This is a genomic window from Candidatus Venteria ishoeyi (assembly GCF_030378065.1).
Lineage (GTDB): Bacteria > Pseudomonadota > Gammaproteobacteria > Beggiatoales > Beggiatoaceae > Venteria > Venteria ishoeyi.
In genome coordinates this window covers 1-51113 of sequence record NZ_JAUCGJ010000018.1, presented here as the reverse complement: position 1 = coordinate 51113, position 51113 = coordinate 1, and the positions used below count along the sequence as shown (strand labels likewise).

Here is a 51113-nt window from a genome sequence, read left to right as displayed (position 1 = left end):
CGGCAACAACTTATGTCTATCGCGGTAATATGTCTGGCATGAGCGGTATGGGTGGTATGGGTGGCATGTCCGGTATGGGCGGCATGGGTGGTATGTCCGGCATGGGTGGCATGGGTGGTATGTCCGGCATGGGCGGCATGAGTGGTATGTGCGGCATGGGTGGCATGTCCGGCATGGGTGGTATGGGCGGTATGTCCGGCATGGGTGGCATGGGCGGTATGTCTGGTATGCACGGCATGTCCGGTATGCACGGCATGGGCGGTATGTCCGGCATGGGCGGTATGTCCGGCATGGGCGGTATGTCCGGCATGGGCGGTATGTCCGGCATGGGCGGTATGTCTGGTATGCACGGTATGTCCGGCATGGGCGGTATGTCTGGCATGGGCGGCATGAGTGGTATGTCTGGTTATGGCGGTGGTGGTGTTGCAAGCTCTCGCGCTTATTTCCATATTACGCCTGATGGTCACATGTATTTCTATCCGGCAACAACTTATGTCTATAGCGGTAATATGTCTGGCATGAGCGGTATGGGTGGTATGGGTGGCATGTCCGGTATGGGCGGCATGGGTGGCATGTCCGGTATGGGTGGCATGGGCGGTATGTCCGGTATGGGTGGCATGGGCGGCATGTCCGGTATGCATGGCATGTCCGGCATGGGCGGCATGGGTGGCATGGGCGGTTACTACTGGAGACCTCCTACAGGCATGAGTGGCATGTCCGGCATGGGCGGAATGTCCGGCATGGGCGGCATGAGTGGAATGTCCGGCATGGGCGGCATGGGCGGCATGAGCGGTATGTCCGGCATGGGCGGAATGTCTGGCATGGGCGGCATGAGCGGAATGTCCGGCATGGGCGGCATGAGTGGAATGTCCGGTATGGGCGGAATGTCCGGCATGGGTGGCATGAGCGGAATGTCCGGCATGGGCGGCATGAGTGGAATGTCCGGTATGGGCGGCATGAGCGGTATGTCCGGCATGAAATAAAACAAGCCAGGGACGGGGATCTAAAACAATGCAATAACTTGTTTTATAAGGTTCTCGTTCCGGCTCCTGTCTAACTTGCAGGTTTGCTCACCTGCAAGCCTTTTGCGCTTCCTCCAGGCTCCTTCTTATAAGGAAGCGCTGTTTTACCCAGCCAAGGAGAATAAATATGCAAAAATCTTTTACTGTCTGGGCAGTGCTGGTTTGCCAAAGTTTAGGCTGGAATGTTTATGCACAGGATATGGATTATGAAAGTGCGCGTTGGCATCCCATCCATTTCAAACCCGCTATTGATACTGCCAAAGATGAACAATGTCTGGCTTGCCACCAGGAAATTATTGAATCCAAAGTCAAACCTGAATCCCCCGCAGGCGTTAAAGCAAAAGATAGCCTGGCCTGGTATCAAACCCTGGAAGTTTATCAAGGTGAGCAGGAAACCTTTCACCGCCGTCATCTAGTTACGCCCTTAGCTAAAAAATTGATGAACCTGAAGTGCAATACCTGTCATCAGGGTCATGATCCCCGTGAAGCAGCCCCGGTTCCCCCAACAAATTCTAATGCGGGTTTTAGTTTACGAAAAACAGTCAATCCAGAGACCACCTGCTTAAAATGTCACGGACAGATGAATTACCAGGTCATGGGATTGCCTTCTCCCTGGCCAGAATCTCATAAACTGTTTACAACCTGTATGACTTGTCACACAGTGATTCGCTCTGTGCGCCATCAGGTCAATTACTTAAATGCAGAGGCCATTGAAGCTGCGGCAAAAGAAAGTCCAGATGCCTGTTATGGTTGTCATGGTGGACGTGCCTGGTATCGGGTTGCCTACCCTTATCCGCGCCATGCTTGGCCCGGTGTCGGTGCTGAAGTGCCGGAGTGGGCAAAAAATCGTCCAACTGAGTCTGAACCGCGTTTTCGCCTGCCTAAGCAGACTGCGGCAAAATAACTGATGTTACGCAACTCCAAGAATAAAGGAATCCCGGCATGAGTTTTTCCAATGAAAAATTAGCATTGCTGCAAGACAGCTTAAATATTAATCGACGTGACTTTTTAAAAACCTCAGCAGCCGCTGGCGCGGCGGTGAGTTTAGGCTTGAAACCGGAACCCGCCAAAGCCTTTGCATACGAACCCTATCCCCGTGATGATGAGTTGGAAACGGTGGTGACCAGTTGCGCGCATAACTGTGGCTCGCGTCATATGCTGGTTGCGCATAAAAAAGGGGATGTGATTGTACGCCTGTCTTCTGATGACGGGCGTTATCAACAAGGTGGCGCTTTTGGCAAGGACACCTTTGAAGAGCCGCAACTGCGCGCCTGTTTGCGCGGGCGTTCTTATCGTTCCCGACTGTATTCCGCCGAGCGCCTGTTATATCCCATGATACGGGTGGGCGCGCGTGGTGAAGGCAAGTTCAAGCGCGCTTCCTGGGATGAGGCGTTGGGCATGGTTGCGCAGCGTATGGAAGAATTAAAAGCAAAATACGGCCCGACGGCCTTATTGGATCAAAGTTATGCTGGCGCTTCTTATGGCGTGTTGCACAAGTCTGACCAGATTGAAGGCTTGCTGGGGCGTTTCCTGGGCATGTATGGCTGCCGCACCAATTCCTGGTCAGTCCCCTCGTATCAGGCAACCACATTCAGTTCCCGCACCACCTTCGGCACCATTGAAGATGGTAATGAAGATGATACCTTTGCCCATTCCAAACTGATTATTATGTGGGGCTGGAACCCGGCTTATACTTTCCACGGCGGTAATACCTTCTATTACATGCGCATGGCTAAGCAAAAGGGCTGTAAATTTGTGGTGATTGATCCACAGCACACCGATTCTGCTTCAAGTTATGATGCCTGGTGGATTCCCATTCGGCCCAATACCGATGCCGCAATGATGGCGGGAATGGCGTATTATATTTTTGCCAACAATCTGCAAGACCAGCAATTTATTAACCGTTTTGTACAGGGCATGGACCCCGGCACCATGCCGCATTGGGCGCATGGTCAGGAAAGTTTCAAAGATTATATTTCCGGGCGCTCTGATGGCGTAGCAAAAACCCCGGAATGGGCCGCAGATATTTGCGGCGTGCCTGCCAAAGATATTATCAAGCTCGCGCATATGTACGCGACCACCAAACCAGCGGCATTAAAAGCCTCCTGGGCACCGGGACGTAATGCTTATGGCGAGCAATATAACCGCATGGCGGCGGCATTGCAGGCCATGACCGGTAATATCGGCAAACTTGGCGGTTGCGCGGAAGGCGTGGGTAAGGCTTGGCACGCGGAAGGCATTGCCTATCCTTATGATGAATTTGCCAATGTCTGGTACGCCTCTATCAAGTCTGACCGCTGGGCGCACTGTGTCTTAAATTATCCCAATGTAAAACGTGAAGAGATCGGCTTATGGCCGCGCAATGATGAACGTGATGGCGTACCACCAAATATTCGTGGCATTTTCTGGCAGGGTTCTGACTGGTTTAACCAGTTGACCAATATCAATAAAGAAATTGCTGCCATCAAAAAACTCGATATGGTGGTGTGCATGGATTCCACCATCACCCCATCAGGATTATGGGCGGACGTGCTGCTGCCGATTGCCACCCATTTCGAGCGTCATGATGTCGCGCTGCCCTGGTATAAAGGGCATTATTACATTCACCGGCCCAAGGTTATTGAACCTTTGGGGGAATCTAAAACCGACCTTCAGGTCTTTACCGAACTGGCTTATCGTCTGGGTTTTGGCGAGCGTTTTAATCCCAAAGCCAACCGCAATTATTTCCATCATAACGATGCTGTGGATGAAAGCTATTTACGCGAATGGTGGGTGAATAAGGTCATGCATCACCAGCATGTCACCATGCCCTGGGAAGAGTTCAAAAAACGTGGTGTGTATAAATTCAAGCTGCCGCGTCCGCATGTCGCTTTCCAGGATAATATCGAAAAAGGCGTGGCCTGGAGCACACCCTCTGGCAAAATTGAAATTTTCTCCAGTACCCTGGCGCAAACTAAAGACTGGACTAAGACTCAATATGGCTATTATATCCCGGCAATTCCCAAATGGATTGAGCCGTGGGAATCCTTAAATAGTCCCAAAACCCAGAAATTCCCTTTCCACATGATTACGCCGCATCCGCGCTGGCGTACCCATTCCATTTTCCACAACATTCCCTGGTTGCGGGAAACTTATACTCAGGAAATTACCCTCAACGCCTCCGATGCCAAACGCCTGGGCATTAAAACCGGCGATACTCTGGAAGTGTGGAATGATCGCGGCGGCATTGTCTTACCGGCTTTTACCACCGAACGTTGTATGCCCGGTGTTGTTATTGTCTATGAAGGGGCCTGGATGGACCTGGACGAGGACGGTTGGGATCGCGCTGGCAATCCCGATTTTCTGACGCTGGATGAACCCAGTCCGGCAGGAGGCTTTGCTTATAACACGATTCTGGTCAACCTGCGCAAAGCCACCAATGGTCGCACCCACCGACCCGGTTGGGACAAACAAAAAACTGCGCGCAGCCATGTGTTCAGAAGGGATTATTAACAGGAGATTAAGTGATGGCAACAATTCCCAAAAATAACCCCAACGTACAAACGGCAGAAGATGCGGAGCGGGTTAAACAAGCGATTAAAACCACCAAACGCGAGCGGGTCAACTATACGCCGGTGCAAGCTGAAATGCAGGTGGGGTTTATTCATAATAATGTAGACTGTATTGGCTGTAGAGCCTGTGAAATTGCCTGTAAAGACAAAAACGGGTTGAACGCAGGGCCACGTTTTCGCCGCGTCATGTATGTGGAAGGTGGCAGCTTCCCTGATGTGTTTGCATACAAGGTTAATATGTCCTGCAATCACTGCGCGGAACCGGCCTGTCTGCCAACTTGTCCGACCGGGGCTATTTTTAAACGTCAGGATAATGGTGTGGTGGATATTGATTCCACGCTGTGCATTGGCTGTCGCCGCTGTGAAGCGGCTTGTCCTTATGGCGCGCCGCAGTTTGACCCGGAAGACGGTCTGGTGAAAAAATGTAACTTATGTATTGACGAACTGGAAGCCGGACGTCATCCTTATTGCGTGATGGCCTGCATGATGCGGGTGCTGGATATTGGCCCGATAGATAAATTGCGGGAAGGCAATTTTCCCACCAAAGCCTTAGGGCCGGGGGACAAACCGGTACGTCAGGTCAAAAATATGGCCAGCCCGGAATTGACCAATCCTTCAATTGTCTTTGTGCCTCATGCCAAAGGACGTGTGGATGACTAATATGCAAACAAAACAATGGCGGGACAGTATTCTGGCGGATGTGAATTTGCTGGTCTTACTGCATGATAGTGAGCCTAAAGCAGATTTACTTAAATCATTGCAGCAATTTTCTTTTCCACATCACTTAGGTTTGCAATTTGTAGATAAAACCCAGCATCAATGTCTGGATTTTATGGCGGAGGCGCTGGCTGAGTTGAAACAGCCCGTAACACAAAATCAACTTGATGAGTTAGCCGCAGATTTTGCCGCTATTTATCTTAACCACGCGATTCAGGCATCGCCCTGTGAGTCGGTGTGGCTGGATGAAGAAGGGCTGATGCGTCAGCAACCGATGTTCCAGGTCAGAGACTGGTATAAACAATATGGTTTGCAGGTCGAAAATTGGCGTCTAAGACCCGATGATCATCTGGTCTGTCAGCTACAATTTATCAGTTATTTATTGAGCCAGGATGATGCAACAGAAAATCTGCGCCAGATTGCACAATTTCTGGATGAACATCTGCTGCTTTGGATTAAAGATTTTGCCAGTCGCGTCAGTCAACGTGCGGCAACCGCCTATTACGCCGGGCTGGCCTTGCTGACAGCCTCTTACCTCGAACAACTGCGCGATGTGTTGGAAGCTTTGTTAGACATGCCGCGCAGCGTGCCTGAACCTAAGCCGGAACAGGCGCATAATGTCAATATTCAAAGCTGTGAAGCAAATCTATAGTTTTTCAGATAATTAATTTCCTGGAAAGCCAACGGATAACACCCCTGCGAAGGGGTGTTATCCGTAAAGCATTTACCAATTGCATCGCCAACATTATAATGACGGGGATTTACTTAAAAGACCTTCCAGGTTTTTAAAACCTGGAAGGTCTAAATTCCATCAAACTAAACAACCACCCGCTAAAAGACGGGTGGGTTAGAGCATTTGGTGGCTGAAAGCCGGGATACAGGGCGGACAAGCCTTGTTGTTTAGCCCCAACGGGGCGCATTAATATAGCCAGGGGTAACACCCCTGGAATTGTATCCGTGCCATTCACGCCCTGAAAGGGCAAATTAAAATATTGCAATCATTTTAACCTGCCCTTTCAGGGCGTAAACATATCATTCTCTACCTTGGGGCGTTGCCCCAAGCTATATTAAAATACCCCTTTGGGGTGTTAGTGCTAAAACCCATATTTTAAGTTTTACCGTTAAACATTAGAGATAAATCTATTCGCCTGAAAGGCGAAGGTTTTAACCTTGTGCATGGAAAATAAAATTGATAAACCCCATCCACTTTGAAATCGACAAAAACATTCTATTAATGTCATACCTGCGCAGGCAGGTATCCAATCGCTGTTCACGAGGGCTGGATTCCCGTCTACACGGGAATGACAAAAACTGCGGTTTTCTACTTAGACGGGGTTTAGCTTATTCATTCAGTTACTTATTGCCAAGAATCATGTCCCTTAAAGCTTACTTTATTGCAATACTGTTTATCACACCAGCCTCTTCACTATTCGCTGCAAACTGTGAAGTTGCCCCTGGCCTGCATAAAAAAATAACAACAGCACAGACCGCCATCTCTCAACAGCAATGGGATAAAGCACTTAAATTACTAAAACCCTTGTCCCAACAAAAACTCAGCCGTTGCGCCAAAGGGCGGATGGAACAAGCGTTGATATACACTTGGCTGGGCAAAAATAAATTACAAACAGCACTGAAATTATTAAAAATAACCGTTAAAAACCAAAGTCTGGCGCTGGAAGTCCGTTTGGAACTACGCCGTCTATTAGCAGAAGTGGAAATCCGGCTAGGCCACTACCAAAGTGGCCTGAAAAATTTGCAACGCTGGATGAAACAAGTCGATACGATAAGCATCCGAGATCACCTGCTGGCAAGCAAAGCCTATGAAGAAAACCAACAATACCAAAAAGCCAGTAAGCATCTGGCACAGCTCATTGCACAAAGCCCCAATCCTGAGCCAGCCTGGACCGAAAAGCTTTTATTATTGCAGATAAAAACAGGGGTATCCGAAACAACCCAAAATCCACTGCAACACCTGCAAGATTTAGTTGGTAACAATCCCGCACAAATAATTTATTGGCGACAATTAAGCAATGCGTATTTGCAGCAAAAAAATTATGCAGCAGCCCTGGCTTGTTTATGGCTGGCACACCGCGCGGGTATTACTGAAAGCACAGATATTGAGCAACTGATACAACTCAGTCAATATCTGCAACAGCCCTGGCAAGCTTTGCAAGTGCTGCAACAGGCCATGACGCAGGGCACCATTGATACCGGCAGCCAGCATCAGCAACAATTGCTGACACTTAAACAGCAGGCAAGAAACCTGCAACCCAATAGATTAAAATAATCTGTATCAAATCTGACAGCTTTGGAGCTTGGGAACAAGCAAGCTTATTCCTCCTTCATACCATCAATAGTTAAACCTTCACGCTGTAACATGCTCACATCCGTTACTCCGGTATTGCTTAAACCAAGCATTTCCAAAGCAGTGCAAGTCGCCAGTGGACTCACATCCGTCACTCCAGTATTACTTAAATCAAGTATTTCCAAAGCACTGCAAGTCGCCAGTGGACTCACATCCGTCACACCAGTATCGTTTAAGAAAAGCATTTCCAAAGCACTGCAAGCTGCCAGTGGACTCACATCTGTCACGCTGGTATTGCCTAATAAAAGTATTTCCAAAGCACTGCAAGCTGCCAGCGGACTCACATCCGTCACTCCGGTATTGTTTAAACTAAGAACTTTCAAAGCACTGCAAGCAGCCAGCGGACTCACATCCGTCACGCCGGTATTGCTTAATAAAAGCTGCTCCAAAGCACTGTAAGCCGCCAGTGGACTCACATTTCTCACCCTAGTATTACTTAAATCAAGCCATTCCAAAGTACTGTAAGCCGCCAACGGATTCACATCCGTCACACCGGTATTAGTTAAATCAAGCCATTCCAAAGTACTGCAAGCCGCCAACGGATTCACATCCGTCACACCGGTATTACTTAAATCAAGTCTTTTCAAAGCACTGCAAGCCGCCAGTGGACTCACATCCGTCACTTCGGTATTGCTTAAACCAAGCATTTCCAAAGCAGTGCAAGTCGCCAGTGGACTCAAATTCGTCACGCCGGTATCACTCAAAACAAGCAACTGCAAGCCCTTTAGTTTGACAATCCGCTCAAGGCTGTTCAGGTTTTTACAACCCCTCAGGCTTAGTTGAGTCAAATCCATCGCTTCAGCAACCTGACTAAAATGCTCCAAAGCCTCAAACTGTTCCGCCCACAAAGCGGCATTCAGACTGTAAAAACTCTCGGTTGGATAATCTGGGTTATCAAAATAAGGGTGTCGCAAATAAAACCCCCAACTTTTTTTAATCCACTCCTGGCGCAGTTTAGAAGACAAACGCACCCCGCTGTCCATAATCACTTCCGCCAGCACCGCCCAGGCAGGCGCGGCCTCTTTATCCTGGGACAAGGGCGTATCCACAAACAAACGCCGGAACATTTGTTCCGCCAGGCGGGTGTTTTCCAGTTGCTCAAACAACAACACGCAACATTCTTTCCACCACGGCTGCTGGATTTTTTTAGCTAACTCAGCAAATTCCTCGGCATCACCAAATTGTAAGCGGACTTTAAGCTCAGCGGCGGCGAAGTATTCCATAAAACTGAGATGGGAGAAGGCGTATTGTTCCTGTCCTGCTTCGTTTTGACCCCGTGGGATAAACATGCCGCTGCGTTGGGATAAGTACTTCAGAATAAAAATACTGTCCGCTTTTGCCTCCGCCGCACCAAAACCTTTTTCCTCCAATTTTTCCACGATAAACGTGCGCACTTCGCCTTCGCTGATGAGAATCGCGGTATCGTCTTCGCTGCGTTGGTTCTGCATACGCAGGGCCAAGGTACCCAGCCATTCGCTGAGGTCAAAATAATCAAAATTAAACGCACGTCCGAGAAACTGGAGATTCCGCGCCCGATCCAATCCGGTTAAATAAGTTTTGGCAATGCTTTGATAGAGTTCGGCGCGTCCATCGGGCAGCCGTCCACGCCGCGCATGGATAAAACAAATCATGTTCAGCAGCACCGGAATCCGCGCCAAGCGTCCCAGCCCGTCATTATGCCCGATGCGCTCCACCAGACCGCGCACCTGTCCCGCATGTTGGCTGCTGTCCGGCACGTATTGTTTGTACCAGTTGTGGCTGAAGCGTTCCGCCTGTTGTTGGTCAAAGGGGGATAAATACAGCGTGGGCAGCAGTTCCGTATCCACAGATTTTGCCATGCGCAGATGTTCGTCTGCTTCGCTGGCAGTAGATTCCAACCCAAACCAGTGTTGCTGGTTAAACCCCACCAGCCGCGAGCTGATCACAAACCGGCAGCGTGGATAACGCTGCATGGCTTCCAATACCGCCAGCCCCAAACGGCGGCGCAAATCCGGGTGGGTGATTTCGTCCAGCCCATCGAGTAAAAATAAAGCCTGACCGCTGTTAAACACCTGTTCCAACGCCTCAGGGTCTTTGGGCAGGGCCAGCGTCAATTTGGCATTGCTTTTAAGATATATCTGCCACACATCATCCCAGTTCCGGGCTTTACTCAAATTGAGTTCACGCAGAATCAGGGCAAAAGGCACGCAGTTCCCCAGTGCCAGTTTGGTGACATTCTCGCCGCTGTTGCTGAATGCCAGCATTAACCAGTTTATCAGGGTGGACTTGCCGCAGCCGGGGTCGCCGAGAATAAATAAGCGGGTATGTTGTTGCAAACTCTCAATAATGGTCTGGCGGGACGGCAGTTTGTTGTCAATTTCTGCGCGAATCAGTTGTTCCGGCAGAAGATGGTCTTTGCCCAGTTGCGGGGTGACAAAAAGATTTTGTAAAAAGACCGCCTTGCCTTCGCTGCCGTTGTCTTCATCATCAATCGCCAGGCCGAAGTTGTTGGCGTACATGAATTGGTGGTAAACCTGACGTAAATAATGCGCCAGACTGCCAGTGTTGCGCAGATCAACAAAAGCCTTTTTGTCAGCGGGTAGTGCCTGGGGTAGCAATTGAGAGAGTGTATCTGGTGTTTTCATGATTTTATCGCATAAAAAGCGGCAATTTCCCGGTCGCAGTTGCCCAAGCTGGCATCAAAGTCTCTGAACACGTCATGCAAGCGAAACACATTGCTGTCACTGGGATTGGCTGGAAGTTTAGTATCACCGTTCATGGCAGGTAAAATGGTCTGAAAGGGACGGTAAATCGAATGGGTTTCTACCAGTTCTGTGGGGTCCAGGTCTTTGGCATAGGTAATGACTTTATCGATATAACTGGGGTCTTTTTCCAGTTGTTCATTGAGTTGGCGATGAAAACAATAAATAATCGTCAACGCCATCAACAGCACGTATTTACGACTAATGAGAAGCTTTTCCTCTTCCTTGTTTGCAGCACCCATTTTAACCAGATTATCGCGCCCATCCCCCAAATACAATGCACTCAGCACGGTGCTGGTGCGGTTCACCAGAGCTTTTATTTTGCGCGGATTGGCGGGGAGACAGTCGTAATGTTTCAGCACTTGTTGCAGGCAGCGTTGATAATGTTTCTCGTTTTTACCCACATGGAGCGTGCTTAACAGTTTCATGAAATAGCTGCTTTTGGCGGCCTGATCGGGTAGGGGCAGGTGATAAATGTCCTGACAGATTTTTTCCAGGTATTCCCGCGCCTGATTGTCATCAGAATATTCTGCCGTATCATTGAGATCCAGGGCTTTTTTCAGCGCACGTTCAATCTGGCGCTGATCCATGCCAAAAATCACCACGCAGCTTTCCAGGTTGAGATACACCTTGATGCCTTCGAGCAATCGCAAGGCAGCGGCAGGCGTGCAGCGATCTAAATCATCAACAAAAATGACCAGGCGTTTGCTTTTACCCCCTAAACTTTGGCGCACGGCTTCTTCAAACAAGTTGTGAATTTTCTGGGTGGGTAAGGGTTGACTGTAGTGCTGGGCTTCCCAGTTGTTGCCCGCCTTTTGTAGATTGCCCATTTTAGGTGAAAATAAACCACCGCTTGCGGCTTTAATCACTTCATCAAAGACACTCAATGTACCCAGCCAAGCAACGCCACTGAGTTTTTCGGTTTCGCCTTTGAATTTTTCCCACAAGTCCAGTTGTTCGCGGATTTCATTTAATAAGGCCACGATAGGCAAGGCTTCATGCTGATAACGCCATGCTTCAAACCATACCGGGACGATATTTTTACTCAATTCTGATGGGCCTGCATTCTTTTCATCATTATTGGGGCGTTCGCCATTATAGGGGTGTTTGCCGCTGAGCTGGTAATACACCTGCATCAAGGCACTGGTCTTACCCGTTCCCCAATAACCGTTAATTGCAATGCCTTTGGGCGGCCTGCATTCTTTCACGACCTTGCAAATGCGCTGAATAAAGGCTTTTTGTTGAAAAGCATCTTCCACCACAGGCGCGTCATTATGACTGAGTTTGTTGGTTGGCATGGTTATCTTTATGCTCCATTATCAAATCTAATATGTTTTGTTAATGGTTTATTTAGGAGCGAGAATGAAATATGACTGAGTACAATGGGTCTATTATGCCACCATTATCGCCAGATTGGGGATATGCTGGGCAAAATGCTGTGTCATTTTGTACCAAATCAAATTTCATTTAGTTCAGGCTTAACAAAATTATCAGGATTGATTATGATGAAAACAATCAAAATTTGTGGATTTAAAAGCATTGTTATGGATTAAAAAATGATAGGAAACCGCACAAGAATAATAAATATAAAAGACTGGAATTATAAATGAATATGGATGCTTTTTTAAAACTGATTGAAGCCATGCTGGATAAAACCACCGGCTGGTTATTCTGGCCCTGGTTTGTTTTATTTGCTGTGGCTGGTTTCAGCCGTTGGGTGGTGTATAAGGGTGGGGAAAATGATCGGGCGCGGGAAATGTGCTTTGAATGGTTACGCTCGGGCAGTTTGGAAAATCGTTACCGGCAGATGTTAAAACGGGTTTTGGGACGCGTGGCGCAATGGTTGGGAGATGTTGAAGACCTGCATAAACTGCCTGTGCAACCAGCCCTGCTGTCGCGTCTGTTCCGCTTTCGTCCACTATTTACATCCGCTTCCTTTGAATGGTGTTTGCGTATCGCCTTGGTATATCCCCTGTTGGCTTTTATATTGTTGTGGGGATTGTTTCAGGGCGCGGGGGAAATGGGCGGTTTGTTGATTTTTCCGTCACTGCCGTCCGCACAACGAATTTTAATAGTGCTGGCTTTGCTGGCAGTATTCTATTTTCTTTATAAATATATCACTACAGAAGGATGGCACGGTCTGCTTTATATTGCTATTGCTGTGGCTATTATCAACTCCGGTGCTTTCGCTGGCGCTGTCGCTGTCGCTTTCGCTGGCGCTTTCGCTGTCGCTTTCGCTGTCGCTTTCGCTGTCGCTGTCGCTTTCGCTGTCGCTGTCGCTGTCGCTGTCGCTGTCGCTGTCGCTGTCGCTTTCGCTGGCGCTGTCGCTGTCGCTTTCGCTGTCGCTTTCGCTGGCGCTGTCGCTTTTTTTACAGACAAATTATACAGTAAATTCAAAAAAAATCATAAGCTTAAATTATTTTTTATCTTCTATTGGCTGTTTTTTACTACCCTGATCTGGGCCGCCATCTGGTTTATCAGCCGCCATGCTGAACTTAATGCAAATAGTCTGATATTACTGACCTTCCTCGCCTGGTTTCCACTGCTCAATGCCCTATTGGACTGGATTTCTCTGGCGTTCACCCGAGGTTTATTACATGCCATTGCCAGCGGTCATCATAATACCCTGAGCGCAGTGTTCTGGGCGCTACTGGACGCAGTGATTGCATTGCTGCTGCTTGCGTTAATCAGTCTGTTAATGGTGTTAAGCCTTGCCGCCATCAATGCCACAGCCAGTCGTGAGGTGTTTGAACTTTACTGGTTGTTTGATGGCATTCGTCAGGAACCCTTATCACCAGATTACTGGTGGTTGTATGTGATTTGTTTTTCCACCCTGTTGCCTACGTTACTGCATTTTCTGATTGCTGCCTTTTCCGCATTTTTATGGCTGCCGCAAAGCTGGCGCGCGTGGATAGTCCTACCCACCATTGGCGTTCCACATGCCACGCAAACGCAAAGCTGGCGCGCGTGGATAGTCCTGGAACTGGAAGCCGATAACCGCATTGCGCGTTTACTGGCCTGGGCCTACTTTACCCTATTGCCTTTAGTTGCTTTCAGCGTGCCATCCGCTTTGTTATATGGCGCTTATTGGCTGCTCAGCACCCACGGTGCCGTGCTGGGATTTTGTTTGCTGGAGCATTTATATGACGCGGCAGCATTGCTTGATCCCTTTTTACCCGCAGCGCCATCCTGTCCCGCAAGTTAAAAAACTATGATCGTCCACACCAGCAATCGCCTCGAAATCTTATTCGGCGCATTCGCCGACAACATCAGCGCCCCCTTGCCGCCACTGGGACAAGAGCGGGTTCTGGTACAGAGTCATGGCATGGGCGCTGACTGTCTATGGGGCTGACACAGAAATTCAGCATCCTAATTCATATTGCGAAAGCTTGAGTGAGGGTTTGCAGGTGTGTTCGATTGCTCGCTATCCAAACATCCAATCGAAGCTGCCTGATGCTTCTTTGTTCCTAAAATTACTCATCATAATATTCTTCTTCATCGTCATAGACTTCCTCTTCTTCTGGTTCTGCTGTGGAACTGCCGCTATCATCAGCGATTCTGCCACCCCTGCCGCGCAGTCCGGCGATTAAACTATTCGCCTTATTTAAGCCCTGTCCAGATAGTGTGGTGACGACAAAAGCGACGGCTGATTTTGATTGGCATTTAATCACTGCCTTGAATTCATAATCACTGCCGCCACGATAAGCGCCCATCACTGTGCTGCCGGTATGACTGACGCGCGCAAAACCTTGCTTGCGTAAAACACCTGCCGCCGTACTGGCGCAGGCTGAGGTGCCGGACAAACTGTGACTGCCTTCAGCCACCGCTAACCAGGGTGCTGGTGGCGCAGCCAGAACATTGCTGCTTAAGCTGATAAAAACAACTGAAATACCTACCCATAGAAAGTTCATATTCATTTCTCCTTTTCTGAACTAAAACCTGTATTAGGGTATCTTAAATAAATGTGCATGAATAGTATGCAGTTTCTATTTCACATTAAGCGTAAACTGTTAGGGCAAACGAGGACTTGAATATATTTATGAAATATCCAGTATCCGGGTCATAATGGTGAGCAAAGGGAAGAAGGTATTTTCAGGGACGATTAGCGTGGTTTCGTTAACACGAAATCGAATTTGAAATAAGCTTGATTTACTGATTGCTTATCAGTGGGTTAAGTTAGGCGTGAGAATTTTATAACTTCAGCAACCTGGCTGGTCTTTTTCTCCATTTTCTGCCTTATGAAAACCCTTACATGGCTTGCTATGCGCCTGTTTTCACACCTTGAAAATGAATAAAAATCCTGCGCCCGGTTTCTGCATTTATTTTATCCTCACGCCTTAGGAGGAAGAGGATAAATAATGTTACAAAAAAAATATTGGTCTTGTGTATGTGTTTTTTTTCTTGTATGCACATTCAATGTCAACGCAAAAGATATATATGATCTTGCGGTATTATCACCCAAGGGTGTGTCCATCGCAAAAAAGGAATGGCAACCCACGGTGGATTATTTACAACAAAAAACAGGAAAAAAGTTCAACCTTATTCCAGTAACTTTCAAGTCATATGATAATGCCCTTGCCAGCAAAAAAATGGAATTCCTGCTATGCAATCCTGCCGTCTTCTATGATGCCAGGAAAAAATATGATGCCATTCCTCTGGCCTCACTCATCGGGGTCTACCAAAACAAGCCCTTGCATGGTTTTGGTGCGGTGATTTTTACTCGTGCAGATAGTGGTATCCAGACATTTGCAGACCTGAAAGGAAAAAAAGTTGCAGCCGCGCAAAAAAATGCACTCATGGGATATCGCCTGCCATCTCATGTATTACAGGAAAAAGGTCTGGAAGTGGAAAAAGACTACGCGCTGTACTTTACCGGAAGCTTGTTCAATGTTGCCCAAGCAGTTAAATACGGTAAGGCAGATGTAGGCTTTGTACGAACCGGTTTTTTACAATGGTTCGCCAAAAAGGAAAAAACAGATATTTCTGAATTCATGGTTATTAAACCGGAACAGGACGATTTTCCATTTCAACATAATGGGCCTATTTTGCCATTTTGGATTTTTGGCGCAACCAAAGGTACAGATCCTGCCTTGAACAAGGAAATTGCCACCGCGCTGATGGAACTTAAGCCCTCCGCATTTCCAGTCACTGCCGCCAATGTATACGGTTGGGAGGAGCCTGCGGATTTGTCCCCTGTAGGAGATATTATCGATAAATAGCGCGGTAGGGTGTATAAGCTTAGCGCTATGCACCACATCGGATACCAAAATGGCAGATAACACTATTTATTTCATCCTCTTTCCTGGAGATAAATAACATGACACAAGCAGATGACTTTCCCCCTGAAAATAGTAAAAAATTATTACAAACAACCCTGGCTCAGCTTTCCGAGACTGAAGCCAAAAACCACCTGTTATCACTATTATTACAAGATAGTCGTCTGCGCGAGCAGTTCCTGGAGCAATACGGGAATTTATCCACAACCAGCGCGCTACAACCCGGCATGGCAAAATATCAGCAGCTTATTCGGGATATTATCGCTCATTACACTAAGCAGGGGCATATTGATACGCTACAAGGTCATTGGCTGATTGATGACTTACGGGCATTATTAGCCACCGCCCATGACATGCTGACAGATAAACCGGAAGAAGCTTTTGTAATTGCCTGTTGCATTTATGAAAGCCTGCCAACGCTGACGGATAAAATGGAGGCAGCCGCTAATGAAATTGGGATACTTGCCACTTTGATCAGTGAGTTGTTTCAAGCCTGTTGGCAACAACAACTCAGGGATGATGATAAAAAACAGGCTTTCCAATGGCTTGCTCAAATCTGTCTGGATGAGCGTTATGCAGATTATGACGCGGTATTAAGCCAATTATTAGACCAATTTGCCGAGCCGGGAACGCCGTTTAAGGCTGAAATTCTGCTATTGCAGGAACAACGTATTGCCGCAGCCAATGCCGATAGCATTGAATTACGTATGCGACAACAAGTTGCCATACTGCAACGCTGGGAAGAGAACAAAGCCACGCTGGAGCCTTGTAACTTGCATCACAACATGCTTAAATCCTGTAAAAAATGCCACTATTAAGATGCCTTAGCAGTGCTGGTGCTACTGCATAATGAAACGGGCGTGAACAAAGTTACGCAAGCTTTGGATGATGCGCTGATTTCTGGAGCTGGATATTAAAATCCAGCTATTACGCTGATGAACCAACAACAACTCAAAAAATACCTCTTGATAGATTCGTAACCTATCTCACCCTTGGTAACTGGAGAACTTTACAATGACACCTAAATTGTTGCATAAGCTAAGTCTCTTAAAAAGAAAATATGCTCCAGAAGGTTTTATTATTGTTGGTATTTTTGGTTCTTATGCCCGCAATGAAGAAACTGCACATAGTGATATAGATATATTATACCGTTGCAGTGATAAGATACTAAAGAAATACCGAGGATGGGAATTTTTCAGTTATTATAACAAAATAAAAATAGCACTTGAGCAAGAATTAGGAAAACCGGTTGATCTCGCTGATCAACGGGCGCTCAATAAAATAGGTAAAAAATATATTTTATCGGAGCTAATTAATGTCTCTTAAATCTGATTAGGCACGGTTGGAGTTTATTCTCCAGATGATTGATGATTCCGAAGAAATTGCCCACCGGCATGGTGGGGTTCGCTCAGCAATGGCTGACAGAGAAGGTTTTCATGCTTTGATGATGTGTTGTTTACAAATCGGTGAAACAATGGGAAAAATAACAACACCGTCTTATTGTGAAGTTTTACCTGTTTCATTGGCAACAGCGCTTAGAAATGTGATCGCACATGATTATCTGGGGGTTTCTCCAGAAATCATTATTGATACACTCGAAATAAATATACCTGAGTTAAAAGAAAAAATTGAGCATATTTTTGAAAAACTGTAACAGCATTAAAGAACGGTTATGAACCAACAACGTAACTATCCAGACCCCAATTATTTTTTGCCACAGAATACGCGGAAAACACAGAAAAGAACCTAAAGTTAATCCATTTCGCGTATTTCAGCGAATTCCGTGGCAAAATCTACAATGAGGGGCTGAACGGTTACCTAACAACAACTCAAAAAATATCTCTGGGGTGCAGCCACGGCTTTGCACAGTACGATTGACACTGGCGATTACAAACAATACATCTTTCCGCATTGAAATACCAACTGCATAAAGATCAGGCCTTGTTCGAGCGGGCTTATGCTTATGTTAAGACATATTATTGATGCCTGGATAAGATTAAAAAACAGCATAGCCACTGCTTTTTGCTTGAAAAATACCTATACCGACATCATATTGTGTCGATTCAAACTTATTCACCTGAGTTCGATGTAAGGAACGAGGATTTTATAATTCCCGAAACCAGGCTGGCCTTTTTCTCCATTTTCTGCGTTATAAAAACAGTTACATAGCTTGCTATGCGCCTGTTTTCATGCCTTGAAAATGAACAAAAATCCTGTGCCTGATTTCGGTTCTTATTTCATCCTCGTTCCTAAGTGCCTTTCAGTGCTAAAAACACTGAAAACCACTGACATCTCACGCTGATATTTGATAGAGCGTGGTAGAATTTTATGGCTTTTTCCTTAAAAATCTTACGTTGGGTTCAGGTCTACTTGCAGAGGTGGCCTCAATGGCTGATCAGGACAATAATGACGTTGCGGATCTGATTAAAGATTCCCCAATACCGGATAGCCCGGTTATCCCTACCACTTATGATGGCGAGCATGTCATCTCATTTCGTTGCCATAAAGATATTGGCTGCTTTAATGCCTGCTGCAAAAACAGCGATATTACCCTCACGCCTTACGATATTATCCGTTTGAAAAAACATTTGGGCATGACTTCTTCTGATTTTTTGAAAAAATATACCGTACCTTATGAAATGGAAAAAGACGGCATGGCGGGTGTACGCTTTTTGCCGGTGGAAAATGGCACTGCCTGTCAACTGCTGAGCGAAGAAGGCTGCACGGTTTACGAAGACCGCCCAACTTCCTGCCGTTATTATCCTATAGGTTTGCTGTCCATGCGCAAGCAGGATGAATATGTGGATCGTCAGGCTTATGCGCTGGTCAAGGAAGAACATTGTCTGGGTCATAATGAAGACAATAAAATGACCATTGATGAATACCGCAAGCAACAGGGCGTGGAAGAATACGATGAAATTGATCGCGGCTGGCGGCAGTTGATTCTGAAACGTAAATCCTCCGGGCCGGGTATCGGCACCTTAACCAAACAAAGCCTGCAATTATTTTTCATGGCGTGTTACGACCTGGATCGTTTCCGCCTGTTTGTCACCAGTTCCGGTTTCAAAGAAAGCTTCCAGATGGGTGATGCGGAATTTGAGCAAATCCAGACAGATGATATTGCCTTGCTGCATTTTGGTTTCCGTCTGTTGCGCCAGGTGTTGTTTGGTGAGAGCAGCATTGATGTGAAAGATGGCATTACTGAAACCCGCGCTGCGGCGAAAAAAGAACGTGATGCGGCAAAAGCAGAAGCCAACCCGGTTGATCCGGATCAGCCTTCTCCTGATGATAATTCCGACATGTATACCATGTGCGAAAATTAATCGTTTCACGGATAACACCCCTTAAAAGGGGTGTTATCGGGTCACGGCAGGAGAACTCGATATCCTTATTTCATGATGGCTTGCGCAGCCAGCGGTAAAGCCCCCATACCATAGCCAAAAATACCAAAAATATTGCCAGTAATAATAACATCAGCGGCGTTTTTGATTGATAAGCCCCTGAGCCGTAATAATTACGAATAAACCAGCGTCCGGCTTCAATAGAGGTCAGATGAATATCACGGAAATCCGATAAATAACGCAGACGCGCTGCATTGAAACTGTCTCTGCTGATATCTACAGGTTTTTCTGCTAAATCATTCTTATAAGTAATTTCCAGGGTGCTGATGGCATCACCGGGGATTTCAACCTTGGCCTGCAATATCCCGTCATTGAGTTGATAAGCCAGCGGCTCATGATCAAATATTACGCTATCCGGCGTTAGTGATTCCGCTTTTTGCAGATAATAAAAACGCGGCTCTTCATGTTTATTTTCAATACGCACCGTAGGGCTGAAAATCTGCACGTCATAATGCCCATCTTCACGCTGGCGTTGCAGGTACATTTTTTCAGTAATTCTGCCCAGACTGCCCCAGCGAATATCCGGTTGCATCTGATTAACCAATTGTGCGGTTTTATTAAATGCCTGGGTACCATCGGCAAAAAATAAGACATGTTCAAAAAACAGCAGAGGATTATCCAGAAACAGATTCATGGCAATATGCGCCGCATCGTAGTCTTCTGGTTCTATACGATTGAAACTGGTGAAATTGCTAAACTGCTGCGAGGCCACGCGGAAGTAAAAAAGGGGATCTTCCGGTGCTTGACTGCCTAAAGGAATATTCTCGGCATTAAATGTGGACAGGAAATTATAGCGTTTCAACAGCTTTAAGGTTTCTGCCGGGGCAATATTATGCGGGAAAATCATCACCCGCTCATAATCCAGTTTGCTGAGTGCCTTGAATTTTTCCATGCGCGCCAAAGCCTGGCGTAAATTAAAATCCTGCAAGGCCAGGGGCTTGGCAGGCCAGGGATCATCGCTGCTGGTCTGGTATTTATAAAACTCACGGTGATCGTGATTATTGCCATGTACCACCAGGCTGTAATATTCAGGATTTTGGCGAAAAATATGCACGGCATCCCACTCACTGCGATCATAATTCCAGGGAATAAAACCAATACTGGTGTGAAATCCGGTTTTTTTCATTGCTTTTAATAAGGCCTGATAATCCAGCAAGCCATAAGGTTGGGTCAACCAGGGATCATCAATGGTGAAATTGGCATAATGGGTTTTGGAATGCCAGCAATAATCAGCGCAATGCTCACGCAATACCAGCATTAAAGGCGCAATTTCAGTAAAACGCTGCGGGTTTAAGCGCCAGACTTTTTCAGGCGTTAAGCTGCTGGGTAGCGCCGCTTGTATATAAACTTTTTGTCCATTCACCTGACTTTGTATGAAAAACGCAGATTCCGAGGGACTGGCTTGTGTGTTTGCAGGCTGAATAATAACCTGACTGGATGCATCCGGGTTCAGTAGTAAGTGACTGAGTTGTTTATTGGGTAGGCGTATCGCCTGCCCTGCCAGTTGTTGGGTTATTGCTATTTCTGCAAACTGATAATCACCACTGAACTGGTTTTCTTTAACTTCCGTCACCGCACCCCCTGACCAGTTGCTGATGTGGGCGGTTTGTGAACTCACGCCCAGTAATAACAGCGGCGTATTGCTCTGGCTGCCCTGCATAAGCTTTAATATCTGTTGTGCATCCAGTTGTTCAGCCGCCGCCGGGGTGATGACAACAGCAATGGTTTTATTTTGGCTGAGCTGGCTTGCCAGGGTCGGCAATAGTTGTTCATCCAGATTGGGTGCTGTCACCTCCAGACCATAAAAGCGGCTGACCCAATCCAGTTGTTGAGCATGTACAGAATGCTGCGTACCCAGTGTTCCAGGCGCATCCAGCAACACCACATCCCGCGCTGCGGCAGGCAGCAGATAAAACAGACCCAACAAAAATAAAAAGGTTTTCATTTTTCATTATCCAGCAAGCTGTTTTGTTCCGCATCAACGTCCTCAGCCTCATTTTCCAGTAAACCCGCTTGTGGATCGTTAAATATCGTCTCATCCAGTGCATTTTCACTTTTTGCAATCAAACAGGTGACAGTGGCATCACCAGTGACATTCACCGCAGTGCGAATCATATCCAGCAACCTGTCCACGCCGATAATCAAGGCGATGCCTTCGGTTGGCAGTCCCACTTCACCCAAGACCATTGCCAGCATAATCAGCCCCACGCCAGGTACGCCAGCCGTGCCGATAGAAGCCAGGGTTGCCGTCAGTATCACGGTGAGATAATCATTCATGCTCAGATCAACGCCATAAACGCTGGCGATAAATACGGTGGCAACCCCCTGCATGATTGCCGTGCCATCCATATTAATGGTCGCACCCAGCGGTACGGTAAAAGAAGCCACGGAGTTGTTAGCGCCTAAACGGGATTCCACGGTGCGCAAGGTAATCGGAATGGTGGCATTGCTGCTGGCGGTGCTGAAAGCAAAGGCTAAAATTGCACGGATTTTATTAAAAAATAACCAGGGGCTTAAACGTCCCACTAAAGACAATAACAAGCTGAAAGTACCGATAGCGTGTAAACCCAGCGCGGCAACCATGACCAGGAAGTATTTTGCCAGCGGTGCCAGTAGCTCCAGACCTTGTCCGGCAAAGGTTTTGGCAATCAGGCAAAACACCCCGAAAGGGGCCAGTTTCATGAGTATTTCAACCATTTTCATAATCACCACATTGAGATCATTAAAAAAGTTGAGTACATGGCGGCCTTTTTCCCCGGTTAAGGTAATTGCAATGCCAAACAACAAGGCAAATACAATAATTTGCAGCATACTGCCTTCAGCCATTGCGCTGATAGGGTTGGTTGGCACCATATCAATCAGGACTTTGCTCAGCGCTGGCGGTTCTCCTGCTGCAAATTCAGTTTGCGCATTTTCCATTTCAAAACCGGCACCCGGATCAAAAGTCACGGCAATGGACAGCGCCAGCGTGATGGCAACGGCAGTGGTGAGTAAATACAACAACAGCGCCTTACCCCCGATTCTGCCTAAAGCGTTGATGTCGCCCAGGCTGGTAACGCCAGTAATCAGGGAAACCATCACCAGTGGCACCACCATCATTTTTAAGGAACTGACAAAAATGGTGCCCACCACGTTAAACAGGCCATTAATTATAAAATTCTGGATAAAACTATTTTCTGCAAACCAAAGATTGAGCGCAAGTCCCAGCAAACCACCGCTTATCATGGCAATCATGATTTGCATCGTCAGACTCATTTTTTTGTTATGGTTTTTTTGCATAATCAGCGGTCCTTGTTCCTAAGTTGTTGTCGGGTCATTCCTAATAGCGACAGGATTATTGTATACTCAGCGGCTTTGAACAATTTTATATTGTAACCTGAATTCGATGTAAGGTTTTTTCAGGAAAAAGCAGTCAAACCCAGTACACGCTATCAAGAACTTAGGAGTGAGGATAAAATAAATACAGAAACTGGGCGCAGGATTTTTATTCATTTTCAAGGCGTGAAAACAGGCGCATAGCAAGCTATGTAACTGTTTTCGGAACGCAGAAAATGGAGAAAAAGACCAGCCAAGTTGCTGAAGTTATAAAATTCTCGCTCCTTAGCGTGAGATTTAGGTTATTGTACGGTATTTTTTAAAATCAAATTAGGTGTAAAACAAATATGCAAAGTGATAATGTCATCTGGCATCGTGCAACCGTGACCCGTAAGCGCCGGGCGCAACAAAATCAGCATCGCAGCGTGGTACTTTGGTTTACCGGCTTATCCGGCTCGGGTAAATCAACCTTGGCTCATGCCCTGGAAGAACAATTATATCGCCGTGGTGGACGCACTTTTGTATTGGATGGTGATAATGTACGTCACGGCTTATGCGGTGATTTGGGTTTTTCTGATACCGATAGGGTGGAAAATATTCGGCGCGTGGGAGAACTCAGTAAACTGTTTCTGGAAGCGGGGGTAATTGTATTAACTGCATTTATCTCACCGTTCCGCTCAGATCGCAGAATTGTGCGCAAATTACTGGGTGAAAACAATTTTATTGAAGTGTATTGTCATTGTTCGCTGGATACTTGTGAAGAACGTGATGTTAAGGGCTTATATAAGCTGGCCAGGGCTGGAGAAATTAAGCATTTCACCGGGATTTCTTCACCTTATGAGGAACCCACACAACCTGAACTGGTCGTGAAAACCGATCAGTTGAGTATTGCCGACAGCGTGCAACAAGTGATGACTTACCTGGAAGCGCAAGGTTTATTCCCGGAAGCGCAAAATAATATTGAAAACACGCAGGAAATCGCTTAGAGCAATAACCAATATGTCCGCTATACTTGCGCAATTTTTAAATCACTACCAGCACTATGCTGATATTCAGACACTGCAAAACCGTCTATCTGCACTGAGTTGCACAACAGACACCGAGCAGTTGCTTACGCTTTATGAACAAGCCATTCCCCAGATTGAAGCACAATTATGGAAAGCACCGGAAGATAAGGCTTTATGGGGCGAACATCATTTATTGTTCCATGAATTAGAATCACATATCACCAATACGGCAAAGGATGAGCGTCATCATTTTGTGATGGTGATTCCGGTTGCAGATCGCCCCCGGCATTTACAGGATTGCTTGCACAGCCTGCTGCAATTATGCTCACGTTTTTACTATGGTGGGCAGAAAAATGGTGTTTATCAAAAAGTCTCGGTGTTGATTGCTGATGACAGCAAAGAAAAAAATAATATCCAGAAAAACCAAATGCTGGCTGCGCACTTCACCGAATTGGGCTTAATCACGGAATATTTTGGCCAAACAGAACAACTACAACAACTTGCACAGCTCAGCGAGGAACAACGCCAGCAATTACGCTCTGTACTGGGTGAAACTGATACCACTGCCTTTTATCATAAAGGCGCATCCATCATGCGTAATATCAGCTATTTGCAATTAAATCAGCGTACTCGGCAACAAGCTAAAACACTGTTTTATTTTATTGACAGTGATCAGACATTTGATCTCATGGTTGCAGCGAATACGCACAATGAACAGCCCATTAATTTTTTTTACCATCTGGATCAAATTTTCTCAAAAACCGATGCCCAAATCGTAACGGGCAAAGTGGTTGGTGATCCGCCGGTTTCACCGGCAGTTATGGCGGGTAATTTTCTGGAGGATGTGCTGGGTTTTTTAACTGAAATTGCAAATCTGGATGCCGCTCAAGATTGCCAGTTTCATAAAAAAAATACCAAAAAAGCTGATGATGCGGCTTATCATGATATGGCGGATTTATTTGGCTTCACGGCAAAAGCCGATGACGGTTATTATCCCTATCCCTGCCCGTTACCAGGCGCGCATGATCACCGTCAATGTTTGATAGATTTTGCCAATCAGGTTCAACGTTTTTTTGATGGCGAACATGCAACCCGAAAAACCCATTATTGCTATGAAGCAGCACTTGCCAGCCTTAAACCCGCGCGCACGATTTACACGGGAAATTATATTTTCAAAGCGGAAGGACTGGCTTATTTTATTCCTTTTGCGGCCTTAAAGCTGCGTATGGCTGGCCCGGTATTAGGGCGTTTAATCAAAGCAGAAATTGGTGAGCGTTTTTTGTCTGCCAATTTGCCTATGTTGCATACACGCACCCTTGAAGCCACCGGTCAATCAGAGTTTCGACCCGGTATAAAAAAACAGGCAAAACGTATTGATCTCAGCGCTGAATTTGAACGCCAGTTTTTTGGGGATGTGATGTTATTCAGTATTGAAAAACTCACCAATATGGGATATCCCAGGCACATACCCACAGCGGATTTAATTAAACAGACGCTTGAGCAGATTGAGCAAGACCTGCATCAAAAGTATGAAACAAAACATCAACTGATTATTGAGCGTTTAGCCTTGCTGAAAGCACTGTTTAAGCAGCCTGATGCGTGGTGGAATCAGTTATCCGGTCTGGAAACGGCAAAAATGCAGTTGCAGGATTTTATCGATAACATGAGCTACAATTTTGGTGCACAGGGGAAAGCCTATCAACAGATTAAAGATGTTAAAAATCAACAACAGCGCCGCAGTCAGATGCTGGCGGCGATACAGACTTATCGTGAGGATCGTGATAACTGGCAGGCAATATTCGAGTGAATATCCGGGTTATTGTTAACCTTGTAGGGTGAAATAGCGATAGCGTATTCCACCATTTCTACTCCACTGTTTCAAATACACCTACGCTATTTTTGAGCGTGACTGCCGAACACCGCCAGCCCACCAGATACGGCAAGCGCCTTCATCAGATACCATGCAAGGCCCCACCGGATTGCGCGGTGTGCAGGCCTTGCCATAGAGACGGCATTGGTCTGGATAAATTTTACCTAATACCACCTTGGCACAGTCACAACCCGGCGGCATCTGACCTGCGCGTTTGCGCGCCATATCACGATAATCGGGGTAACGCTGGCGAGCATCATGCGCTGCGTATTGGTCGTTTAAGGCATAGCCTGAGGCGGGAATCGTACCAATGCCGCGCCAATTGGCATCAATAATATTAAATACCTGTTGCAGTTGCTTACGGGCAGAAGGATTGCCCTGCTGCTGCACCAACTCTGGATAACAATTATCCAGAAACAGGCGCTGCTCAATTTTTTGGCGTAGCACTGAATAAAATGCAGCCAGCAGGCTTTCACTGTAAAAACCCGCCACTGCCGTTGGCAGGCTGTATTGTTTTACCACAAATGTCCATTCTTCCGCGCCCATGACCGTTGCCACATGACCCGGTGCAACCAGACAATCAAAACCAGGGCTGCCGGATTCCAGCAACATGGCGACTGCTGGCCAGGTTAAACGCCCGGATAACAATAGGCACAGATTATCAGGTGCACCTTGCGCTATCATCGCGGCAACGGGAGCCATCGTGGTTTCAAAACCTGCGGCAAAAAACACCACGGTTGTTTGCGGGTGCTGTCTGGCAATGTCTATCGCTTCCTGCGGTGAGGCGATGGGACGAATATCCGCACCTGCGCCTTTGGCCTGATCCAGCGTGCGCACTTCACCATGATGAACATTCACCGGTACTCGCAGCATGTCGCCAAAGGCCACTAAAATTACATTTTCCTGCAAGCTGATTTGTATAGCTTCGTAAATATCTTCTTCAGGACAGATGCACACCGGACAACCCGGCCCTGGAATCAGTTCAACTGCTTTGGGCAAGGCACTGCGCAATCCTGCCATAGTAATGGCGCGCTCATGCCCACCACACACATTCATGATGCGGACAGGCTGTTGTAAATCCAGTTCATGAATACGTTGCAGCCAATATTTAGCCTGCTTGTTGCTATCTAATGTGCTATTTGACATGAGATCTCTAAATTATGTGGCGACGTAGCAATGCTACGTCGCTATCAGGAAGGAAAATTTTTCTTCAGCCATGTTGATAATGCCATGGGACGCTCAATGCCATAACCTTGCGCATAATCCAGCCCCATTGCCTGTAAACGGGCTTCAATTTCCGGGCTTTCAACAAACTCGGCAATGGTTTTCAGACCCAAAGTCTGACCAATGTCATTAATGGCCTCAACAATGGCGTGGTCACTTTCATCTTTAAGAATATCCTGCACAAAACTGCCGTCAATTTTTAAGTAGTCTACGGGAAGTTGTTTCAGATAGGCAAAAGAGGATAAGCCGGTGCCAAAATCATCCAGCGCAAAACGACAACCCATTTCCCGCAATTTTGTAATAAAATGTGTCGCCTTGACAAGATTACTGACGGCAACGGTTTCGGTGATTTCAAAACAGATTTTTTCGGGGGGTAAGGAGTACAGGGTAAAGAGTTCCTGAATATATGACAGCAGGTTTTCATCTCCCAGAGAATCACCGGAAAGATTAATCGCACAAACATCCAGCACGGGATGTGTAGCATTCATTTTGCAAAAAGGGCTTAATTGCTTAAACACGCTGTTGAGTACCCAACGATCAATCAAATGCATCAGGTTGTAACGCTCTGCGGCAGGAATAAAAGTATCCGGGCAGATAATACCGTCTGTCTCATCATGTAGACGCAATAAGATTTCAACATGCAAACCGGCTGTTTCTGTTGTTGTGACACTGCTTGTTAAAGGTTTAATCGCCTGTGCGTAAAGCTCAAATTGCTGAGCTTCCAGGGCATGACGTATACGGTTAGTCCAGCGCATTTCACCCTGATGTTGCAATACCTTTTGATCATTGGCTTCGTGAATATGAATTCGGTTACGCCCCTGCTCTTTAGCCGCATAGCAGGCAATATCCGCCATGCTCATGACATCTTCAGGTGCGCCGGACAAGGTGTGAATTTGGGTCATGCCAATACTGACACCAATGGTATAAATTTTTCCCTGCCAGTCAAAACGCAGACTGCTGACCACGCTGCGCAGGCGCTCAGCAATCTCATAAGCACTATTTAAGTCCTGATCATGTAATAAAACCCCAAATTCATCACCGCCTAAACGTGCGAGCAAATCGTTTTCCTGAATCTGCGCCTGTAACAAGGTTGCTAACTGGGTTAATAAGGCATCACCTGCGCGGTGTCCGCTGGTATCGTTAATGATTTTAAATTGATCCAGATCCAGATACAGTAAAATGTGTTGATGCTGATGCAGCTTGGCATCTTCCAATAATTTATTTAAGGTATTTTCAAATTGACGGCGATTAGCCAGCCCCGTTAAGACATCGTGCGTGGCTTGCCAGCGCATCTGGGTTTCCATTTCACGCGCTTTGCTGACATCACGAAATACAATCACACTGCCAGTCCGTTTTCCGGTGTGATCACAAATTGGTGCAGCGGAAATTTCTATCGAATATTGTTGCTTGGCAGCATTGACCAGCGCAATATGGCGCTGTTGATGGAAGGCCTGCGTTGCCTCCAGTATTTGTCTGGAGAAATCAGGTAGTGCCTGTTGCTTGTCTTCATCAATAATGGGGAAAACACGACTCAAATGCTGCAAACGGGCATGACTTTCCTGCCAGCCGGTTAATTGCTCAGCAACTGGATTGAGATACTCAATGCGGCTTTTATCATCAGTGGCGATAACCCCCTCATTAATGGAATCCAAGGTCACCAGTAAGCGTTCTTTCTGATTAAATAACTCCACCTCCATTTGCTTGCGCTGGGTTATATCGCCATATTGCCACATTTGCCCCCGAAACTGTCCGGCAACCACAATAGGAATATAATCACGCTCCAGAATACGCCCATTTCTCAGGCTGAAAACCTCACCAAAACAGGCTGCTTTTTCAGCTTCCAATTGTTTAATGCGATGCATAAAAGCATCCATTTCACGACAGGCAATCTGTTCCAGCACCTGTTCATGCGACTGCCCAACCAGTTCGGCAGCCGGGCTGTCCAGGCCCAGATGATCACAAAAATTTTGATTCACCAAAATGATCTGCTGATTTTCATCCTCAACCAGAATACCATCGTGCATACTTTCTATCAGTTTACCCAGACGGGAATTGGTTGCGCTGAGCTGTGCTTCCGTTTCTTTAAGCTGGCTGATGTCGGTATGAGTGCCGACCATGCGAATTGCATTGCTTTCCTCATCACGTAAAGCCACACCACGGGATAAAACCCAAAGATAATGTCCGGCTTTGTGATGCAGACGATAGATACTTTCGTATTGTAGACTTTCACCTTGCAAATGCCAGTCTAAATTCTGCTGTGCAAGCTCCCGATCTTCGGGATGGATACGCTTGCGCCACTCATCCAGCGTATCGTGAATTTCATAATCCCGATACCCCAGCATACGTTTCCAGCGCGTGGAATAAAACACCCTGCCGGTTTGTAAGTCCCAATCCCATAAACCATCATTAGAGCCACGCATTGCCAGCATTAAACGCTCACGGGTATTTTGTAATTCCACTTCCCGTATGCTCAAGGTATCAATCATCAGGTTAAAGCTATCACCTAACTGCGCGATTTCATCTTTACCGCTGGCATCCACCCGTAAATGACGTTGCCCTCCACGAATCTCCTGCATGGCATCCAATAAATAAGATAAGCGCACCGTTAAATGATGGGAAAACATGGCAACCAGACCGGTACCAATCAGCACGGTGACAAGGATAAATAACAAGATACCACCGGCCATTTTTTCCAGTAATTGCAGATAGGTGGCATGAGTCAGTTCATGACTCAGTTCCAGAAAGTGGTGCTGATACCAGGTAATACTCAGGGCGAACAAACTCATCGTCAATATTTGGATAAGCGCGATACCCAGCGTCAAACGAAAACGTATTGAAGTGGAGAAAAGGTGTTTTAAACGTTGCAACATGTTAATTTGAATATCTCTTGGATAAGTAATACGCACGTATTCAGGAATAATGATTACTTGGAATACTGTGCAAGCAATTGTAATACGGCGGTGGCTGCGCGTTCATCAGCGGGTTGTTTTAGTTGCTGATGAATGGCATCAAAATGTGCAGTGAGTAGCGTTGCAGTTTCAGGCTGGGTAAAATAGGCCAGCAAAGCAGCACTCATATTTTCGGCTGTGGCTTCTTTTTGTAAAAACTCCGGTACAATTTTTTTTCCAGCCAATAAATTTGGCTGCCCAACCCAGGGCACCTTAACCAAACGGCTGGCAAGTAGCCAGGTCAGTGCTGACAGTTTATAAGCAATCACCATAGGACGCTTAATCAAAGCCGCTTCCAGCGTTGCAGTGCCAGATGCCAGCAATATGGCATCTGCTGCTGTCATTGCAGTTCGCGCTTGCCCATCGAGCAGTTCTAAGGGTAACTTTGTCAATAAGTCACCCGCCTGTTCCTGAAAAATCTGGCGCATCTTAGCATTTGCCAGCGGCACTAAAAAGCGCAAGTTTGGTTTTTGTTTAAGTAAAAGTAAGGCTGTTTCCAGGAAAGGACGGGTTAAACGGCTAACCTCACCCTGGCGACTACCTGGCAATAAAGCAATATATTGGCCTTGCAACGGCAGGCCCAAACTTTCCCGCGCAGGTTCCGGCGGATTGCGCAAGGGGATTTGTTGTGCCAGTGGATGCCCGGTAAAGGTCACAGGATGCCCTTGTTTTTCATAATAAGACGCTTCAAAAGGAAACAGGGTCAACATCCAGTCACAGGATGCAATAATTTTTTTCATCCGATATTCGCGCCAGGCCCAGACGGTGGGGCTGACATAATGCAGCGTTGGAATACCCGCCTGTTTTAGTACCCGTTCCAGGCGCAGATTAAAATCCGGGGCATCAACGCCGATAAAAATATCGGGGGGATTATCCAGAAAAGTCTGGCTTAAACGCTTAAAACAGCGGCGTAGCGCCGGGTAGCGTTTCAACACATCAACCAGGCCCATTACCGATAACAATTCCAGCGGACACACCACATTAAATTCCCCCGCTGCTGCCTGAATCTGTGGTCCACCAATACCAGAAAAAACAGCATCAGGAAAGTGTTGCTTGAGTTCACGCACCAAACCCGCACCGATCATATCCCCGGATAGCTCACCTGCCACAATTGCAATTTTCATTTCCAATAAAAACCCATCACATATTTTCTTTAACAGAAATCGTCTGAGCTATAGTATCATGTTGCAATTTTGATTCGGCTTAGAATTTTGGAGAATAAAGAACATGCCAGTAATTGTAGTACCAAAAGGGCAGGTTGCCGGAGAGCATCGAGTTGCCCTGGTGCCGGATGTTGCCCGACGACTGAAAGCTTTGGGGGCAGAAATCCGTATTGAAAAAGACATGGGCGGCAGCGCTTTTTTTCATGATGAAGACTATGGTGATGATGTTAGTCTTGCACAGGATAGCGCGGCCTTATATGACAAGGCGGATATCATATTAAGCGTGCAGGCCACGCTTGAAGATGTTGAAAAAATGCCCGATGGCTGTATTTTAATTGGTTTTATGGCAGCGCACAAACAACCGGAACTGGTCAAAAAACTCCAGCAGAAAAAAATTACTGCCTTGGCAATGGAACTGGTACCGCGTATTTCCCGTGCGCAGGCGATTGATGCCTTGTCATCACAGGCCTCTATTGCCGGTTATAAAGCGGTATTAATGGGCGCAGACATGGCCCCGGTCTTTTTCCCCATGCTGACCACGGCAGCGGGTACCATTCGTCCTGCCAGTGTTTTGGTTATCGGTGCAGGTGTAGCTGGATTGCAGGCCATCGCCACCGCACGTCGTTTGGGTGCTGTAGTTGAAGCCTATGATGTGCGCGCAGCCACCAAAGAACAATGCGAATCACTGGGTGCAAAATTCATTGATATGGACGTAAAAGCCGAAGGTGAAGGCGGTTACGCGCGTGAATTGACTGAAGCAGAAAAACAGCAGCAGCGTGATGTACTCGCCGATCATATCGCTAAAGCCCATGTGGTGATTACCACAGCGGCAATTCCAGGACGCGCTTCACCAAAAATCATTCTGCAAAATATGGTAGCGCGCATGCGTCCCGGTTCCGTCATCGTTGACTTAGCCGCAGAAGGCGGCGGCAACTGCGAACTCACCCAGCCGGGTGAAACCATTGAGCATGGCGGTGTAAAAATTCATGCACCACTGGATGTTGCCAGCCAGATGCCATTACATGCCAGTGAAATGTATTCCAAAAACCTATTTAACCTGCTGACGCTGATGATAGCTGAAGGTAATTTAAAACTGGATTGGGAAGATGAAGTCATCACCGGTAGCGCGCTGACCCATGATGGAGAAATCAAACACGCCGCTACACGCGAATTATTAGAAGGAGCCGCCTGATGGATGGATTTACCGGTTTTACCGCTGTATATATTTTTATGTTATCCGCTTTTACCGGTTATGTCGTCATTTCCAAAGTACCGGTGATTTTACACACCCCCCTGATGTCCGGCTCCAACTTCGTGCACGGTATCGTGCTGGTGGGCGCAATGGTGGCAATGGGACACGCCGAAGGCACCCTGGAACTTAGTGTTGGGTTTATCGGTATCGTGCTGGCTGCGGGTAACGCCGTGGGTGGTTATGTGGTCACGGAACGCATGTTGGAAATGTTTAAGAGCAGCCAAGGCGATAAAAGAGGTGGTAAAGCATGAGCTGGTTGATTGAAAGCAGTTATTTTCTTGCTGCGGTGCTGTTTATTTTAGGACTCCAGCGCATGAGTTCGCCGGTCACTGCCAGAAGCGGCATACTCTGGGCAGGCGTGGGCATGATACTGGCAACCATTGCCACCTTTGCCACCCCGGATTTGCATAACTATGGTCTGATGATGCTGGCAATACTCATTGGCAGCACGATTGCCTTTGTTTCTGCAAAAAAAGTCGCCATGGCGGACATGCCACAGATGATCGCCCTGTACAACGGCATGGGCGGCGGCGCGGCGGCGGCAATTGCCGCTGTGGAACTGATTAAACTCTCCGGTATGGAACATGCCGATTTTGGTCTGGTGGCTTTAACCCTGGCTGTATTAGGTGCTATCATCGGCACGGTATCCTTATCCGGTTCGATTATCGCCTTTGCCAAACTCCAGGGTTTAATTCGCAAATCCCTGTTGTTTTCCGGTCAGAACTACGTCAACCTGGGTATTTTTGTCAGTATCATCTTGCTGGGTTTAGTCACCATTTTGCAAGGCTCGGAAGTCAGTTTGTTTTTGTTACTGGTCTTTTTTGTACTGGCCTTTGCTTTTGGCATTATGATGACCCTGCCGATTGGTGGCGCGGATATGCCTGTCGTTATCTCCCTGTACAATGCCTTAACCGGTTTAGCAGTGGCATTTGAAGGTTTTGTATTGGGTAATGCCGCAATGATTATTGCCGGTACCGTGGTGGGTGCTGCCGGTACTTTGCTGACACAGTTAATGGCAAAAGCCATGAACCGTTCTTTAACCAATGTATTGTTCAGCAAGTTTGGCGGCAGTAGCGGCAGCAGTACAGAAGTTGAAGGCGATATGAAACCCATAGACGCGCCTGATGTTGCCGTTATGATGGCCTATGCCAGCAAAGTGATCATCATTCCCGGTTATGGCATGGCCGTAGCCCAGGCACAGCATAAAATCTGGGAACTCACCAAATTACTGCAAGAGCGCGGTGTTGATGTTAAATTTGCCATTCATCCGGTGGCTGGCAGAATGCCGGGGCATATGAATGTATTGCTGGCGGAAGCTGGCGTGCCTTATGACATCATTGCTGATCTGGATGAAATTAATGCTGAATTCCCACAAGCCGACGTGGCCCTGGTTATCGGTGCCAATGACGTGGTTAACCCGGTTGCCCGTACCGACCCGGACAGCCCGATTTATGGGATGCCGATTCTGGATGCCGATAAAGCGAAAAACGTGATTGTCGTTAAACGTGGACGTGGCGCGGGTTTCTCCGGCGTGGAAAACGGACTGTTTTTTGCCGATAATACCCGTATGCTGTTTGGCGATGGTCAGAAAATGGCCGCTGAACTGATTCAGAGTGTTAAGGAGTTTTAGCATACTGTAGAGACGTAGCAATACTACGTCTCTACTGAGCCAGGATACTTAGCAATGAAATTCTTTATTATCTATTTTTTATTATTACATGCAACACTGGTATCTGCTGATGAGCAGGTTTACCAGTGGGTTGATGCTGAAGGCAATATGCATTTCTCGCAGATACCACCGCCTGCGGATGTGGAGACGCAAAATATTGAGCTGGAAAGCGCATCAACTTTTGCTGCCGAAGAAGCTGAAGAAAAGAACAAAAAATCAGAAACTGAAACCATAGAAATCCCTGAACTCACTGATAACATGACCGTAGCGCAGGTTTATCAACGTAATTGCGCGCTTGCGCGTAAAAACCTGCAACAACTGGAATCAGGGGATAAGGTTGCGATACAAGGTGATGATAATAAGATACAATTGCTGAAACAAGCAGATCGTAGTGCTGAAATAGAACGCGCTCGTAAGCAGGCGGAACAATATTGTCAGCCGCCACCTCAACAAAAAACACCTGCAAAAAAAATGACTACACCTGATACTTAGGATAGAAAAGCATGGATATTGAACAAGCACGTTTTAACATGATTGAACAACAAATACGTCCCTGGGAAGTGCTGGAACCTACGGTGCTGGAGGCCATGAGCAGTATCCCCAGAGAGGTTTTTGTCCCGGAAAACTTTAAGCAACTGGCTTTTTCTGATACCCAGATTCCACTGGGGCATGACGAGGTGATGTTAGAACCGCGCATTATTGGACGTTTATTACAAGCATTAAATATTTCCCAGAATGATGATATTCTTGAGATTGGCACTGGCAGTGCCTGGTTAACCGCTTTACTTGCCAAGTTAGGCCATCATGTGTGGAGTATTGATAGGGAAATTAGTTTTACCCGACAGGCAGAAAGCAAGCTCAATCAATTGTGTATTGAAAATGTCACCCTGGAAACTGCGGATATTTTTGATAATTATCAATCACAAACACAATATGATGTGATTGTGGTAACAGGTTCCATACCCTTATCTACAAGCTTGTTCCAGGAATTATTAAAAATAAATGGACGTTTATTTGTGGTAACAGGCTCCACGCCGTTAATGGAAGCGCAATGTATTACCCGCACTAGCGCGGAAACCTGGATAACGGAAAATTTATTTGAAACCCATATTCCTATGCTAAAAGGCGCACCAGAACCTGAAGCATTTGTTTTTTAGACGAGAAAATTTGAAATTTGTTGGATTGCTAATTAACAGGATTAAATGCCATGAACAAACTGAGTCAAACCCTGAGTATTGCAATATTAATGGCACTGACACTCCCTGCCCAGGCGGTCAGCGTATTAACACTTTACCAGCAAGCCAAGCAAAGTGATCCCGTATACCAGATTGCCAATACTGAACGTGACGCTGCAAAAGCGCGTTTAGAGCAAACCCGCTCAGCGTTGCTGCCCAGCGCTGCTTTGGCTTCCAGCCTGGATAAGGGCTGGGATAAAAATGCAAAGGATACGGGGACGAATTCCGGTTACAAGCTTTCGCTGGATTATGATATTTACAACCGCAGTCGCGGTATTCAGATCGTGCAGTCCGACAACGCGGTTGAAAAATCATCGGCAAACTTTATCAGCGCAGAATTTGATCTGATTTTACGGGTCGCTGAACGCTATTTTGAGGTGTTAGGCGCGGTGGATAATCTGGTATTTTCCCGTGCATCCAAACAAGCGCTGCACAAGCAGTTGGAACAAAGCCAACAACGTTTTGAAGTGGGCTTGATTGCGATTACCGATGTGCAGGAATCAAAATCCGGTTATGATTTAGCCGTCGCTAATGAAATTGATGCTGAAAATTTATTAAACAATGCCTATGAAGCACTACGTGAAATCATCGGTGAATATCGCAAAGACCTGGATTTACTCAAAGATGACATCAGCCTGCCAAGCCCCGATCCAGAAGATATTGAGCAATGGGTTGATACTGCCTTAACCCAGAACCCACAAATTGCCGCTGTTCAATTTGATGTTGAAATTGCGCGTGATGCCATTAATTTGAGACGCTCCGGGCATTATCCCATCATCAGCGTTGGTGCCAGCAATAGTTATTCTGATCGTGAAAACCCCTTATCCAAACAACATGGCATGGATAACCGTATTGACTTGAGCCTGTTATTACCGTTGGATCTCAGCGGCAATGTTCGCGCCCAGACCCGTGAAGCACAATTGCAATACACCCAGTCTCTGGATCGTCTGGAACAACAACGTCGTTTGGTGCAGCGTAATACCCGTAGCGCCTATCTGAATGTCATGTCCGACATCAGTAAAGTGGCGGCCTTCAAACAAGCTTTAATTTCCAGTGAAACAGCATATCGGGCAACGCTCAGTGGCTTTGATGTCGGTACTCGCACCTCGGTGGATGTACTTAATTCCCGGCAACGTTTGTTAGAAGCCCAAAAAAATTATGCACTTTCCCGTTATACCTACATCCTGAATAGCTTGCGCTTAAAACAATCAGCCGGATTATTAAACGAAGCAGATTTAGAAGCGCTGCAAACCTGGTTTCAGACGGTAAACAGCAATCAATCCAGTGCCGCCATTGCGAATAAAAAAATGCAGGCATGGTAAAGAATAATGAGATAAATTTTCAACTACTGTGAGGATAATTATTATGCATTATTTAGTCACGATGAGTTTTATCTTAAGCCTGTTTATGAATACGACAGCTCAGGCGGTGGCTGATTTTTCAGGTAACTGGAGTACAACCTGGGGAAAGGGTTCCTTAATAAGCAATATGATCTTGCAGCAGAGTGATAGCAGCGTCAATGGCAGTTATACCTATCAGGGTGGCAATATTAGCGGTAAAGTTCAGGGTCATGTACTAATGGGAACCTGGTATCAGCAAGACAATGGGGCGCGCGGTACATTTAGTTTTACCTTATCTCCTGATGGTCAGAGTTTTAAAGGTCGCTGGCGTAATGGTGCATCCGGCCCCTGGTTAAAAGATGTCTGGAATGGTGTGAAGTATTAAGCTGAGTTTGGCGTAAGCTTTCCAGTGCTAAATCTGATGTTACACAGTCACTATTTTTTGCAGAAAATTAGCGTTTGGCTAGGCGCAAATAAAAACCAGCGTGAAGCAAAAGCGGTTTTTTCGCATTTCAAACTTTCAAAATCTGTGAAAAAGAAGCTTTTGCGTAACACCATTTACTGTTTTCTTTTCTGGCTGCTGCCTGTCTACAGCAGCGCACAGTCTGAAGCACACTGCCAAGCCTTATTACAGCCATTACCGGAACCGGCTCAGGTGGCGCAAACAGCAACTGCCTTGCAACGCTGGCAACAGGGCATAAGGGCTTATGAGCAGCAACGCTACGCACAGGCCATTGGGCTTTGGCGAAGCCTGTGTCAAAACCCACCAGCAGGTATTTCAACAATTCGTTTACATCGCCATCTTGCTGCGGCTTATCTCGAATCAGGGCGCTTATCTACGGCCTGGAAAACACTGCAAAAGGTCTTAACTCAGGTGGAAACTGCGCCTGCTGAAAGTCAGGCATTATTTTTCAGTCAATTGGCAGATGTATTACAACGTCTGCAACGACCGGCGCAAGCACACGCTTATTTACAACGTGCTGAGCTTGCGGCAAAAACCAGCGGAGATGCAAAAATCCGGGCGCAAGTGCGTAACCTGCGAGCAAACTGGCATTATGCGCATGAAAATTATCAACAGGCACTGCTCGATTATCTTAGCGCAAGCCAATACTTGCTGGCGCAGGGACTGCATGAACAACGGCCTGAACATGAGCCACTGTTTTTAGATATTCAGATAAATCAGTTGCGTACCCGCTGGCAATTGCAGGAACAACCTGATATCAAAGCCATCACCCAACTTTTCCAGCAGATTCGCAGCTTATCCAAAGTTCAACAAAGTGCAGCACTGCTCAGCTTAGGCCAGCTACTACTGAATATCAGTGCAGCACAAAAAACTGCTCTAAAATCTTTAAGGCCACTGACTCAGCAAATTTTACAGATGGCGTTGCAACAAACCCAAATGCTGGATAAAGGGAAAAACCAGGCTTTGCAACAATCCTGGGCCTTGGGATATCTGGCACAGCTTTATGAGCAAAATCACCAACTTAAACTCGCCCGGCATTTCAACCAGCAAGCCTTGTTTTTTTCTCAGGAACAACCACAATCACGTTATTTATGGGAATGGCAGCAAGGACGCCTGTTGCACGCGCAAGGCAGGATGGATGCAGCGGTAGCCGCTTACCGGAAAGCATTGGATAGCCTGCAACCCATACGTGCGGCACTGCTGACTCAGCGCAATGCACATGAGGTGTTTTATCAACGCATTCGCCCGGTTTATTACGGACTGGCAGATTTATTACTGCAACGCGCTGAGAAAATCACCGTACCTGCGCAAAAAAAACAATGGCTGCAACAGGCGCAAAATACCCTGGAGCGCATGAAAGCAGCAGAACTGGATAATTATTTCCAGGATGCCTGTTTAACCCAGCCTAAAGTCAGTCGCCTGGAAAAACTAGATGCGCATACCGCTGTGTTATATCCGATCATCTTGCCTGATCGTCTGGTTTTATTATTGAGTCTGCCCGATGGCTTGCATCAGTTTACGACACAAATTGATGCAGCCAGTATTAATCAGGCATTGCGCCAGTTACAACATCATTTGCAGAACATTCGCCATTATCGTTTTATCAGCCAATCCCGTAAACTCTATCAATGGTTGATCAGCCCGATATTAGAAGATTTGAAAGCGCAGCAAATCAATACTTTAATTACGGTACCTGATGGCGCTTTGCGTATGGTGCCAATGGCGGCATTACATGATGGCAAGCAGTTTTTAATTCAGCAGTTTGCACTGGCAACCACGCCAGGTCTAAAGCTGACCCAGCCACGGCCCTTATCTTATGCAATGGATAACGGCGGATTGAGTATTTTATTAGATGGTTTGTCAGAAGCGCGCGCAGGATTTGCGCCATTACCCAATGTCGAGCAGGAACTGGATACCATACGTCAGTTATTTCCCCGGCATACCATATTACTCAATCAGGATTTTTCCCTTGAGCAAGTCAGTAAGGCACTGCAACAACAGGCTTATCCGATTATTCACATTGCCTCACATGGACAATTTAACGCCGATCCCCAGGAAACTTTTATTCTGACTCATGATGATAAACTCACTATGAACCGCCTGGAACAATTATTGGGCTTAAACCGTTACCGGGAAGAAGCTGTGGAATTATTAACCCTCAGCGCATGTCAGACGGCGGTAGGCGATGAGCGCGCGGCGCTGGGGCTGGCGGGCGTTGCGATTAAAGCCGGGGCGCGTAGTGCCTTGGCGAGTTTATGGTTTGTTAATGATGAAGCCACTGGCGCTTTAGTCAGTGGTTTTTATCGCCATCTGGTAGAAAATCCACAGCAATCAAAAGCCCAGGCGCTGCAACAAGCGCAAATTGAACTGCTAAAACAACGCCGTTTCCGCCACCCCGCATTCTGGGCACCTTTTTTATTGATTGGCAACTGGTTATAGATTACTGCATACTGTTAGTTTTTTTGTCGGATATTTAGTGGTATTGTGTACCTTCTTTAAAGGGAGGAGGAGATAGAGGATGGATATTGGGGAGTTACTGGCTTTTGGCGTAAAAAACGGCGCATCTGACCTGCATTTATCCGCAGGCGTGCAACCGATGATTCGCGTCAGCGGGGAAATGAAAAAAATTAACCTGCCGCCGTTGGAGCATAGTCAGGTGCGTGACATGGTGTATGACATCATGAATGACAAACAGCGCAAGGAATATGAAAAATATCTGGAAACCGATTTCTCATTTGAAATTCCAGGACTTGCACGTTTTCGGGTTAATGCCTTAAACCAAAATCGAGGCGCGGGTGCGGTATTTCGTACCATTCCTTCAGAAATTCTGACCCTGGAACAGTTAAATTCGCCTAAGTTATTTTATGAATTGGCCATGCTTCCGCGTGGTATTATCCTGATTACAGGCGGTACGGGTTCGGGTAAATCCACGACATTGGCTGGCATGATGAATCAGCGCAACGAAGATGAAGCCGGACATATTCTCACTATTGAAGATCCTATCGAATTTGTGCATCAAACCAAAAAAAGTATGATGACGCAGCGCGAAGTTCACCGCGATACCTTGGGATTTAATGAGGCACTGCGTTCAGCCTTGCGTCAGGATCCGGATGTGATTCTGGTGGGGGAAATGCGTGACCTGGAAACCATTCGCCTGGCTTTGTCCGCAGCGGAAACCGGTCATGCCGTGTTTGGCACTTTACATACCAGTTCGGCGGCAAAAACCATTGACCGTGTTGTGGATGCTTTCCCGGCGGCGGAAAAAGACATGATTCGCGCCATGTTATCGGAATCCTTAAAAGCAGTGATTTCCCAAACGCTGTTAAAGAAAGTCGGCGGTGGTCGCGTGGCGGCGCATGAGATCATGATAGGCACACCCGCCATTCGTAACCTGATTCGTGAAAATAAAATTGCGCAGATGTATTCCGCAATTCAGACCGGGCAGAAATTCGGTATGCAAACCCTGGATCAGTGTCTTCAGGATCTGGTGAAAAACAAGGTCATTACCAAAGAGGCGGCACGCGAAAAAGCAGCCATTAAAGAAAACTTTATGTGATTCTACTTTGTTACAATATCTCGGGCATTCTATACAAGAATGGGTAATAACGACTTCCCAAAATATGACAAAGTAGAAGTAATTTTAGAACAACGATTAAGGTAACTCGCAAGAAATAACACCCCCATAGCGCGCAGGATTTTTATCCATTTTCAAGGCGTGAAAACCGGCGCATAGTGAACTATGTAACGGTTTTTACAACACGGAAAACGGGTAAAAAGAGCAGCGAAATGGGGGGTATTATTTGCTGCGAGTTACCTAATATAGTGCAGGGCAGCGTCTCATGACCATTGACTTAAGCCAGTAAATGCAAGTCTTTGGCCCCCCTCCTTGTAAGAGGGGATAGAGGGGTGGTGAACATACACTTTCCTTTATCATTAAAATTTAAGGATATTTAAGGTGGAACGGGACCAAGCGACCAAACTGATTCGCGATTTATTGATGTTAATGATTAAAAAAGACGGTTCGGATTTGTTTATTACTGCCGGATTTCCGCCTGCAATGAAAGTCAAAGGCAAAATGGTGCCGGTGATGAAGCAGGCCTTGTCTTCGGAAGACTCAAAGGGTTTAACCCAGTGCATCATGAATGACAAGCAGCTTAAAGAATTTGAAGAAACCAAAGAGTGTAATTTTGCGGTAGCACCACCAGGAATTGGGCGTTTTCGTTGTAATGCCTTTGTCCAGCAAGGTTGTCAGGGACTGATTGCCCGCGCCATCAACAGTGAAGTGCCAAACCTGGATAAATTGAATCTCCCCGGCATATTAAAAGATATCATGCTGTATAAAAATGGTCTGGTGATCATGGTGGGTGGTACAGGTTCCGGTAAATCCACCAGTATGGCAGCCATGGTTGATCACCGTAATGCCAATAGTTACGGACATATCATTACCCTGGAAGATCCGATTGAATATGTGCATCCGCATAAAAACTGCGTGATTATGCAACGCGAAATCGGCGTGGATAGTTTCAGTTGGGAGGAGGCGATGCACAATACGCTACGGCAGGCCCCTGACGTGATTCTGCTGGGGGAAATTCGTAGTCAGGAAACCATGGAGTTTGCTTTGGAACTGGCGCAGACCGGACACTTGGCAATGGCAACCTTACATGCAAACAATGCCAACCAGGCATTGGATCGCGTGGTCAGCTTTTTTCCGGTGGAAAAGCAGAAAAAACTGTTTGCTGATTTATCACTGAATTTACGCTCAATTATTTCCCAGAGACTGATTAAAACCCGTGATGGTGGGCGCGCCGCAGCGATTGAGATTCTGCTGAATTCACCTTTGATTCAAGAGTTAATTATTAACCAGGATGTCGGTGGCATTAAACCGATCATGGCAAAATCACGTGAAATAGGTATGCAGACTTTTGACCAGGCGTTGTTTGATCTGTATGAAGAAGGTCGCATTGATTTGGATACAGCCTTGGCCAATGCCGATTCTGCCAATGAATTACGCCTGAAAATCAAACTGGAAAGTAAAGAATCCAAAGGCCGTGATCCGCTGGCTGATCTGGAACATTTACAATTTGAAGAAGAAGAAGATGACAATGCTATTCGCTAACCGAGAATCAATAACAATATGGATCTGACCCCTTATCTTAAATTCATGATTGATAAAGATTGCTCTGATCTTTTCATCACTGTTGGTGTGCCCGTCAAAGTAAAAATGGAAGGTAAGCTTAAATCAATTGGCAAAACAGTACTAACGCCTGAACTGGCAAAAGCGGCAGCTTATGGCATCATGACTGAAGAGCAAATTGAAGTCTTTGAAGAAACCCGGGATCTGGATTTTGCCATTGCCATGGATGATGACAGTGGTCGTTTTCGGGTTAATGCTTTTTTCCAGAAAGGCAATGTTGCAATGGTATTACGTTTGATTCCTGCCCAGATTCCGACAGCAAAAGATTTGAACTTACCCCCGATCCTCACTGAATTGATCATGCATAAACGCGGTATGGTGTTGATGGTGGGGGGGACAGGTTCTGGCAAATCAACCACATTGGCAGCGATGATCGATTATCGTAATCGCAATACCGCAGATCATATCCTGACAATTGAAGATCCCGTTGAGTTTTATCATCCGCATCACCGTTGCATTGTCAACCAGCGTGAAGTCGGAGAAGACAGTCGCTCTTATGCAAAAGCACTGAAATCTTCCTTGCGCGAAGCCCCGGATGTGATTTTAATTGGTGAGATTCGGGATAGAGAAACCATGGAAGCGGGTCTGGAGTTATCCAATACCGGGCATTTGGCTGTTTCTACCATGCATGCCAATAATGCTAACCAGGCAATGGAGCGCGTGATTAACATGTTTCCAATTGCCATGCACAAACAGCTTTTTATGGACTTATCGTTGAACGTCAGGGCTGTAATGTCACAGCGATTGATACCGGATGTGCGTGGTAAACGTTGTGCAGCCATTGAGGTGATGATTAATACCCCGCATATTGCCAACTTGATTATGAAAGGGGAATTAGAGGAAGTTAAAGATGCCATGGAAAGTAGCGGGGCCAAGGGCATGAAAACCTTTGATACGGCATTACACGACTTATACAAAGAAGGCAAAATCACCCTGGAAGAAGCGCTGAATAATGCGGATTCACGCACCAATCTTGAAGCCAAGATTAACTTTGGATAATTAACAGGTAATTAGATGTAAGCTTCATTCAGCGCTAAAGACGCTGAAAACCGCTTCCACCTAATGCTAGGCTCTTGATAATTGGATGATTAACAGGTAATTAGATGTAAGCTCTTGATAATCCGTACTGGGTTTTAGGCATTTTCAGGTAAAAATATTTATATCACACTCAGGTTATTTCACATGAAACAATCTTCTGTCGTTTCAGAAAATTTAGCACATAAGGATTTTAGGGAAATGGATATCCCAGAAACTATACAAAAAATTGGCTCGGATGCCATGTATTCTATCTGGCAGCTTGCCAATCACACATTACAGCAGGAATTAACTAAATTACAAAAAACCTATGATAAGGCAGAGCAGCAATACCAGCATGAATATCAGAAATTGCAAGCTGAATGTGATCAACAGAATAAAATTATCACTGCCTTAAAACATGAATTGACGGCTGAACAGCAGGAAAACCGTGCAATGCAGGTGGATCTGGAACAAAAAACGGGGGAAATTACCAGTAACCAGGCACATATCGGGCGTCTGGAAGAAAAGGCAATAGTGCAGGAACATGAAAATCGAAATATGCTGGAAGAAAGCGCCCGTGCGCGCGAAGCTGCCGAGTTTTTAAAAAAACAGTTAGATGAATGTAATCGTCAAAGCAGTTTAAGTCAGCATTCTCTGGATAAGTGCCAGGAAGAAATGGCCTCCATTGCACGGCTCAAGGATCGTTTGCAAGACCAGGCACATAACCTGGGACAGGAAACGGAAGAATTACGTGAACGCCTGAAAATAGAATTTAGCAAAACAAAAGTAGCAGAAGCGGTACTGGAAGAAAATCGTAATAATACCAGAAAGATTGAAAAAGCGTTGCAAGACAATAAGGCAGAATGCCAGTTTCAAAAAGAATCATTGCATTCTGAGCAAAAGTCCCGCGCTGAATTTGAGAAAAAAAGTATTATGCTCAGCACCCAATTAGATGCCCAGAGTACGGTACACCGTGATATGGTGACCAAATTAGAACAGGAGCTTGCTTTACACAAATCTGAAACAATGACCTTGCGCAGCCGCATGATTAAAACTGAAGGAGCGCTGGAGCGTGAGAAAAAAGCGGTGGAACGTTTGGAAGCAAAATTATCAGGTGCTAAATCCAGCACCCACCATTGAGGAACCAGAAACAAGGTTAAAACGCATGAAAATGACCCAGTATTTGCGCATCATTTTATTGACACTTTTTATTTTAGCGGCCCTAAGTGGGTGTATAGACTATTACCAGAAAGTCAATGAAGAAGCCGTGATGCAACCCACCCAGCCTTTACTGGCAGAAATTTTCACACCCATTGCAAGCAAGCCACCGCAAATCACCCCCGATACTGTTGAGTCAGTGCAGGATAAAACAGCCGATATTCCACTTGCTCCTATTGCAATACCGCAAACGACTGAAGAGACAACACAGACTGTGCCTGCTGTGGAAATTCAGATACCAGAGCCGGTAATCGGCACGTCTGAATCCTCACCACAGCCAACAACACCGGGCGTGGTATTAATGCCAGAATTACCGCAGCCAATGCCTGCGGCTAAAGCGCCTGAAGTCGTGGTAAAACCTTACCCCATGCCGACAACAACCGAGGCTGGGCAAACTACTAAACCTACGGTGAGTTTGATGCCACAATTGCCACCGCCAGTACCAGCAACAGCACCAACCGCAAAACCCAGCGTTAGTCTGATGCCACCAGTGCCAGCAGCCACAGCACCCAGCGTCACTGTTACCAAGCCCACTGCAAACAAAACAGAGGGTCATTTAGCACCGGTGATTATGCCACCAGGGGTACCGCCATTACCTTCTTCTGTTGCCGTAACACCCAATGAAACAACTGTTAGCGCCCCGTCACCGACAGCTAATGTTCACCCTGGCGCATTTAAACCTGGTGGAAAACAAACAGGAACAGAATCTGCATCAACAACAGCCGCTGACTCCGCGACACCACAAACCCCAGCGGAAATGCAGGAGTTGCACGACATTATGCTGCGCCTAATGTCGGATGGTTACAACGGCTACGAGTAATCTGAGTTCAATTTAGGCTTCTTTCAGCACTGATCGCGCTGAAAACCGCCAAAATATCATGCTAATTTTTGATAGTATGTGCTGGATTTCGACTATTTTAATCTGGGAAAGCTTACATCAAATTCAGATTAAATTAAGACAAGAGAGATAAAACACATGAAAAATTATATTTATATCTTATTTAGTTTAAGCAGCGCTTATCTATTATCCGGTTGCGGCACCGCCATGCCGGTTTCTGACCTGAATGCACAACCCATGCAGCCGCTGCTCAGCGCGACAAACTGCCAGTGCGATCCCGCACCCATGCAAATGGCTTCCATGAGTACGGAAACCTTTAATCTGGAAGCGATTTATTTTGATACGGATAAAGCAAACCTGCGCAGTAGCGCAAACAATAAATTGGATAAAATCGCTGCGGCAATTAAAAATAACCAGCCTTACCGGGTAGCGGTGGAAGGCAATGCCGATATTCGTGGCTCCACCCAATATAACCAGGGGCTTTCCGAGCGTCGTGCGAGCAGTGTGCGCAGGGCTTTGATTCAGCGTGGCGTTGCTGCTGATTTGCTGAAAAGCAAAGGTTACAGTGACACCAAACCCGTTGCCAGCAATGCCAGTGAACGGGGGATGCAACTCAATCGCCGCGTGGACGTGACGCTGTATATGAAGTAATGCGCAAGCTCACAAAAGCACTGCTTGCCCTGTTAGCGTCCGGTTTTTTTCTCTTGCTTGCGGCAATTCTATTATTGCCGCAATTTATAAATTCCAACGATTACAAGGGACGCATTATTGGTCAGTTTAAACAACTGACAGGGCGGGATTTAATCATCAGCGGCGATATACAGTTGTCACTATTTCCGCGTTTAGCCTTACAACTGGGAAAAACTCAACTCAGTAACAAACCAGGATTTCAAGCCAGATATTTTGCTTTAATTGAGCAATTACAACTACAACTCAAATTAAGCGCCTTGCTGCACAAGCAGATTGAAATCGAACATATCAAACTCAGTGGCTTACAGCTTTTTCTGGAAACCAAAGCCAATGGGGAAAATAATTGGCAGGATTTGCTTGTTGCAACTAAAACGACTGACAATACTGCACCCTCCAAACCTCAGCAAACCGACACCACCCCTATGGCTTGGCGTATCAATACACTACAACTTGCAAACGCACATGTGCATCTGCATGATGCCCAGCATAAAATCCGCAGCCAGTTTCTTATCAACAAACTGACAACCGGTGCTATTCAAGCGCGCCAGCTTATTCCCATACACTTAGACAGCCAGTTCAATTATCAGCATACGACAACAACATTCCAACTGCATACACAACTATGGTTTGATGAGGCTGAACAAAAACTGCTATTGGCTCACAACCGATTAAAATTACAGCTCAATACACCTGAATTCTCTACACTATTAAGCGCATTTCCCACGCTAAGTGCTTTTGCCACAGGGCAACAGAAACTGGATATGAGCTTAGCTCAACTCATGTTACAACAGCGCAGGACAACAACAGCGTTTATCTTAGACATGGAAAAGCTGTCTGTGGATTTGGCTGAACATCAATTACGCCTGCCCCGGCTTAAATTTGACAGTGTGCAACAAAAACTGCACATTGAAGCACTTGAACTTCAGACAGCGGATTTAAAACTTCAATTAACACAGCCATTACAAGTCACTCAACTATTTGACCAGGCAGCATTTCAAGGTGGCATCGCAATACAAATACCGCATCTTGCCCAGTTTTTAACAAAATTTGGTTTATCCATGCCAGCCCTGCCACCTGGCAAATTGACCGCTTTTAATCTGCATAGTCTTTTGCAAGGTTCAAGGGAAAAAATACAATTGCAATCCATTGATTTAACGCTGGATGAGCAACATTTACAGGGACAACTGGCACTCAGTCATCAGGAAAAACCCCGCATTCGTTTTGACCTGGCAATGGCACAACTGAATATGGATGCTTATTTGCCACAGCCAGCACCTGATAAAAAAACCAAATCCACAAACACCTGGCAATTACCCATTAATGAACTCAAAGCCCTGGATATTCAGGGCACATTAAAAGTTGGCAAGCTGCAAAGTTCGGGCTTGACTATGCAACAGGTTTTGTTCAATGTGCATAGTGAAAATAACTATTACAAAAAAAATTGATTTGGATGGAGCCATGCACACAAAAACTCATATTATATTTCTTTGTTTAAGTGTGATGCTGCTGCTAAGTTTTGCTGTAAAAGCTGAAACCAGCAATAAGCACCTGCTTTTCCCTGGTGAGCACAACCCTTTTGTTTTTGATGATCACCCCATGTCGCGGGACTTAAAATACCCTGAGTGGTTTAAATCCAGTTTTTTAAATTTTCCGGAAGATTTGCAAGACGTGCGCCGTGATAAAAAACTCGGTTTAATTGTCTATTTTGGGCAGGATAACTGTGCTTATTGTGTGCAATTATTAGACATTAATTTCAAAAAACGCACTGATATTATCAGTTACACACAACGTTTTTTTGATGTGGTCGCGGTAGATATCTGGGGCAATCTACCCGTGGTCATGCCTGATGGTCGGCATAGCAATGAAAAACAATTCGCCAATATCGCCAGAACCCAATTCACGCCCTCTTTGATTTTTTATAACCCCTGGGGTAAAGAGATTTTTCGGATGCGTGGTTATTACCCGCCGTATCGTTTCCGCGCCGCACTGGATTATGTTGTCGGTGGCTATTATCAAAAAGAAAACTTCCGTGAATATCTGGAGCGCGCCGATCCGCCGCTGGTGTTTGATGAAGACGAGCTTAATCCCAGTTCAATTTTCACCGCCCCCCCTTATCTGCTGGAGCGGCGCACACCTGCCACGCGCCCCTTGGTCGTTTTTTTCGAGCAGAGCAAGTGTCACGCCTGTGATGTATTACATTCCGGGCCGCTTAATGATAAAGACCTATTAAAAAGTTTCGCTAACATGGAAGTGGTACAACTGGGCATCTGGGCTGATACGCCAGTGATAACGCCTGCGGGGAAAAAAACCACGGCACGCAAATGGGCCGATGATCTGGAACTGTTTTACACCCCAACGATTTTATTTTTTGACGAACAGGGTGAAGAAATTATTCGTATCGACTCAACCGTGCGCTTATACCGCCTAAGCAAAGTGGTGTTATACGTGTTGACTAAGGCCTATCAAGCCTATCCCAATTTTCAGCGTTGGCATACCCGCCTGCGGCAACAGCAAGGAGAATAACATGCAGCACTACATCCGTTTTTATCTGTTACTTTCCCTGCTGCTGTGCAGCCCGCTGGCACTGGCGGAAAAAGCCCCCTTGCAAGGTGGCGTGCATTTTGAACTGCCGGACTGGTTTAAAAGTTCTTTTCTGGAATTGCCGGAAGACGTGGTTGAAAGTCAGGCATCAGGCAAAATGCTGATGTTAATGTTTCATCAGGACAGTTGCCCCTATTGCGCAAAACTCATCCAGGATAATCTCGGGCAAGACAATATTCGCACCTATTTGCAACAACATTTTGAAGTGATTGGCATTAATCTATGGGGGGATCGTGAGCTGACCGACCTGGACGGGACAGTTTTAACCGAAAAGACTTTTTCCCAAAAACACCGGGTCTGGGCCACACCCACCTTGTTTTTCCTGGATAAACAGGGGCAATTGGTATTTCGCATTAATGGTTATTATCCACCGGAAAAATTTCTCAGTGCCTTATCCTATGTTGCTGATAAACAATACACAAAACAAAGTTTTTTAAACTATTTCCGGCACCAAAAATCTACAATGCAAGCTGAGGCAACAATACCCGAAGCATCCGTGTCAAAGGATTTTTTTGCCTCGCCTCCCTATCACCTCGCTCAGGATGGTGGTGATAAACCACTTGCGGTATTGTTTGAAACCCCGGATTGCCTGGAATGTCAAAATCTGTATCCACAGGTCTTTAACCAAGCCGCAACCCGCAAACAATTAGCCGCCTATTATGTCGTGCGCCTTGATCCGCACAGCGATACACCACTGATAACCCCCGATGGCAAACGCAGCAGCGCCCGCCAGTGGGCGCAAAGCTTACAGATTAACTATCTGCCCAGCCTGGTTTTGTTTGATCAGCAACAAGAAGTGTTACGTATCGCCGCGATGTTCAAGGCATTTCATGTGCAATCCTTATTAGACTATGTCAGCTCTGGGGCTTATCAGCGAGAAACAAATATTCAGCGTTATCTGCATAATCGTGCTGACGGACTGCGGGAAAAGGGCATTACTGTTAATCTGTGGGATTAAGGATCTTCATTCAGCAATGCTGGAATTTCAAGGCTTACAAATTATGACACCTGAGGGGGGTTGCGTTATCAGATAAGCTGGATACTCACTTTTCCCGCTAATTTCAGTCTCTTAATACCTGGCTACGCCAAACTCAGGCTTGTGCTTCGAGAATCGACCGAATCTGTTCTGGCGTAATGTCACCCTGCTCACTTTTTGAGTAGAGTGTAACCAGAATGACCTGTTCAGCAGTTTGCGCATAATAAATGACCCGATAGCCACCGCTTTTACCTCGTCTGGCATCACGATTTGGCAAACGGACTTTATACACAGTGTAGTGGACATGCTGTACTTGATCGCCAGGTGTTTCACCTGCTTGCAAACTTTCCAGTAATGGCTCTAAATCAGCACGAATGTTGCGATATTTTTTCGCTAGATGCCGTAGAGTACGCTTAAACTCAGCAGTGTAAAAAATTTCTACCATATCAGTCTATATCCTCCCATAAATCCGCCAGGGGGTAAGTTTCACCCTGTTTAGTTTCCTGCCAACCCTGCTTAAAGCTATCCTCAGCAGACATCAGTTGTAGGCTTTGGCGGTAGGATTTAACGATAGACAAGAGCAACGGTAAAAACTCCGCTGGAACTTGATGGATTTCGTTTTCTAATTCAGTTAGATAAGGGGATATGTTTGCCATGATGTTCTCCTTGTTAAAAACTTTAGTTAAAGCCAATTTTCATGCAACCTTTCCCAAATTTTATGCTCTCAATTGGTTATTGATTATTGTGCATTGTTCACTATTTTGCAGCGTTCCACTTCTTCCAGGAAAAACTGCTTGCGCTCGGTGCAGGTTAAACGCCAGCCAGGGATGTTTGCGTCACTGAAAATTCACACCCACAAACGCTCAAATTGACGACCTTTAGGTAAGCGATAGACCGAAAAATCACGTTGATCAACAGTTAGAATTTTTGTGATGTCGTATTTTCCTGCCAATGCCACCAACGCCGCATCGGTAAAATCAGGTTCAAGATTGCTGTATTTTTCCAAAATTGCGCGTATGGCAGGTAAATCATCTACTGTTACCTCATACAAAGTCATTGCGCCACGCTCTATCCAGCGTAACAAATCACTTTTACCGCGTGTATCCAGAAAAAAACAGGCTTCCACCACCACAGGTAAAATCGAATAGAGTTTGATATGAGCCAAGCTCTGCAAATATTCGGTTGCGGAATCATGAAAAGGATCATCTTGCGCAAACAAGGCGACAAGAAACCCCGTATCAACCCAAGTTGCGTTGGTGTTTTTCATGCAACTTTTTCCAAATCTTGCGTTTTAGCGGATCACTGGGCGCTGAAGCTAAATGACCTGCCCCAAACAAATCTTTGCCCAATTCATAAGGTGTTGCCACTGCTTGTTCCCGAAGCATTTTTTGACATAACTCACGCACAGCTTGGCGCATCAGTTCACTTTGTTGCCGCCCCGTGCGTTGGGCAAGCGTTTCTAATAAAGCTTGTTCTTCAGGCGGTAGTTGAATAGAAAGCGTCATCGTCGTTGTCCTATTGAATTGTTTTTTGAACATTACTTATTATCCATTGATTTGCAGCGTTCAACTTCTTCCAGAAAAAAATGCTCACACTCGATGCAGGTTAAATTCTATCCGGGAATGTTTGTGTCGCCTGGGTGCTCTGAATCACGGGGATGGGAGCATTTTTTTTGTAAGCAATCATTTATTTAAAAATTATTTGCGCCTCTCAACCCAATCTAAGATTAAAAGCACAATCATGATGATGCCTACAATTGAACTAATTATGGCATTTGGACCTTGAGATAAAAATTTAAAGAAAAGTTTATCGTTTAATCTAGTAGTGAGTTCCAGAGAGGGAAAAATATTTATTACAGTAAAAATACTAAGAACAACCCAAAATGATTTCATATATCTAGTTGCTGGATTATTATATAAAATAATGCTAAAAATTAAGATTCCAAACAATGCTGATGCTTTCATGACCTGCCAATCTGAAGGCAAATACCATATAATAAGAGATAAAAATGCTGCTGCAC

Annotated in this window: 45 protein-coding genes; 32 read left to right on the top strand and 13 right to left on the bottom strand. The window is 46.1% G+C overall.

Going from position 1 to position 51113, the window contains the following annotated elements; all coding sequences use genetic code 11:
* The 6 genes from QUF61_RS18290 to QUF61_RS07965 all read left to right on the top strand — a co-directional run.
* On the top strand, positions 1-983 hold a 983-nt coding region (locus QUF61_RS18290), incomplete at its 5' end, for a hypothetical protein (protein WP_289681271.1).
* A 166-nt stretch (positions 984-1149) separates the two neighbouring features.
* Entirely contained in the window at positions 1150-1926 is a 777-nt protein-coding gene (locus QUF61_RS07985) for a hypothetical protein (RefSeq protein ID WP_103921202.1), read from the top strand.
* A 38-nt stretch (positions 1927-1964) separates the two neighbouring features.
* Positions 1965-4514, top strand: a complete 2550-nt coding sequence (locus QUF61_RS07980; RefSeq protein ID WP_103921201.1) for a molybdopterin-dependent oxidoreductase — start codon at positions 1965-1967, stop codon at positions 4512-4514.
* A 14-nt stretch (positions 4515-4528) separates the two neighbouring features.
* Positions 4529-5233, top strand: coding sequence for a 4Fe-4S dicluster domain-containing protein (locus tag QUF61_RS07975; protein WP_103921200.1), 705 nt, complete (start codon positions 4529-4531; stop codon positions 5231-5233).
* The gene (locus QUF61_RS07970) at positions 5226-5942 is read left to right on the top strand and encodes a TorD/DmsD family molecular chaperone (protein WP_177428554.1); all 717 of its coding nucleotides are present in this window, start codon (positions 5226-5228) and stop codon (positions 5940-5942) included. The genes QUF61_RS07975 and QUF61_RS07970 overlap by 8 nt, the downstream gene beginning before the upstream one ends.
* 720 nt (positions 5943-6662) lie before the next feature.
* A complete protein-coding gene (locus QUF61_RS07965) occupies positions 6663-7577 on the top strand; it encodes a tetratricopeptide repeat protein (protein ID WP_289681270.1) in 915 nt (304 codons plus the stop codon).
* 44 nt (positions 7578-7621) lie between these two features.
* On the opposite strand, the gene QUF61_RS07960 is transcribed toward QUF61_RS07965, so the two are convergent.
* Together QUF61_RS07960 and QUF61_RS07955 are read right to left on the bottom strand one after the other, a co-directional pair.
* Complete coding sequence (locus QUF61_RS07960) at positions 7622-10279, bottom strand: leucine-rich repeat domain-containing protein (RefSeq protein WP_289681269.1); 2658 nt, start codon at positions 10277-10279, stop codon at positions 7622-7624.
* The gene (locus QUF61_RS07955; RefSeq protein ID WP_289681268.1) at positions 10276-11694 is read right to left on the bottom strand and encodes a KAP family P-loop NTPase fold protein; all 1419 of its coding nucleotides are present in this window, start codon (positions 11692-11694) and stop codon (positions 10276-10278) included. The genes QUF61_RS07960 and QUF61_RS07955 overlap by 4 nt, the downstream gene beginning before the upstream one ends.
* 308 nt (positions 11695-12002) lie before the next feature.
* Between QUF61_RS07955 and QUF61_RS07950 the strand changes: the two genes are divergently transcribed.
* Together QUF61_RS07950 and QUF61_RS18195 are read left to right on the top strand one after the other, a co-directional pair.
* A complete protein-coding gene (locus QUF61_RS07950; protein WP_289681267.1) occupies positions 12003-13601 on the top strand; it encodes a hypothetical protein in 1599 nt (532 codons plus the stop codon).
* Between the two features lie 6 nt (positions 13602-13607).
* Positions 13608-13748 carry an exodeoxyribonuclease V subunit gamma gene (locus tag QUF61_RS18195; protein WP_407080052.1) on the top strand — a complete coding sequence of 47 codons (141 nt, stop codon included), beginning with the start codon at positions 13608-13610 and terminating at the stop codon, positions 13746-13748.
* A 121-nt stretch (positions 13749-13869) separates the two neighbouring features.
* Here the strand turns inward: QUF61_RS18195 and QUF61_RS07945 are convergent, their stop codons facing one another.
* Positions 13870-14307: a hypothetical protein gene (locus QUF61_RS07945; protein ID WP_103921195.1), complete on the bottom strand. Its 438-nt coding sequence runs from the start codon at positions 14305-14307 to the stop codon at positions 13870-13872.
* A 447-nt stretch (positions 14308-14754) separates the two neighbouring features.
* On the opposite strand from QUF61_RS07945, the gene QUF61_RS07940 reads away from it, so the two are divergent.
* From QUF61_RS07940 to QUF61_RS07920, 5 genes are all read left to right on the top strand, one after another.
* Positions 14755-15615: a phosphate/phosphite/phosphonate ABC transporter substrate-binding protein gene (locus QUF61_RS07940; RefSeq protein ID WP_289681266.1), complete on the top strand. Its 861-nt coding sequence runs from the start codon at positions 14755-14757 to the stop codon at positions 15613-15615.
* 98 nt (positions 15616-15713) lie between these two features.
* Positions 15714-16490, top strand: coding sequence for a hypothetical protein (locus tag QUF61_RS07935; protein ID WP_289681265.1), 777 nt, complete (start codon positions 15714-15716; stop codon positions 16488-16490).
* A 196-nt stretch (positions 16491-16686) separates the two neighbouring features.
* Complete coding sequence (locus QUF61_RS07930) at positions 16687-16998, top strand: nucleotidyltransferase family protein (protein ID WP_103921192.1); 312 nt, start codon at positions 16687-16689, stop codon at positions 16996-16998.
* A 34-nt stretch (positions 16999-17032) separates the two neighbouring features.
* Positions 17033-17326 carry a HepT-like ribonuclease domain-containing protein gene (locus tag QUF61_RS07925; protein ID WP_289681264.1) on the top strand — a complete coding sequence of 98 codons (294 nt, stop codon included), beginning with the start codon at positions 17033-17035 and terminating at the stop codon, positions 17324-17326.
* A 733-nt stretch (positions 17327-18059) separates the two neighbouring features.
* On the top strand, positions 18060-18995 hold the full coding sequence (locus QUF61_RS07920; protein WP_289681263.1) for a YkgJ family cysteine cluster protein: 936 nt from the start codon (positions 18060-18062) through the stop codon (positions 18993-18995).
* A gap of 70 nt (positions 18996-19065) precedes the next feature.
* Here QUF61_RS07920 and QUF61_RS07915 read toward each other — a convergent pair whose 3' ends face one another.
* On the bottom strand, positions 19066-21018 hold the full coding sequence (locus tag QUF61_RS07915; RefSeq protein WP_289681262.1) for a hypothetical protein: 1953 nt from the start codon (positions 21016-21018) through the stop codon (positions 19066-19068).
* A complete protein-coding gene (locus tag QUF61_RS07910) occupies positions 21015-22352 on the bottom strand; it encodes a dicarboxylate/amino acid:cation symporter (RefSeq protein ID WP_289681261.1) in 1338 nt (445 codons plus the stop codon). The genes QUF61_RS07915 and QUF61_RS07910 overlap by 4 nt, the downstream gene beginning before the upstream one ends.
* A gap of 383 nt (positions 22353-22735) precedes the next feature.
* Between QUF61_RS07910 and cysC the strand changes: the two genes are divergently transcribed.
* Together cysC and QUF61_RS07900 are read left to right on the top strand one after the other, a co-directional pair.
* Positions 22736-23374 (top strand): adenylyl-sulfate kinase, encoded by a 639-nt coding sequence (gene cysC, locus QUF61_RS07905; protein WP_103921187.1) that lies wholly within the window; start codon positions 22736-22738, stop codon positions 23372-23374.
* Between the two features lie 13 nt (positions 23375-23387).
* The gene (locus tag QUF61_RS07900; RefSeq protein WP_289681260.1) at positions 23388-25202 is read left to right on the top strand and encodes a hypothetical protein; all 1815 of its coding nucleotides are present in this window, start codon (positions 23388-23390) and stop codon (positions 25200-25202) included.
* An 81-nt stretch (positions 25203-25283) separates the two neighbouring features.
* On the opposite strand, the gene hypD is transcribed toward QUF61_RS07900, so the two are convergent.
* Genes hypD through lpxB form a run of 3 tightly spaced genes read right to left on the bottom strand, consistent with a single transcriptional unit; the run spans position 25284 to position 30561 of the window.
* Positions 25284-26411 (bottom strand): hydrogenase formation protein HypD, encoded by a 1128-nt coding sequence (hypD, locus tag QUF61_RS07895; RefSeq protein ID WP_289681259.1) that lies wholly within the window; start codon positions 26409-26411, stop codon positions 25284-25286.
* A 44-nt stretch (positions 26412-26455) separates the two neighbouring features.
* Positions 26456-29359, bottom strand: a complete 2904-nt coding sequence (locus tag QUF61_RS07890) for a bifunctional diguanylate cyclase/phosphodiesterase (RefSeq protein WP_103921184.1) — start codon at positions 29357-29359, stop codon at positions 26456-26458.
* A gap of 53 nt (positions 29360-29412) precedes the next feature.
* Positions 29413-30561: a lipid-A-disaccharide synthase gene (gene lpxB, locus QUF61_RS07885; RefSeq protein ID WP_289681258.1), complete on the bottom strand. Its 1149-nt coding sequence runs from the start codon at positions 30559-30561 to the stop codon at positions 29413-29415.
* Between the two features lie 103 nt (positions 30562-30664).
* Here lpxB and QUF61_RS07880 point away from each other — a divergent pair, with 103 nt between their 5' ends.
* From QUF61_RS07880 to QUF61_RS07800, 17 genes are all read left to right on the top strand, one after another.
* A complete protein-coding gene (locus QUF61_RS07880; RefSeq protein WP_289681257.1) occupies positions 30665-31792 on the top strand; it encodes a Re/Si-specific NAD(P)(+) transhydrogenase subunit alpha in 1128 nt (375 codons plus the stop codon).
* On the top strand, positions 31792-32103 hold the full coding sequence (locus tag QUF61_RS07875) for an NAD(P) transhydrogenase subunit alpha part 2 (RefSeq protein WP_103921181.1): 312 nt from the start codon (positions 31792-31794) through the stop codon (positions 32101-32103). The genes QUF61_RS07880 and QUF61_RS07875 overlap by 1 nt, the downstream gene beginning before the upstream one ends.
* Entirely contained in the window at positions 32100-33482 is a 1383-nt protein-coding gene (locus QUF61_RS07870) for an NAD(P)(+) transhydrogenase (Re/Si-specific) subunit beta (protein ID WP_103921180.1), read from the top strand. The genes QUF61_RS07875 and QUF61_RS07870 overlap by 4 nt, the downstream gene beginning before the upstream one ends.
* A gap of 54 nt (positions 33483-33536) precedes the next feature.
* Entirely contained in the window at positions 33537-34013 is a 477-nt protein-coding gene (locus tag QUF61_RS07865; protein ID WP_289681256.1) for a DUF4124 domain-containing protein, read from the top strand.
* Between the two features lie 11 nt (positions 34014-34024).
* The gene (locus QUF61_RS07860; RefSeq protein ID WP_289681255.1) at positions 34025-34678 is read left to right on the top strand and encodes a protein-L-isoaspartate O-methyltransferase family protein; all 654 of its coding nucleotides are present in this window, start codon (positions 34025-34027) and stop codon (positions 34676-34678) included.
* 50 nt (positions 34679-34728) lie between these two features.
* Positions 34729-36078, top strand: a complete 1350-nt coding sequence (locus QUF61_RS07855; protein ID WP_289681254.1) for a TolC family outer membrane protein — start codon at positions 34729-34731, stop codon at positions 36076-36078.
* A 43-nt stretch (positions 36079-36121) separates the two neighbouring features.
* The gene (locus QUF61_RS07850; protein ID WP_103921176.1) at positions 36122-36481 is read left to right on the top strand and encodes a hypothetical protein; all 360 of its coding nucleotides are present in this window, start codon (positions 36122-36124) and stop codon (positions 36479-36481) included.
* Positions 36482-36640: 159 nt separating this feature from the next.
* Positions 36641-38998, top strand: coding sequence for a CHAT domain-containing protein (locus tag QUF61_RS07845; RefSeq protein ID WP_289681253.1), 2358 nt, complete (start codon positions 36641-36643; stop codon positions 38996-38998).
* Positions 38999-39077: 79 nt separating this feature from the next.
* Complete coding sequence (locus QUF61_RS07840) at positions 39078-40115, top strand: type IV pilus twitching motility protein PilT (protein ID WP_103921174.1); 1038 nt, start codon at positions 39078-39080, stop codon at positions 40113-40115.
* A 399-nt stretch (positions 40116-40514) separates the two neighbouring features.
* On the top strand, positions 40515-41675 hold the full coding sequence (locus QUF61_RS07835; RefSeq protein ID WP_103921173.1) for a PilT/PilU family type 4a pilus ATPase: 1161 nt from the start codon (positions 40515-40517) through the stop codon (positions 41673-41675).
* Positions 41676-41693: 18 nt separating this feature from the next.
* Complete coding sequence (locus QUF61_RS07830) at positions 41694-42752, top strand: PilT/PilU family type 4a pilus ATPase (protein ID WP_103921172.1); 1059 nt, start codon at positions 41694-41696, stop codon at positions 42750-42752.
* Positions 42753-42935: 183 nt separating this feature from the next.
* Positions 42936-43910 (top strand): coiled-coil domain-containing protein, encoded by a 975-nt coding sequence (locus QUF61_RS07825; protein ID WP_289681252.1) that lies wholly within the window; start codon positions 42936-42938, stop codon positions 43908-43910.
* Between the two features lie 25 nt (positions 43911-43935).
* A complete protein-coding gene (locus QUF61_RS07820) occupies positions 43936-44808 on the top strand; it encodes a hypothetical protein (protein WP_289681251.1) in 873 nt (290 codons plus the stop codon).
* A 156-nt stretch (positions 44809-44964) separates the two neighbouring features.
* Positions 44965-45477, top strand: a complete 513-nt coding sequence (locus QUF61_RS07815; RefSeq protein WP_289681250.1) for an OmpA family protein — start codon at positions 44965-44967, stop codon at positions 45475-45477.
* On the top strand, positions 45477-46961 hold the full coding sequence (locus QUF61_RS07810) for an AsmA family protein (RefSeq protein WP_289681249.1): 1485 nt from the start codon (positions 45477-45479) through the stop codon (positions 46959-46961). Before QUF61_RS07815 ends, QUF61_RS07810 begins: the two co-directional genes overlap by 1 nt.
* A 13-nt stretch (positions 46962-46974) precedes the next feature.
* The gene (locus tag QUF61_RS07805) at positions 46975-48039 is read left to right on the top strand and encodes a thioredoxin family protein (protein ID WP_289681248.1); all 1065 of its coding nucleotides are present in this window, start codon (positions 46975-46977) and stop codon (positions 48037-48039) included.
* Position 48040: 1 nt separating this feature from the next.
* Positions 48041-49075, top strand: coding sequence for a thioredoxin family protein (locus QUF61_RS07800; RefSeq protein ID WP_289681247.1), 1035 nt, complete (start codon positions 48041-48043; stop codon positions 49073-49075).
* 133 nt (positions 49076-49208) lie between these two features.
* Here the strand turns inward: QUF61_RS07800 and QUF61_RS07795 are convergent, their stop codons facing one another.
* From QUF61_RS07795 to QUF61_RS07775, 5 genes are all read right to left on the bottom strand, one after another.
* Complete coding sequence (locus QUF61_RS07795; protein WP_103921163.1) at positions 49209-49538, bottom strand: type II toxin-antitoxin system RelE family toxin; 330 nt, start codon at positions 49536-49538, stop codon at positions 49209-49211.
* A 1-nt stretch (position 49539) separates the two neighbouring features.
* On the bottom strand, positions 49540-49749 hold the full coding sequence (locus QUF61_RS07790) for a hypothetical protein (RefSeq protein WP_289681246.1): 210 nt from the start codon (positions 49747-49749) through the stop codon (positions 49540-49542).
* A gap of 191 nt (positions 49750-49940) precedes the next feature.
* Positions 49941-50360 (bottom strand): type II toxin-antitoxin system VapC family toxin, encoded by a 420-nt coding sequence (locus tag QUF61_RS07785; RefSeq protein ID WP_289681245.1) that lies wholly within the window; start codon positions 50358-50360, stop codon positions 49941-49943.
* Entirely contained in the window at positions 50332-50598 is a 267-nt protein-coding gene (locus QUF61_RS07780; RefSeq protein ID WP_289681244.1) for a ribbon-helix-helix protein, CopG family, read from the bottom strand. The genes QUF61_RS07785 and QUF61_RS07780 overlap by 29 nt, the downstream gene beginning before the upstream one ends.
* 192 nt (positions 50599-50790) lie before the next feature.
* A partial coding sequence (locus tag QUF61_RS07775) for a hypothetical protein (RefSeq protein WP_289681243.1) occupies positions 50791-51113 on the bottom strand: 323 nt, incomplete at its 5' end.

Excerpts from the sequence above, each read along its gene's own strand:
- QUF61_RS07830 (WP_103921172.1), top strand. The coding sequence starts at position 41,694 with ATGGATCTGACCCCTTATCTTAAATTCATGATTGATAAAGATTGCTCT.
- QUF61_RS07925 (WP_289681264.1), top strand. The coding sequence starts at position 17,033 with ATGATTGATGATTCCGAAGAAATTGCCCACCGGCATGGTGGGGTTCGC.
- cysC (WP_103921187.1), top strand. The coding sequence starts at position 22,736 with ATGCAAAGTGATAATGTCATCTGGCATCGTGCAACCGTGACCCGTAAG.
- QUF61_RS07865 (WP_289681256.1), top strand. The coding sequence starts at position 33,537 with ATGAAATTCTTTATTATCTATTTTTTATTATTACATGCAACACTGGTA.
- QUF61_RS07805 (WP_289681248.1), top strand. The coding sequence starts at position 46,975 with ATGCACACAAAAACTCATATTATATTTCTTTGTTTAAGTGTGATGCTG.
- QUF61_RS07930 (WP_103921192.1), top strand. The coding sequence starts at position 16,687 with ATGACACCTAAATTGTTGCATAAGCTAAGTCTCTTAAAAAGAAAATAT.
- QUF61_RS07855 (WP_289681254.1), top strand. The coding sequence starts at position 34,729 with ATGAACAAACTGAGTCAAACCCTGAGTATTGCAATATTAATGGCACTG.
- QUF61_RS07790 (WP_289681246.1), bottom strand. The coding sequence starts at position 49,749 with ATGGCAAACATATCCCCTTATCTAACTGAATTAGAAAACGAAATCCAT.
- lpxB (WP_289681258.1), bottom strand. The coding sequence starts at position 30,561 with ATGAAAATTGCAATTGTGGCAGGTGAGCTATCCGGGGATATGATCGGT.
- QUF61_RS07965 (WP_289681270.1), top strand. The coding sequence starts at position 6,663 with ATGTCCCTTAAAGCTTACTTTATTGCAATACTGTTTATCACACCAGCC.
- QUF61_RS07795 (WP_103921163.1), bottom strand. The coding sequence starts at position 49,538 with ATGGTAGAAATTTTTTACACTGCTGAGTTTAAGCGTACTCTACGGCAT.
- QUF61_RS07900 (WP_289681260.1), top strand. The coding sequence starts at position 23,388 with ATGTCCGCTATACTTGCGCAATTTTTAAATCACTACCAGCACTATGCT.
- QUF61_RS07960 (WP_289681269.1), bottom strand. The coding sequence starts at position 10,279 with ATGAAAACACCAGATACACTCTCTCAATTGCTACCCCAGGCACTACCC.
- QUF61_RS07810 (WP_289681249.1), top strand. The coding sequence starts at position 45,477 with ATGCGCAAGCTCACAAAAGCACTGCTTGCCCTGTTAGCGTCCGGTTTT.
- QUF61_RS07945 (WP_103921195.1), bottom strand. The coding sequence starts at position 14,307 with ATGAACTTTCTATGGGTAGGTATTTCAGTTGTTTTTATCAGCTTAAGC.
- QUF61_RS07980 (WP_103921201.1), top strand. The coding sequence starts at position 1,965 with ATGAGTTTTTCCAATGAAAAATTAGCATTGCTGCAAGACAGCTTAAAT.
- QUF61_RS07940 (WP_289681266.1), top strand. The coding sequence starts at position 14,755 with ATGTTACAAAAAAAATATTGGTCTTGTGTATGTGTTTTTTTTCTTGTA.
- QUF61_RS07955 (WP_289681268.1), bottom strand. The coding sequence starts at position 11,694 with ATGCCAACCAACAAACTCAGTCATAATGACGCGCCTGTGGTGGAAGAT.
- hypD (WP_289681259.1), bottom strand. The coding sequence starts at position 26,411 with ATGTCAAATAGCACATTAGATAGCAACAAGCAGGCTAAATATTGGCTG.
- QUF61_RS07970 (WP_177428554.1), top strand. The coding sequence starts at position 5,226 with ATGACTAATATGCAAACAAAACAATGGCGGGACAGTATTCTGGCGGAT.
- QUF61_RS07875 (WP_103921181.1), top strand. The coding sequence starts at position 31,792 with ATGGATGGATTTACCGGTTTTACCGCTGTATATATTTTTATGTTATCC.
- QUF61_RS07825 (WP_289681252.1), top strand. The coding sequence starts at position 42,936 with ATGAAACAATCTTCTGTCGTTTCAGAAAATTTAGCACATAAGGATTTT.
- QUF61_RS07785 (WP_289681245.1), bottom strand. The coding sequence starts at position 50,360 with ATGAAAAACACCAACGCAACTTGGGTTGATACGGGGTTTCTTGTCGCC.
- QUF61_RS07935 (WP_289681265.1), top strand. The coding sequence starts at position 15,714 with ATGACACAAGCAGATGACTTTCCCCCTGAAAATAGTAAAAAATTATTA.
- QUF61_RS07870 (WP_103921180.1), top strand. The coding sequence starts at position 32,100 with ATGAGCTGGTTGATTGAAAGCAGTTATTTTCTTGCTGCGGTGCTGTTT.
- QUF61_RS07890 (WP_103921184.1), bottom strand. The coding sequence starts at position 29,359 with ATGTTGCAACGTTTAAAACACCTTTTCTCCACTTCAATACGTTTTCGT.
- QUF61_RS07915 (WP_289681262.1), bottom strand. The coding sequence starts at position 21,018 with ATGAAAACCTTTTTATTTTTGTTGGGTCTGTTTTATCTGCTGCCTGCC.
- QUF61_RS07780 (WP_289681244.1), bottom strand. The coding sequence starts at position 50,598 with ATGACGCTTTCTATTCAACTACCGCCTGAAGAACAAGCTTTATTAGAA.
- QUF61_RS18195 (WP_407080052.1), top strand. The coding sequence starts at position 13,608 with ATGATCGTCCACACCAGCAATCGCCTCGAAATCTTATTCGGCGCATTC.
- QUF61_RS07800 (WP_289681247.1), top strand. The coding sequence starts at position 48,041 with ATGCAGCACTACATCCGTTTTTATCTGTTACTTTCCCTGCTGCTGTGC.
- QUF61_RS07860 (WP_289681255.1), top strand. The coding sequence starts at position 34,025 with ATGGATATTGAACAAGCACGTTTTAACATGATTGAACAACAAATACGT.
- QUF61_RS07910 (WP_289681261.1), bottom strand. The coding sequence starts at position 22,352 with ATGCAAAAAAACCATAACAAAAAAATGAGTCTGACGATGCAAATCATG.
- QUF61_RS07920 (WP_289681263.1), top strand. The coding sequence starts at position 18,060 with ATGGCTGATCAGGACAATAATGACGTTGCGGATCTGATTAAAGATTCC.
- QUF61_RS07950 (WP_289681267.1), top strand. The coding sequence starts at position 12,003 with ATGAATATGGATGCTTTTTTAAAACTGATTGAAGCCATGCTGGATAAA.
- QUF61_RS07880 (WP_289681257.1), top strand. The coding sequence starts at position 30,665 with ATGCCAGTAATTGTAGTACCAAAAGGGCAGGTTGCCGGAGAGCATCGA.
- QUF61_RS07850 (WP_103921176.1), top strand. The coding sequence starts at position 36,122 with ATGCATTATTTAGTCACGATGAGTTTTATCTTAAGCCTGTTTATGAAT.
- QUF61_RS07815 (WP_289681250.1), top strand. The coding sequence starts at position 44,965 with ATGAAAAATTATATTTATATCTTATTTAGTTTAAGCAGCGCTTATCTA.
- QUF61_RS07985 (WP_103921202.1), top strand. The coding sequence starts at position 1,150 with ATGCAAAAATCTTTTACTGTCTGGGCAGTGCTGGTTTGCCAAAGTTTA.
- QUF61_RS07820 (WP_289681251.1), top strand. The coding sequence starts at position 43,936 with ATGAAAATGACCCAGTATTTGCGCATCATTTTATTGACACTTTTTATT.
- QUF61_RS07975 (WP_103921200.1), top strand. The coding sequence starts at position 4,529 with ATGGCAACAATTCCCAAAAATAACCCCAACGTACAAACGGCAGAAGAT.
- QUF61_RS07840 (WP_103921174.1), top strand. The coding sequence starts at position 39,078 with ATGGATATTGGGGAGTTACTGGCTTTTGGCGTAAAAAACGGCGCATCT.